The following is a 57,671-nucleotide window of genomic DNA, read 5'->3' on the forward strand; positions in this document are numbered from 1 at the left end:
GTTTAGGGGAGCTACTTCTTTTAATCAGCCTTTAAACAATTGGGATGTTAGTAATGTGACTAATATGGCTGGAATGTTTGAATATAATAATTCATTTAATAGATCTTTAGAGTCTTGGGATACTTCTAAGGTTACAACAATGAAAGGGATGTTCCGTGATGCTATTTCATTCAACCAAGACATTAGTTCTTGGGATGTGAGTAGTGTATTAGATATGAATAACATGTTTGCTGGAGCTTCATCTTTTAATCAGCCTTTAAACAATTGGGATGTTAGTAATGTGACTAATATGGCAATTATGTTCGACGGGGCTACTGCTTTTAATCAGGACTTAAACTCTTGGAATACTTCCAACGTTTTAGATATGGCCTACATGTTCAAATCTTCAAACTTTAACGGGAATATTACTACTTGGGATCTTAGTGGGGTAACAAAATTAGAAGCAATGTTTCAAGCGAACCCTGTTTTTAACCAAGATATCTCAGAATGGGACGTTAGTAATGTGACTAACATGGATTATCTTTTTGATGCAGCCTCATCTTTTAATCAAAATATTTCAGAATGGTGTGCAAGTAGTATTTCTAGTGAACCAACGCAATTTAACAATGAAGGAATACTAGAAACAAATAATTACCCAATATGGGGTAATTGTGGAGAAATTGCTTTAGCTACAAATGGAGTTACTATAGTGGCTTTAGAAAATGCTGTGGTTGGAAACACTTATAAATTAACTAATGACGGCGATTCTTACCTTGTCGTAGATGAAGCATCACTTAGAGCTATGGTAGCTAATGATGAAGATGTTACTAAAGTTGTAACTACAAGAGTTACCAATATGAAGCAGTTTTTTAATGATAAAGTAGCATTTAACGCAGATATTAGTTCGTGGGATGTGAGTAATGTTACTGATATGAATGGAATGTTTAACAATACTTCTTTCAATCAAGATATTGGAGAGTGGAATATGGCTAATGTATCAGATATTAGTTTTATGCTTTCTAACTCGCCGTTTAATCAAGATATTAGTAATTGGAATACCAGCAATGTTACTAATATGCAAGATTTGTTTGGAAATAATACTGCATTTAACCAACCTATTGGGCCTTGGGACACTAGTAGCGTGACTAACATGAGGGCTGTTTTTATAAATGCAACTGCATTTAATCAAGACATTAGTTCTTGGGATGTTAGTAGTGTTACCAATATGGTCTATATGTTTAGGGGAGCTACTTCTTTTAATCAGCCTTTAAACAATTGGGATGTTAGTAATGTGACTAATATGGCTGGAATGTTTGAATATAATAATTCATTTAATAGATCTTTAGAGTCTTGGGATGTTAGTAATGTTATTGATATGTCTAGGATGTTCTGGAATGCTAGAGCTTTCAATCAACCACTAAATGATTGGGATGTTAGTAAGGTTACTAACATGAATAGTATGTTTTACGATGCATATTCTTTCAATCAACCATTAAATAGTTGGAACACTATTAATGTGACTATAATGAGTCAAATGTTTTCTAATGCAATTTTATTTAATCAACCATTAGATAATTGGGATGTTAGAAAGGTTACCGATATGACATATATGTTTGATAATTCTGATCTTTCAACAGATAATTATGACAATGTGTTAAAAAACTGGTCACAGCAAGATGTTCAATCTGGAGTTTCTTTAAGTGCATTAGGTGTAAATTATTGTAATGGTGGAGATGCCAGACAAATTCTAATAGATACCTACGAATGGACAATAACAGACGCTGGTTCAGATTGTTCAACTGCTGGTGTAGATGACAAAAACTTAACAAATATTTCTATTTATCCAAACCCAGTTGATAATCAATTGATAATAGATGGTTTATCAGATACTATAAGAGTTTCAATTTATAATTTATTAGGAAAATTAGTTTTTAGTAAACAAACATCTAGAGAAGTAAATGTTAATCAACTTCAAAGAGGTGTTTATATCTTGAAATTAAATGATGGAGATAAAGAGGTAATTAAAAAATTTATAAAGAATTAGGTATTATAAATTGGAGTGAAAAATCAGATACGTTTATTCAAGCTGAAAGGTATCAAGCTTACAGAGAATATGCTAGGCTTCGAACCCGAATAACAATTTTATATTATGAATTAGTTTTGCTTTTAGTTTTTACTATTGCAACAGGCTAGAGAATAGATTCAACTGGCAGTTTTTTTCAATTAAAAATATATTCGAAAATATGATGTCGTATATTTTTTAAGTAATAAACAGATTTATTAATTTATTTTTAAATTCAATAAATAACCATGAAAAAATATATTCTTCTCCTCCTTTTAGGGCTTCTATCCACCTCTTTTTGTTACGGTCAAATACTAACAATAAAATCTGGAGCATCAATTTCTATTGCTCCTAGTAGTTCTATTGTATTAGATGGATTAGAGATAGCGCCATCTAACACCTATGTTCTAGAAGGTATTAATACTATATCTAGATCAGCTACTGCAGTAAATTTTGAAAATAACAGTTCCATTTCTCGTTCTTATAATTCCTCAAATTTGGTAACAAGTTTTACAGGTACTTTAATTTTTTCTTACTTAGAAGAAGAATTGAACGACATTGACGAGAATGAACTAGTTATGCAATTAAGAGGAGAAGATAATAACTGGCAGTACTATACAGGGACTGTAGATGAAATTAACAATACGGTTAGTTATACATTTAATGATGCTGTTTCGTTTAAGTCTATAACAGTAAGCACACAAGAGGCTTCTCTTAGCGTAGAAGATGCAAATACTGAAAATGACAACATTGTAGTGTACCCAAACCCAACAGCAGATAGAGTGTTTATAAAAGCAGACAATTTGCTACAAGCAGAATTATTTGATATAAACGGAAGAAAGGTTGGGTTTACCAAACAAAACGAATTAAACATGAGCCACTTAAGTATAGGTTCATATATTTTAAGAATAAAAACAGAAAAAAAAGCAGTAAAATCTATTAAAATTATTAAGCTATGAAACGAATTTTATTAATATTACTTTTTTCTTCTTTTGTAATCTCATTTACAAAAGCACAAGAATTACCCTCTAACATTCCTACAGATGGGCTTGTGGCATACTATCCATTTAATGGTAATGCCAATGATGCCAGTGGAAATGGAAACCATGGAACTGTAAATGGTGCTACTTTGACAACTGATAAGGATGGGAATGGAAATAAGGCTTATTTATTTACTGTTAATAGTTCCTCTGGCTGGGGTGCTTCACAGAATAGTATTACAATAGGGACGCCAGCAATACCTAATAATAATAGTTTTACGATGTCTGCATGGGTAAATTTAGCTGAAAAACCAAGCCCTTTTGACAATCGACCTCACACAATAATGGGTAGATGGGACGGAAATGGAACAGCAATTTTTAGACATCAAATAAATTATAACGGAAATATATCTACAAATTTATTAGAAGGTTCTTCTCCTAATATAACTCAAGGTGGTTCATTGTCCTATAATACTTGGGAACACGTTTTAATTTCTTTTGATGGACAAGTTTTAAAACAATACCAAAATGGGGTATTAGTAAATGAAGAAATATTAAATATTCAGTTAAATAATTCTAATACTAATTTAACTATTGGTGAGTTACACATGGCAAACGGACATTGGTACTTATTTAGTGGTAAAATTGATGAAATGGGGTATTGGAGTAGAGCGCTTACACAACAAGAAATTCAAAGTGTTTTCAATTCAACAAACAACTCAAGTGATGTTGAAATTCTACTAAACGGCACCATAAGTGCAGAAAATAATCAAATAAAAAATGTGGCAGACCCAACAGATGACCAAGATGTAGTTACAAAAAGTTATTTAGAAACTGAGGTAAACTCAATAACCCAACAAAATATACAGGAAGTACTCACCAATGGTAACAATGCAAATGGTACTCAATTAAAAGGATTGGCAGATCCTACGGATGCACAAGATGCGGTTACAATAGCTTATTTAGAATCGAAACTTGATGCGTTGATTGATCGAATAGAGCAAATCGAGGGCAATCAACCTAATAGAATCATTAAGTTAAAAGAAGTAAAACTAATTGAAAAATCAAGAAATTTAATAAAAACTTCGGCATCTAGATATATCATTAGAACTGAAGATAATATTTATATCTCTGACTCTATAAATGGAACATACGAAAACCTAAATTTTAACTTAAATGTAAGCAGGGGGGATATACACGGGCATTTATTAGGAGAAACCTTGAATAATTCCATACTAATTTCAACAAAAGATAATGGTCTTTTTAAATTAGAGAATGAAGAGTGGAGATCAATAGGATTAAATGGATTTGGCACAAGTGGAAATGATTTTTTAAAATTAGAAAATAATAGAATTCTTATTGCTAAAGAAGGATATTTAAGAAAGATTTATTATTCAGATGATAATGGTGATAGTTGGTCTGCATCCTCAGGCACAAATAATGAAGATTGGAGAGATTTTTCTGTGACATCAAATGGGTCAATTTTTATAGGTTCACCCGGAAATAATGTTGGTGGAGTATTAAGAAGTAGAAATAATGGATTAAGTTTTGATAAGATTAGAAGTGAAAGGTGTAGAACAACTTCTACTAGAGGCAACGATGTTTTCATAATTTCTTGGAATAACTCTGAAAATAAAAATATTTTAATGAAGTCAATTGACGATGGAGATTCATGGAGTGAAATTTTTACTTTTGATAACTTTACATCAACTGGATATGCTGAAATCGTATTTTATAATGACACAATAGTTTTATTAAATGATGAAAAAATTTATTGGAGTTCAATTAATAACATTGATTTTTCTGAAGCTATTCTTCCAAGTGATTTTGGATCTTTTAGAGAAGTTTCTTACATAGGTGATAAAGTGTTTGCTATATATGATAAAGGTATATTTGAGGTTGGATATAGTAATGATTAAAATATAAATTAATTATAGCGCATATCATTATCGTGAAAAACTCATAATTTAATAAATAAAAAAATGCGAAATTATAACGTCGTGTATTTTATTCACTAAACAAACTCTTTTCTTAAAATTGTAATATTAAAAATAGGATATCGGACATTTAATAAAGTTTACACCAAGAATAATGATTATGTAGATCATTTGAAACGTAGCAGCATTCTTACCTCTAACATGAACACCTCCCATTTTAAAACTGTAATAATTTGGTTTTAAAATATTATACGAACCTCGTTTATTTTTAAAAATTCACTATTAATATTCACTAATTTTATTTATTACAAATAATTTAGATGCTTCGCCAGCTTTTAGTTTGTATTCTATTTGGCGAGTACCTCCCGTTGGGTTATTATTAGTATCTCCCTCTTTGTAAATAGGGAACCTTCTTGCTAAACTTGTTTCTATAATTGTAAATTCATCGTGTCCCATATATCCGATCTTTGCTGTCTTATTTTCAGATATTTCAGGGAAGTAAATTTGACTTATAGACTTTCCATTATTTACTGAATACCCAATTACATTCCCATAACTACCACTACCTATAGAAACTGTATAAATTAAGATTTCAGGAAACCCATCTGAATTTAAATCTTCAATTTCAGCATTGGTAACTTGTCCTTCTAATTCAAGAATAATTTTTTCATTATTTATTTCCAATCCTTTAGGTTTAATCGTTAATTGATTAATAGACTTATTTCTAAAAGTTTCTATATAAAATGTAATGTTTTGTAGGGATAAGGTTTTTTGAAATCTACTTTTTTGGTTCTTCGATCTAAGGTTTTCTGTGCTTAAAAAAGTATTATTTTCAATTTTTTCTAAATTCTTTTCTATATTTTTTTTCTTACATGCGCATAAAGTTATAGTTGATGCTACAACTATAGCTATTAAAATTTTCTTTAAGTATTTCATTTTTAATTATTGCTGACGGTAAATTATATCATTAGTAGTAGACTTTGTAAAACTTCCCTGTTAATATATTACGCAGTTTAAGTGTAATTCGAATACTAAAATTTAAAGATTATCAAGCTATTACTCATAATAAAATGTAATACATATTTATTTTCTTATAATTTGTCCTAATTCTTTTAGTATTTCTTTTTCATTTTTATGAATTATTAATTCAGCTGAGGAGCTATCCTCTGCACCTAAGATATTTATGAAACAGTAATATTGATAGTTACCATTGGTAAATTTATATCTTTGATTTCCCCCACTACCTTCTGGGCTCCAAACTCCATTCTTTATTGTTATATCAGGTTTCTCGCTAATTTTAGAATTAATAGACCAAGAAGAATATCTATATTTCCCGTTATGCATTCTATCTATTCTTATTTTAGTTTTTTTCGTTTTAATGTAATGAATAGGTTCATTAAAATCTTTTAAACTTTCGTGAATTAAATTTTTGTCTTGTTCAATTATTTTAAACCTTCTATCTCTCTCTAAATTTGATTCATAGTTTATCGATAGTAATCGTCCGTCATAATCAAGCCATAAGATACCATTATTAAACATTATTTTTCTCCATCCAACAGTTGACCAGTCCGTATTAATATTTGACGAAATTATTTTTGTTTTCAAACTATCATCAAAAACCTCATTATATCTTTTTTCAAATTCCTCTTTATTACGAATGTTTGATACTGGATATTCTCTTCTCAATGGATATCTAATTTGAAGCCCTAACTCCTTAATATTATTTTTTTTAATCTTTTCAATAAATAATTTTACTACTTCATAATTTTCTTTTTTTAATTCTTGAGAAAATCCTGAATTGAAAAGTAGAATTATTATGACTAATACTAGTTTTTTTTTCATTTTAATGATTTATGATGAGGTGTAATTTTGTGAAAAAATATTTAATTGATCTAAAAATAATTTTTGAGATACTTTCTCAATAAATTTAAACACAAATATATACTATATCTTTAATAATATGAGTTTAAACTAATTGAAAAGGCGCTATTCAATTAAATTCTTTTGAATGGATTTAATAGTGTTTAAATAAGCAAAGCGAACCCTTTTGGAAATGGTAGTAAAATGCATAATTAAAAAGGATCAAATTATTAATCCTTCTGCTACTTCGTTCAAAACATTCTGTTCTTTAGTTGCTTAACAATTTATTAAAAACTGTATTTGTAATCTTTTTTTAGGCATAAAACTACTCCAGAGTTCATTAGTTTTATTGTTTGCCAAAGACATTTTTATTGATTTACTTTAGAAATTTTGTTTTTTGTTCTATTATCCGCAGTTGCTATTTTCTTTAAACTAGTGTACATGAAGTTTATTAAAAAAAATGACTTTTTTTCCTTAAATTTGCTACGACAAAATCCATTTTAATTACAACTATTTATATTTTAAATATTAGAGCATGAAACAAAAAATAACAATTCAGTTTATTTTATTTTACTTTTTAAGCTTATCTTTAATAGCTCAAACTACTATTACTTGGAATGGAAATATAAACAATGATTGGGCAACAGCAGACAATTGGTCAACTGGTTCTGTACCTTCTACTATTGATAATGTGGATATACCTTCTGGTTTAACCAATTACCCAACAGCCTCTGGTGCAGTAACTGTAAATACAGTTGCCATGGCTTCAGGAACTAGTTTACTAGCACAAAATATCTTTGAAGGAACTATTACCTATAACAGAAATCTAGCTACTAACAATTGGTATTTAATTTCTTCACCTGTTGTTGGAGAAGATGGTTTTAATCTCTTAAATACTGCTGGAGATATAACTGAAAATGCAAGTGGACAAGAAGCAATTGGGACGTACTTCGAGGGTACTTGGACATACGACCATGCTAATCCTTTCGTCTCTGGTATTGGTTATGCTGTTAAAAAAGATGCTTCTGGTAATTTACCTTTTACCGGTACTTTAAAAACTGAAGATGTTTTTGCGGAAAGTCAAGCTGGAGCAGGGACTTTTGTCTTATTGGGTAATCCGTATCCGTCTTACATAGCTGCAAACACAAATGCAGATAGTAATAATAATATCTTAACAAGAAACACTGATGAGTTAGCTGAAGCAACAATTTGGTTATGGAATGCATCTACTGAATCTTACGATACAAAAAATAATGCTTCAAATTCTTTTCACATAGCTCCTGTTCAAGGGTTTTTTGTTAAGAAAAAAAATAATAACAGTCCTTATTATATAACAGAATCTATGCAATCTCATGGAACTGGTGCAACTTTCCAAAAAAATGTTAGACCTGAAATTAAACTTTCACTAACAAGCGAAGCAATTAGTAAAAAGTCTGAGATTTATTATATTTCAGGGACTACAAAAAGCTTTGATAATGGTTATGACAGCTCTATATTTGGAGGTGTTTCTCATGAATTTATAGTGTATACAGAAGTAGCTGAAAATGGAACTGGAAGAAAATTAGGTATTCAATCTTTACCACCTTCAGATTATGAAAACATGGTAATTCCTGTTGGGGTTATTGCTGAAGCTAACAAAGAAATTATATTTTCAACTGAAACCTCAAATTTACCAACAGGTATTAATGTTTATTTAGAAGATAGAATTGAAAATACCTTTACAAAATTAAATGATGCTAACTCAGAATACAAAATAAAAACAACTGAGAAATTAGATGGTGTAGGGCGTTTTTATTTACACACAAAATCTAGTAGTGCTCTAAGTATTGATAGTGTAGATTTAAATTCAATTCGTATTTATAAAACGAATGCTAACAATTTAAGAATTTCAGGATTAGCTCAAGGTAGTTCAAGTTTTAAGTTATTTAATTTATTAGGAAGAGAAGTTTTAAGTACATCTTTTTCTACCAATGGGAATAAAGACATAACCCTACCCAATTTAGCGAGCGGAGTTTATATTGTTCAGTTAGAAGCTGAATCTGGGAAATTGAATAAAAAAATCACTTTAAATTAATTTACACCATAAAGAAAATTAATATGGAAAACAGCAACAATAAACAAGAAGATATCACTCGTAAAGAAGCGATAAAAAATAGGAAATTACGGTAAATATGCAGCGCTAACTGCATTGGGTACTTTTATGATACTAAACCCACAGAAAGCTCAGGCTAATAGCGCTCCAACAGAACCGGGTTCAGGATGGTAACCGCGAAACACGTTATCATTAAAAAATACCATTCCTATTTACAGGCTTTAAATATATATACATCATAAAAAAAATATATAACTAATAAATAAGCGTTTTAAAAGTCATTTTTCTAACTTGTCTAAATTTTCCTTCTCTAATGATTACAGAAATCCAACTTGTAGGTCCATGTCTATCATCTCTAATTTTTTGACTTCGTAAAGGAAAGTTAGGGTCTTCTATTATTAGAGAGGATTGCAGAGATGATGGGACACAAAGACAAACTAAGATTTACGACTTATCATTACATTGGTAGTTTGGATAAGAAGATTTTATTTGAAACGAATTCTTGTTTAGAAGAGTTTTAACCCTGAAATGTTTGCAAGAATGCTTGCAAAAATTAATTAAAACAAGGGTTTTAGATTCTTCATCCTCATCATTTTCACCTATTATTTTTCAGATTTATTTAATTGTCCAAAAAGAAAGTTTACACCAAATCTAAAATTTGCAGTATTTACTTCTTGCACTTTACCTCCAATACTAGAAAGGTTATCTAAAGCTGTATATAGTTGTAAGAAACCTAACTGTACTGCCATGTTTGCACCAAGTCTAAAATCTCCGCTATTACCACCAACACTTGCAACTAAACCATAAGTCGCTCTGTTAAGCTCTCTGTTGTAGCCTAAACCATAAGTTGGTTTAATAGCTATATAAGGGTTGTTATTACTAAAGTATGTTGCTCTAAATACATTTTTTTCAGACATTTTGTATTTAGCAGAAAAGAAAGTTCTAGAACCAATTTCTGTTTTAAAACTTTCTGTAGTTTCAGAAGCACCTAAAACATCATTTAAAGCATCTTCAATTTCTTCTTGAAAGTTTCCTGAATCTTCAAAGTCAAATCCACTATAAACTCCTTTGTTAACGTCTTGTAAATTATAGTTGGCTACTTTGTCTTTCCAGTTTATAGAACCTAAATCATTTATGGATAATTCAAAAGAAAATTCATCATTTAATTCATATCCTAACCCTATATCCATTGCAAAACCACTATTAGATCCAAAAAATGCTAAATCATCAGTATCTGAAATACCGGAGGTATTTATAGTTGCATTTGCAGTATTTGCCGTCCATAAAAAATTAGTAGGGTTAATATCTAAAGCAAATTGAGCGTTTTCTTCTAAAGAAGCGTGTGTAATACCGTTTAAAGATTTTAGTCTTAATCCTACAGAAAGCTTATCGTCAAGAAAAATCCTGGTAATACCTATTCCTATTTCAGAATAAGTGGTAAACCCTAGTTTTTCTTTAGATAAAGCAAAACTTTGTCCAAAACCGTTTGCAGCAACATTTGTAAAATCTTTTGAGAACTCCCAAACTAAATTACTTTTTGCATTCGCGAAAACAGTCATAGATCCTTTCTTGGTTTTAAAACCCAACATAAAAATGTTAGCAACTACATCTGTGGCAAAAGTATTAGCATCTTCAGCAGCAGCGTTAAGGCTATTAAAGTCCACTTTTAAATTATTACCACTTTCTACTAAAATATCGTTTAGCTTAATTCCAGAATTAAGATTAACTCCAAGATTTAATGGTGTACCAAAGTTTACTTTATATTTGGGTAAATATATAGGTGATACATTTTGTGTTTGTATAACATAGTCTCCTAAGTTATAAAATGATAAATAGTCTTGTGCTTTAAGATTACCAATTAAAACAAAAAATAATAGTATAGTTGTATAAAAGTGTTTTTTCATAACGTATTAATTATCAGGTGTTATATTTGCATTAACTTCTATGGCAACAGCAACATTAATTGCATCACTTCCTTTTATCATCACAGAATTTCTTCCTGTTGGTAATGCTAAAGTTACTCTAACATTTATTTTGTCAGTATCTACTATTTGATTGATTTCATTTTGATCAAGTTCAATTTCAAAATCAGATAATATCCCAACTCCATCAGATTCGCCAGAAGTATTTACATTTGCTGCTTGAAAAGCATTTATAGATTCTGTGTGAATTACTTGTCCATTACTGTTTTTAAATTCTAGCAAGATATCTCCAGTTAATGGAGTTTTGTTTTCTACGTTTACAAGAAGTTTAATGTATTCAAAATCGTTTAAATCTTCTCCATCACTAAATTCTATTTCCTTATCTAAACTAACTTTATCAAACTTTATAGAAACTTCTGCATTAAAATCATTATTAACAGCAGCAAAAAAGTTTTTATTAGGATTTCCATCATCTATAGGGTTTGCTTTTCCAGAAATATCAAATTCTATAGATGTTGGTTTAGATTCTAATAAGTTAGTAATATTAGAGTTAGTGTCATTTAATAAAGTGTTGGTTTCTTTTTCGTCATCTCCAAAATTTTCAACTCCGTCTATAATAATTGTATTTGGTAGCGACGTGCTTCCTGTATAGTTAAGGTTTATAGAAGAATTAGCATTTACTGCTTTTACAGACGATAAATTCATACTTATCGGAAAGCCATAATCGTTAGTAACATTAATAGCCATTTCTACATTGTCAAAAGCAACGTCTCCACCGCTAAAATTATCAAAAAAGTCACCTAAATCTATAGTGTTAGAAGATATATTAAATGATTCCTGTTTAAAATCTCCATAGGTTACATCGTATCCAATATTCTCTATTAAAGCTTCATATGATATTGCATCATTGGCATCAGTATTATTACCTACAGCAAAAGTGAAAGAAGCGTCTAAATTTATAAAAATGATATTTGTTGTTTTACCTGTACCAGTCCCATCATTTGTAAGGTCAGCATTATATCCACTTAAATCAAGGAGAATATTTTCATTAGATCTTCCTGAAATAGAGATGGTTTCCGTGTAGATACTTTGATCACTTTTTTTAGTAAATGAGGGTATGGTTACTATGATCTCCATATTGGCATCAACAGTAGATTTAAATGCGATAAGCATGGTTCCTGAGTTAAATTCTACACCTGTAAGTTCCTGAGTTAAATTTAAATCATGTGTTTTTTGATCGCTTATACTGTAAGTGCCGATAAGTGGGTTTGCAACACCAGGAGCTATTTCTTGCGTAATTGTGTAAGGAAAGTTTTCTCCAATAGTAGCTAAATCATCTGCTGTAATAGGGCTTTCAATAGAGCTTTCAATTGAGGTGTCGTCAATATCAACATTAAATGTATAGTTGTTTTCTCCAGAGAAAGTCTCTGTGTAATTAAAGCTAAACTCTTCTGTAGAAGTAGGTTCAAGATCGCTGCTTCCTAAATCCTCAAAGATTTCAGATAAATTGTAATTTATGAATCCAGCAGGTATTTTTATACTACCATTCCATGAGAAATCATCAATTTCTTTATCCAAATAGGATACGTCACAAGAGATAATAAGCCCAACAAAAAGTAGCGTTAGAGATAGCTTTGTTTGTTTGTTTTTCATTTTTAAATTTCATTTTGGTTTACGCAATAGGTTTTGTTACATTAACTTTATCAAAGATTAAAAATACAGTTTTTAACACATTATTAAGTAACTAACGAACACAATGTTTTTAACAAAGTAGAACAGGGATTAATGATTTGATCCTTTTTAATTATGCTACTAATTCAATGCCAAATGGTAAGAACAAATACATCATTAAAACCTACAATACAGAAAAACAAATCTTTTCCGTAGATCAGGTACATAGATTAATGTTTTTTAACGCTTTTGATACAAAGTATCAAAGAAACGCTTATAACCATTGGAAACTTTGTTTTTTATGTAACGGAAGTAATATGTCGGATGTTCTACAATTCAAATGGACAGACATAGAAGATGATTTCATCTCATTTGTGAGACAGAAAACGAAGAATAGGACAAAGAACGTAAGGAAACTCTCTATACCAATTATAAGACCCTTAAAAGAGTTAATAGAAGAGATAGGAAACAAAGAGAGTGAATACATTTTTGGTGGATTTAGAAGTGCGAGTAAAGAGTTGATGCGTAACCCAATGGCATTTAGAAATCTATAAGTTATGGCAGGTAGTTTTTCAATGAAGCTGGTTCACACAAATGGTGCAAGTACAGTTATAAAGAACGCAAGTGTACAAGGTTTATTAAAGACAATTAGTTCATTTGCAAAGAATATTAAAGCTTCAGAACCTCAACAACTAACGAAAGTTAAGAAGCGTTACAAACAAGTTAATAGTTCTTATTTCGATACAGTTGAACAATCTGATGTATCAAAACAGGAAGAAGCAAGAAAGCAGGAATTGTTTCAAAAGATACAAGATGAAATTGCTAAAGATTTAAAGTAAGAGATATGAAGAACGTATTAAAATCAATATACCTAATAAACGATACTAAAGTTGGTGCTTTAGATTGGGAAATAGGCCAAGAGATGTTTATTTATTATGCAGATGGTAAAGGAATAAGAGTTGCACCATAGGGTACTTTCAGAATGAAAGGTAACATCAAGAGTGTTAAGGTAGATAAAGATGGTTATATAACATCTATTAGAAGATAATAATAAACAATTAAGTATGGAGATATTAGTAGATGTATTTTTAATAGCATTGGTCTTATTAATGGTGGGTGCTATTTACAGGGGTATAAAAAGTAATTAAACAACACAGTTTTAGTTTTGTTCATTTTTTGATTAGTTCTTTTTTCTTTTATCCAGTAGATTGGGTGGTGTAGGTTCTTCAGTAATTCTATCCTGCACCATTCTTTCTCCACTTCAAAGCTTAAATTTTTATATATTTGAGAAACTTTTAAAAAAATATTATGAGAAAATTATTATTTACACTTTCAATTATACTTTTTACACAGTATACTTTTTCGCAATTCGAAAACTATCGTATAACCAACATAGGTCTTATTTCAAATATTGATATAAATGGAGTTGAGAATGCTATTACAGTTCCAGAGGGAAAGGTTTGGAAAATTATTTCGGGATTAAATTTAAAAATAACAGACCAAGATGGGGATGAGGTTGAAACATATCGTACTGATATGGTAGGTCACAATTATGATAATTTAAATAATTTAAATAATTTAATTATTCCAGAGGGTTTTAATCTTTACAGTATAACTAATAGTTCTCTAGCGGAGTTGGTTAATTGGATAGAATATGACCTTTCACAACAAGCTTTATCATATACAGTACCTAAAATAGATAAAAAGCCTACACTATTTCCAAACCCTACATCTTCTTTATTGTCACTAAATAGTGATAAAGAGTATGATATAGAAGTATATGATATGGTAGGAAATAAAGTAATGTCGCTTAAAGGAAATAAAATTGATATGTCAAATCTATCTTCTGCTATTTATATTGTCAAAGCATTCGATAAATTAGAGAATAAAGAAGTTAGTTATAAAGTAGTTAAGAATTAATACCATTCTAACTATTAGAAGATTAAATAGTATTTAAAAGGCACTTATAGAAATATAGGTGTTTTTTTATGCAATACACTTCAATAAAAGAAAAACATTTAACTAATAAATAATATTAAAAATGGTTTTAAAGTTTGTTCCATAAAGTACCGCATTTGTAACTACAACATTGGTAGTTTGGATAAGAAGATTTTATTTGAAACGAATTCCTGTTTAGAAGAGTTTTAATCCTGAAATGTTTGCAAGAATGTTTGCAAGAACTAATTTCAACAAGGGTTTTTAAATAAATGAGTAAAAAATAATACTATATTACCTTAAAAATACACTAAATTGACAAAAAACGGTATAGTGCAGGATACTTGAGCGTGGTTTTGGTTTTACATTGCAAATATTCTCTCATTAAATAAATTTAAAAATTATGAAGAAAATTTTACACAAATTATTATTTGCAGCACTGCTTATAAGTGGATTCGCATTTTATAGTCAAACAACACTACCAGGCACTATAGAAGTTGAGACTGGTGATCTTTCACAAAATAATGCTCATTTTGCAAACAATAAATTAGGTTCTGGAAATGGAGGCACTAATAACATAGTTGAGAAATGGAGAAAAACCCGAATAAATTCAGGTACAGCTGGTGAGGCTGATAGTGGTGCAGGTAAAAGTGGTACTATAATAATCCCAGTATCTGTTGCTGCAGATGGGAATTATAATTTTACTTTTACTTATTTCAAAAATTCAGCTAATAAATCAGACGATATAAAAATTAATTCTACAGATGCTACTGGAGGTAATTCTTCTCTATTAGCTTCATTTTCGATGATTAGGAATGATGGAGGCCCTGAAGGAACTAACACTGCAACTACTAGTAGTTATTCTACTCAAACAGTTACAGGAGTCCCTTTAACTACAGGTATTACTTATATTACATTTGAAAATTCTGATTCAGCATCTCTTAATTTGGATAACGTTATTGTGGCAGCTTCATCTGCACCCATACCTCCAACAATGACGTCTACTAAAGATGGGGAATGGAATGATCCAACTGTTTGGACAGTTTCTGGAACAGCTGCAACTACACCTAGTGCAACGCCTACTTCGGAATATGATGTTGTTTTAGGTCACGTTGTAACAATACCTTCGAATATGGGAGTTGCAACAGCGAAATCAATCGGGTCTACTTCTGGAGCTCAATTGATATTACGACAAAATAATACGCTAACAGTTGAAGGAGATATTTCTCTTGCTAGATCTAATGATGGGATGATTTTGTACGCTCAAAATGGAAACTTTTCTACGGTTACCATTGGAGGTGCATACACTTCGGATAAGAAGACTACCATTGTCAAAAGATTATCACAAGACAAATGGACGTTGGTTTCATCAGGTTTAAGTAATGCAAAACAGTTCAAAACACTCGATGATTCAAGGAACTATACAGTTAAGGAAGGCAATAAGTATGCTTTTGGTTCTTATGATGATTCTAGATCTGTTTTTGATCCTGGTGCAGCAGCAGGAACTACTGGTAAATATGTATATGTTACTGACGATCATGGAACAGGACCTGTATGGGGTAGTGGAATCGGATGGGCTACGAAGTCAAATAATGCAGGAGGTTCAAAACATGATGTAGTATTCATGGGAGACTTACATACTGATGATGTTTCCGTTGCAGTTTCTACTGACGGAAATGGCTATAATTTAGTAGGTAACCCTTACCCAACGTATTTGTATGGAAATCCTAATGCAGATGCAATTAACGTTTTAACTGCAAATTCATCTTTAATAGATGGTACAATTTGGTTTTGGGATTCAGACAATGAGACTTGGGTAACTAAAAATCTATCTAGTAATGCCTTTCATATACAACCACTTCAAGGCTTTTTTGTAAAAACTACCACTGCTGGTGATTTTAGTTTTACTGAAGCAATGCAGACGCACGAATCTAATAGTAATCCGTTTTATAAGACTACAAATAGTAGATTCGAAATAGATTTATCTATTGCAAGTGGAAAACTAAATCGAAAAACTTCAATTAGATATATTGATGGTAAAACAACATCTTTTGATAATGGTTATGATAGCAATATATTTGGTGGTTATGCATCAGAATTAGAGTTATATACTGGTTTAGTAGATGGTAATTCTTCTAAAAAATTAGCTATTCAATCATTACCAAATGAGAATTATGAAGATATGATTATTCCTGTAGGGGTAACTGCGGATGCAGATTCAGAAATTACTTTTTCTGCAGAAACTTTAAATGTACCAACGGGTTATAAAGTATTTTTAGAAGATAGATTAAAAAGTACGTTTACAAGATTAGATGAAGTAAATTCTGCATATACTGCTATAGTATCAGAAAAATCTACAGAAGGTCGTTTTTACTTACATGCTAAATCTAGTGCTTTATCTACAGATACAGAATTGTTAAATAGTGTAAGTATTTATAAATCGAATACTTCAACATTAAGAATTGTTGGCTTATCGCAAGGTAAAGCAAGTGTAAAATTATTCAATATTTTAGGGAAACAAGTAATGAGTACTAACTTCAATACAAGTGGAGTTAAAGAAATTACTTTACCAAATTTAGCTTCAGGTGTTTATATAGTTCAATTAGAAACAGAGGCAGGGAAATTAAATAAAAAAATAGTTTTAGAATAAACATTAAATAAGACAAGACATCATGAAAAAAAATATAAAAAACACTCAAAATAAAGAACAAGAAATTACACGTAAAGACGCGATAAAAAAGATAGGTAGTTATGGTAAATATGCAGCACTTACTGCATTAGGTACTTATATGATTTTAAACCCACAGAAAGCACAGGCACAAAGTCCTGAAGCTCCAGGAACAGGTTTTTAATTAGAAATAAAATTTATTTTTAAAAATCCCAATTTTATAAAATTGGGATTTTTTTATGTTTATAAACCATATAGTACAGGACACAAATTTAAGTTGTTAATTATAATTTGTAATTAATTTTTATCACCTTAAATACATAACAGTCCAGAATACTAAATTAGTAATGTTACAATATTTTTAAAAAAATATGAAAAAGAACATATTTAAATCAATATTATTTTGCAGCTTCTCGCTCTTTTCCTTCTTTATAAATGCGCAAACAGCGCCAGATGAAGATGGAACGCCTTACACTACATGTAATGTAGATGGTGCAAATGAAACAAGAACATCTAATGAGTTATCGCCACGTGTTAATGTTGGAACTATAGATGACAGAACATGTTATGCAAATTATAAAGAAACTACACTTAAAAGTACAACTTGGGGTATCTATAATATAACAGATGGTTCTAATAATCAAGACGCTGCAAATACATTACAACCTAGAATGGAGCGTTCATTACGTATAGCATATAATACTGATGTTGGATCTTACGTAAAATTTTCAGGAACGTTTAGAATTCTTGAAGTTGGTGATGCCTCAGGAACTAATAATGACGGAACATATATAGCACAATCAAAAGGACAACATACTGGTGGCGGTGGCTCTCCAGATCCTGCTATTTGTTTGTATTTAGCAAAACCTGTATTTGATGCCAATGGCAACCAAATAGCCTTTAATATTTATGCCGAACGTATTTTAGAACGTGGAGGATCTGGAGCCGGTAGAGAAATAGTTTTTTTAAAGAGCGTAACTAAGAATGAAGAAGTAAATTTTATTCTAGAGGTTGGTTTTAGGGAAGATCCAAACGACCCTACAAAAAAAATACATTATTCTGATGCAGTAATTGGAGGTACAGCTTTTCCTTTTAATATTCCTGATCCAGAAAGGGGAACACAGTCTAAAATTAGGTACGGTGCTTACCGAGTAAAAGGAGGTAGAGCACAAATTAGATGGGCAAATACTACACATATAAAAGTTGAGAATGTTGCTACCATAGTTGATGGTAATGAAGCTCCAGCAATAACTTTGTTAGGGGATGCTTCTATAAATATTGATTTAGGAGATACCTATACAGATTCAGGTTCAATTGCGATTGATAATTATGATGGAGATATTACTGATGATATTGTTATTGATAATCCAGTAGATGTAAATACAGCTGGTACCTATATAATAAAATATAATGTAACTGATTCTAACAATAATACTGCATTAGAAATGACTAGAACTGTTATTGTAGGTGATGTTTCACAAACTATTACTTCTTTACCAGGCACTATAGAAGTTGAGACTGGTGATCTTTCACAAAATAATGCTCATTTTGCAAACAATAAATTAGGTTCTGGAAATGGAGGCACTAATAACATAGTTGAGAAATGGAGAAAAACCCGAATAAATTCAGGTACAGCTGGTGAGGCTGATAGTGGTGCAGGTAAAAGTGGTACTATAATAATCCCAGTATCTGTTGCTGCAGATGGGAATTATAATTTTACTTTTACTTATTTCAAAAATTCAGCTAATAAATCAGACGATATAAAAATTAATTCTACAGATGCTACTGGAGGTAATTCTTCTCTATTAGCTTCATTTTCGATGATTAGGAATGATGGAGGCCCTGAAGGAACTAACACTGCAACTACTAGTAGTTATTCTACTCAAACAGTTACAGGAGTCCCTTTAACTACAGGTATTACTTATATTACATTTGAAAATTCTGATTCAGCATCTCTTAATTTGGATAACGTTATTGTGGCAGCTTCATCTGCACCCATACCTCCAACAATGACGTCTACTAAAGATGGGGAATGGAATGATCCAACTGTTTGGACAGTTTCTGGAACAGCTGCAACTACACCTAGTGCAACGCCTACTTCGGAATATGATGTTGTTTTAGGTCACGTTGTAACAATACCTTCGAATATGGGAGTTGCAACAGCGAAATCAATCGGGTCTACTTCTGGAGCTCAATTGATATTACGACAAAATAATACGCTAACAGTTGAAGGAGATATTTCTCTTGCTAGATCTAATGATGGGATGATTTTGTACGCTCAAAATGGAAACTTTTCTACGGTTACCATTGGAGGTGCATACACTTCGGATAAGAAGACTACCATTGTCAAAAGATTATCACAAGACAAATGGACGTTGGTTTCATCAGGTTTAAGTAATGCAAAACAGTTCAAAACACTCGATGATTCAAGGAACTATACAGTTAAGGAAGGCAATAAGTATGCTTTTGGTTCTTATGATGATTCTAGATCTGTTTTTGATCCTGGTGCAGCAGCAGGAACTACTGGTAAATATGTATATGTTACTGACGATCATGGAACAGGACCTGTATGGGGTAGTGGAATCGGATGGGCTACGAAGTCAAATAATGCAGGAGGTTCAAAACATGATGTAGTATTCATGGGAGACTTACATACTGATGATGTTTCCGTTGCAGTTTCTACTGACGGAAATGGCTATAATTTAGTAGGTAACCCTTACCCAACGTATTTGTATGGAAATCCTAATGCAGATGCAATTAACGTTTTAACTGCAAATTCATCTTTAATAGATGGTACAATTTGGTTTTGGGATTCAGACAATGAGACTTGGGTAACTAAAAATCTATCTAGTAATGCCTTTCATATACAACCACTTCAAGGCTTTTTTGTAAAAACTACCACTGCTGGTGATTTTAGTTTTACTGAAGCAATGCAGACGCACGAATCTAATAGTAATCCGTTTTATAAGACTACAAATAGTAGATTCGAAATAGATTTATCTATTGCAAGTGGAAAACTAAATCGAAAAACTTCAATTAGATATATTGATGGTAAAACAACATCTTTTGATAATGGTTATGATAGCAATATATTTGGTGGTTATGCATCAGAATTAGAGTTATATACTGGTTTAGTAGATGGTAATTCTTCTAAAAAATTAGCTATTCAATCATTACCAAATGAGAATTATGAAGATATGATTATTCCTGTAGGGGTAACTGCGGATGCAGATTCAGAAATTACTTTTTCTGCAGAAACTTTAAATGTACCAACGGGTTATAAAGTATTTTTAGAAGATAGATTAAAAAGTACGTTTACAAGATTAGATGAAGTAAATTCTGCATATACTGCTATAGTATCAGAAAAATCTACAGAAGGTCGTTTTTACTTACATGCTAAATCTAGTGCTTTATCTACAGATACAGAATTGTTAAATAGTGTAAGTATTTATAAATCGAATACTTCAACATTAAGAATTGTTGGCTTATCGCAAGGTAAAGCAAGTGTAAAATTATTCAATATTTTAGGGAAACAAGTAATGAGTACTAACTTCAATACAAGTGGAGTTAAAGAAATTACTTTACCAAATTTAGCTTCAGGTGTTTATATAGTTCAATTAGAAACAGAGGCAGGGAAATTAAATAAAAAAATAGTTTTAGAATAAACATTAAATAAGACAAGACATCATGAAAAAAAATATAAAACTAATAAATAGTCGTTTTAAAAATGATTTTAATTTTCCACTTTTAACTAGAAAAATAACACAAGGTTTTTGAAAAGGAGAAGAAAGATAGTTATTGTTTTAAAAAATAATTATCAGTAATTAGAAAAGATCTCTATTATAGAGATCTTTTTTATTATTTTTAAAAACTATATAAGATATTTTATACAATGAATACCCCTATAATTTCAAAAGAAATTGATGCTAAAAGTTATGTTTGGTCTGGTTTAAATAACCAATATGCTGTTTTAGAAAAAGAAATAGCACAGCTAATTACAGCAATTGCTAAAGGAGATTCATTATCTACTTTAGCGAGTGCTTTTGCTTCAAAAAACTTAGTTTCTAAAGCAGAGGCACTTCCATTACTTCAAGAATTAAAAGAGCAGTTTTTAGAAGATAATAAAGAGGTAGAACGCTTCAAAAATAAAGAGGTGTATCATACTACGATTCCTGCTAATTTTGAAACTACTTACACGTACAGTTCAAAAAATACAACTATTAGAGTGGCCTTTCAATCTGAATTAGAGGCCTCTTTTGTACATCCAAAATTTGCACATCTCATTACACAGTCCACTAATTTTGATATAGAATTTAAGGTTTTTATTAAAGATGGTCGTATTTATTTAGCCAAAAATAATACCATTTATGATTCTTGGACCAAAGAAGAACTTCATTATTTTCAAGGCAAGTTTTCTATGGAGTTTATTCAGGCTATCTATGGTAACACTGAAGATGATTGGATGGGAGTTTTTCATGCCTCAGCTGTTTCTAATCAAAAGAAAGCCATATTATTTTTAGGAGATTCAGGTAATGGTAAAAGTACTTCTTTAGCCTTATTACAAAAACATGGTTTTAATTGTATGGCAGACGATTTTGTGCCTGTATTGGCTAAAAACAAAAATGTTTATCACTTTCCTGCAGCCATTTCTGTAAAACAGAAAAGTCTACAAACATTAATACCGTTTTATAAAGAACTACAAAACGCTAAAGAGTATCATTTAAAAGGACTTAATAAAATAGTTAGGTACTTACCTCCAAATAATACCAACATACCTTCTCATTTGCCATGTAACGATTTGGTATTTATAAAATACACGAAAGACGCTCCTTTGTCTTTTACAAAGTTAGCTAAAGAAAATGCTTTTCAACAGCTTGTTCCAGATTCTTGGTTATCTCCTAAAAAAGAAAATGCACGAGAATTTTTAAATTGGTTTCAAAATATAAATTGTTACCAATTAACCTATTCTAAAACAGAGGCACTAATTACAACAGTATCTAAATTATTTAACAATGAATCATAAAGAGGTTTTTTATTTTGTTGCAAAGTGTTTGACAATTTCTTTTGAAGCACAAAATAAGTTAGATATCGAAAAAAAATTACAACAAGAGCGTATCGATTGGGACAAAGTGGTGCAATTAAGTACTGCGCATTATGTATTTCCTGCGCTATACTGTAATTTAGAAAGAGCTAACTTTTTTAGTTACCTTCTAAAAGATTTAGTAGCCTACATGCAAGAAATTACGACATTAAATAGGTAAAGAAATAAAGCGATTATAAAACAAGAAAAAAAGCTGAACACACTGCTTATAGAAAACGGATGTACGCCTATATTTTTAAAAGGAACAGGGAATTTGTTAGCTGGTTTGTACGAAGATGTGGCAGAGAGAATGGTAGGAGATATCGACTTTATTTTTTCAAAAGAAGAGTACCCAAAAGCAATTACGATTTTAAGAGATTTTGGATATTCTGAAGTGACTAAATATGAGTACTACTTTCCATATGATAAACACTACAGAAGACTTCAAAAAGAGAATAACATTGCTGCTATAGAAATTCACTCAGAAATATTAGGAATAGAAAAATACAGAAAAGAATTTAATTATAGTGTTGTGGAAAAAGATTCCCAAGTAATCAATGAAGTTAGAGTTTTGGGTTCTGTCGCATTAACTCTATCAAAGATTAAAAATACAGTTTTTAATACATTGTTAAGCAACTAACGAACAGAATGTTTTGAACAAAGTAGAACAGGGATTAATGATTTGATTCTTCTTAATTATGCTAACTACCTCTATTCCTGAGTGGATTCGCTGTGCTGATTCAAGCTCCTTTTTTACTTTTATATTTCGGTATAATAAAATAAAAATATAAAGAATCATTCAAAAGACACTTCATTTTTTGACCCAAAGCGCGTATTATTTTACCACCGTGGTTCCACTTACTCGATTGGTATTTTATAAAAGTTGAATTCGAAATACACTATAAATATAGTTATATAAAGCATCTTGATAAAAACATAAGCATACATTTTTTTTTGTTTTAAAAAATTATCTCTTTAAGGAAGAGAGTATTGATTCTAAAAAAAACTTTATTTTAGAGGTCTATAAAAAATAAGAATGGAGAACAACTAAAAGTTTTAGAAGGTAGTTTATAGAGATTACCAGTCGATCTTAGAGTAAATGGTAAACTAACTACAAAAGAAAACCTTATGAATTAACGACAAGTATTCGTCTACAAAATATTTTTAATCTAAATGAAAATTATCAAACACATTTTTTTTCTAATACTAATTGTAATCATAAATGGATGCCTAAAAGAAGAAGTTTTTACATCAAGTAAAGTCAAATTTAATGATGATTGGTATTTTAAAAAAGTGTTGAATGAAACTAGTTCAAATATCACATTTATAGATGAAAATAATTTTAATAACTGGGATTCCATATCATTACCTCATACACCAAAAATAGAGCCTAAAATTGTAAACAATCAATGGCAAGGAATTTCTTGGTACTTTAAAAAATTTTCACTTTCAAAAGACATGAAAGGCAAAAAAATGTTTTTAAAATTTGAAGCGGCAATGAATATTGCAGAGGTTTGGGTAAACGATAAAAAATTAATAAAACATCAAGGGGGCTATTTGCCTTTTGTAATAGATTTTACAGATGTTGCTCTTTTTAATGCAGAAAATACAGTTAAAGTAAGGTTAGATAATAAAGACAACTCTATAACTGGACCAAAACCTTTAAAAAATTTAGACTTTAATACCTATGGAGGTATCTATAGAAACGTATGGTTAATTGCTAAAGGTCAGTTGTATATTACAGATCCAATTTTAACCAATAAAGTTGCAAGTGGAGGTGTTTTTGTTACCTACCCAAAGGTTTCTAAAACACAAGCCACAATAAATATTAAAACACATATTAAAAATGAAAACAATAAAAAACAATCGTTTACAATAAAAAACACGATAATAAAAAGCGACATAGAAATTGTTTCTTCTGAAAGCGACACCTATACTTTATTTTCTAAAGAAGATAAACAGTTTACAGCAAATTTGAAGGTAAAAAATCCAGAATTATGGTGTCCGAATTCTCCTAATTTATATCATTTAAAAACAGAAGTGTTACAAGACGGAAAAGTTTTAGAAAGAGAAATAACAAGAATTGGGATTAAAACAATAAAATTTATTGGGCAAGATTTTTATTTGAATGATAAAAAAATATTTTTAAGAGGTGTAAATCGTCATCAAGAATATCCTTATGTAGGTTATGCAATTTCTGATAATGCAAATTACAGAGATGCAAAAAAGATAAAAGATGCTGGTTTCGATTATGTACGTTTATCACATTACCCTCAAAGCCCTGCTTTTATGAAAGCTTGCGATGAAATAGGTTTAATTACTATTGATGCTATTTTAGGATGGCAGTATTTTAGTAAGGATAAAAAATTTCAAAATTATGTTTTTCAAGCTTCAAAAGATTTAATTAGAAGAGACCGAAATCATCCCTCTGTATTAGCCTGGGAAGTTTCTTTAAATGAATCTTGGATGCCAGAACCCTTTATAGATTCTTTAACTACAATTGCGCATCAAGAGTATCCAGGTAATCAATGTTTTACTGCGGGTTGGCAGTATTACGGTTATGATATTTATTTGCAAGCAAGACAACACAGATTACAATATTATAATCCGAAAAATAAAAAACCTTACAATGTGTCTGAGTATGGTGATTGGGAATATTATGCTATGAATGCGGGTTTAAATCAAAATAGTTGGGGAGATTTATTGCAATCAGAAAGATCTAGCCGACAGTTAAGGTCTGCAGGCGAAAAAGGATTACTGCAACAAGCCACAAACATTCAAGAAGCTCATAATGACAACTTAAATACACCTGCATTTGCTGATGGATACTGGGTCATGTTTGATTATAACAGAGGGTACGCAAATGATTTAGAGGCCTCTGGAATTATGGATATATTTAGAATTCCTAAACTTTCTTATTATTTTTATCAAAGTCAAAGAGATGCAAACAACTCTAATGGTAAACCTATGGTTTACATCGCCAATCAATGGAAAAAAAACAGTCCTTTAGATGTTAAAATTTATAGTAATTGTGATGAAGTAGAGTTGTTTTTAAATGGTAAAAGCTTGGGGCGTAAAAAACCAAATCAAAACAAAATGTCTTCGAATTTAAATCATCCCCCATTTACATTTAAAATTCCAAAATATGATGCTGGTAAATTACAAGCAAAAGCATTTATTAAAAATAAAAACGTTGTAAATTATAGTGTTTTTAGTCCAGAAAATCCATCAAAAATTAAAATTGATTTAGATATAAATGGGTATGAGCTAGATAAAAACAATGATGATATTACACTTGTTTATGCTAGTGTTACAGATAAAAATGGAACACTACTTACAGATATCGACGATAAAATAGAGTTCAATTTAAAGGGGAATGCGGAGTTAATTGGAGAAAATCCTGCAAATTTAGAAGCCGGAATTGCAACTATTTTACTAAAAACAAATAAGCTAACGAAAGATTTAGAAATTAAGGCGAAATCTAAAAAATATAAGTTTAATTATCTACTAAAAGTAGATAACCCTTAAAAATGAAAAATATTAAAAAATCATTATTCATTCTATTACTAATACCAACAATAGTAAGAACTCAAGCCATAGAAATTGTTTCTTATGGAGAAAACGCTTTAGTAGTAAGTTTATTAACAGTTACTAATTTAATAGTAAATTATAAATATAAGAGTAAAGTAGGTTCTTTTAGAAACCATCTTTTTATTGGCTTAGAAATGTTAGTTGAAAACAATAATTATGTTTCTTATGTAACTGGAAAAACTTTTGAAAAACAAACTTTTGAAACAAATAAAACTGGGGGTTTTTCTATAGGTAGTAGTAACAAACCATTAGTATACTTAACAATGGTTAATTATTATCAAGATTGCTTTTAAAGATAAAAACCCTTTGAGTGTGTATGATAATAAAATTCAAGAAGTTAACTTTAGAATATATCCAAATTCAACATCATAAACAATAAATATAGAATCGAATAAAGAAGATGTTCACTCAATTAAAATTTACAGTTTAAGTGGAGCAAAAGTATTAAAGCATATAAATATAGATCATAATCCTGTAGATATCTCATAATTATTTTTAGGTATTTATGTATTAAAGACAAATAAAAAACACTCATATAAAGTAATCAAAGTATAGGAATTTAATTAATATATTTATGCAAATAATAACATTTTTAGGTTTTACTGCTTTAGTAGCAGTAATATCATATTTAGCCACAAGAAAAACAGTAGAAGATTCTTCAGACGGTTATTTTTTAGGAGGAAGAAGTTTAACTGCAGGAGTTATTGCGGGTTCTTTATTACTAACCAATTTGTCAACAGAACAAATTGTGGGCTTAAATGGTGCTGCATACACAAGTGGCCTATCTGTTATGGTTTGGGAAACTTTAGCTGCAATTGCTATGATAATTACAGCCGTTTATTTATTACCAAAATATTTAAAAAGTGGCCTTACAACTGTTCCTGGATTTTTAGAAAAACGGTTTGATGTTAGTACTAAAACATTCACTTCAATTTTATTTTTAACAGGGTACGTTGTTGTGCTTTTACCTGTTATTTTGTATTCAGGATCTTTGGCCATAAGTGGTATGTTTGATGTTCCTTTACTTTTAGGGGTAACACATAAACAATCAATTTGGATTTGTGTTTGGGGAATTGGAATTATTGGTTCCATTTATGCAGTATTTGGTGGGCTAAAAGCAGTTGCTATTTCAGATTCAATTAATGCAATTGGTTTGTTAGTAGGCGGTTTATTGATTCCTATTTTTGGTTTAATTATGATTGGTGATGGAAGTTTATTTAATGGATTAAATATACTAGTTACTGAAAATCCTGATAAGTTTAACTCAATTGGTGGTAAAACAGATCCTGTGCCATTCTACACTATTTTTACAGGTATGATGTTAGTTCAATTGTTTTATTGGGGTACAAATCAACAAATAATTCAAAGAGCACTAGGAGCTAAAGATTTAAAAGAAGGTCAAAAAGGATTATTATTAGCCTCATTTATTAAAATTCTAGGGCCTTTAATCGTGGTCCTACCTGGCTTAATTGCGTATCATATTTTTGAAGGAAATTTAGAAACAGTGGATAGTGCTTATCCAATGTTAGTAAAAAAAGTACTACCACCAGAATGGGTTGGTTTTTTTGCAGCAGTATTGTTTGGTGCCATTTTAAGTTCTTTTAATAGCGTTTTAAATAGTTCCGTTACGTTATTTGGAATCGATGTTTACAAACAACATATTAACAAAGAAGCAAATGAAAAAACCGTTGTAAAATATGGTAAAATTTTTGGAGTAATATTAGCAATTGCTGCAATGTTTATTGCACCATTAATCGCAAATGCAGGTAGTTTGTTTGATTATTTACAGGAAATTAACGGCATTTATAGCATTCCAATTCTAACAATTATTGTTGTCGGTTTTACAACTAAAAAAGTGCCGGCTATAGCGGCTAAAATAGGTTTGTTGTCAGGGGGTTTATTATACATAATAAGTCAGTTTTTACTTCAACCTTATTTTGTCAATTTAGCTATAGATAATGCTAAATTAGAGGGAATTACAGAAGTCTCAGAATTAGCACTTATTAAATCGCTAGCATATCCTCATTTTTTAGATGTCATGGCCATTTTATTCGTATTAAATATCTTTATTATGTTAATCATTGGTAAGTTAAGACCAAGAGAAATTCCTTACAAACAAGCATATACAAAACAAGTGGATATTTCTCCTTGGAAATATGTTCACATTGCTGGGGTATTCATATCATTAATTGTAATATTAATCTATATTTATTTTGCATAGTATAAAAAAAACTTTGGCAGAAGATCTAATCTCTGAATGAGTTTTACAAAAACAAACATCAGAAGTTTTTTACACCCAAATTTCAGATTGAAATCTCATCAGACCAAATCGAAAACTATTTGCAATTATATACTCCTAAAGATTTGTCATTAACTGCTATAGAGACCATGACTGGGGTATCAAATAGTTTTAACAATAAAATTGGATTAAAGACTTTAAAACCCGATCAAATTTATTCGGTAACATAGAGTGTAAAATTAAACAAGTAACAAAATAACATATTTAATGATTCGTAATCTAATACAGCAAGTAAAAGAAGAGTTTAAAAAAACATTTAAAAAAGAACCAATATGTGTTTTTTCACCCGGAAGGATCAATATTATTGGAGAGCATACCGATTATAATGATGGATTTGTATTTCCGGCTGCAGTAGATAAAGGTATTGTAGCTGCAATACAAAAAAGTGACAGAGGTAGTTGTACAGCAGTTGCCTTAGATTTAGATAGCACCATCGAATTTGAGTTAGATAAACTAAAACCATCTAAAAAGGGAAGTTGGGAAAATTATGTGTTTGGTGTAGTTGCAGAGATTCAGAATAGAAATAAAATTATTGGAGATTTTTACATCATTTTTAAAGGAAATATTCCTGGAGGTGCTGGCATGTCTTCTTCTGCAGCTTTAGAAAATTCAGTAGTTTTTGGCTTAAATGAACTTTTTGATTTAGGCTTAACTAAGCACGAAATGATTTTAATATCACAAAAAGCAGAACACAATTACGTTGGCGTCAATTGCGGCATCATGGATCAATATGCAAGTATGTTTGGTATAAAAGACAATGCATTGCATTTAGATTGTAGAACCATACAGTCTAAACCTTATAAAATTGATTTTAAAGACCATCAATTCATATTAATCAACACCAATGTGAAGCATACTCTATCAGAAAGTGCTTATAATGATAGACGTTCTGCTTGCGAAAATATTTCAGCATTACTTGGTATTAAAGCGTTAAGAGATGCCACAGAGGCAGATTTAGAAAAAATAATTGAAAAAGTTACCCCATCAAATTACAGAAAAGCATTGTATGTAATTCAAGAAAATGAGCGTACTTTAAAAGCTGCTAAAGCTATTGAAGATAATGATTTAGAAAGGTTAGGAAAATTGATATATCAATCTCATGCAGGATTATTGGACCAATATAAAGTAAGTTGTGATGAGTTAGATTTTTTAGTAGCACAAGCAAAGAAAAATAAGCATGTTTTAGGAGCAAGAATGATGGGTGGTGGTTTTGGTGGCTGTACGATTAATTTAATTGCAAGAACAGAAGTTAATGGATTTACAGAGACGGTTTCTAAGGCCTATAAAAAGAAATATGGTAAAGAATGTTCTATCTACTTTATAGAACTTTCTCAAGGAACTCATTTAGTAAAATAAATTATAAAAATGAACAATTTAAATTTACAAAATTACTCACACAAAAGATTCAACATCCTAACAGGTGAATGGGTTTTGGTTTCTCCTCATAGAGCAAAACGTCCTTGGCAAGGTCAAAATGAAGAAATTTCAACAAAAAAAAGACCCTCTTATGATAAATCATGTTATTTATGTGCAACTAATACAAGAATTAGTGGAGATGTAAATCCTGATTATAAAGACGTGTTTATTTTTACCAACGATTTTGCTGCATTGCAAAAAGATTCGCCTTCCTTCCAAGTAAATGATGGTTTGTTAAGAGCCCAGAGCGAAACAGGGATTTGTAAAGTTATTTGTTTTAGCCCAGATCATTCAAAAAGTTTGGCGGAAATGGAGGTTGATGACATTAAAAAAGTAGTGAACGCTTGGCAAAAAGAATACAAATATTTGGGTGATAATGAGATAATTAACTATGTGCAGATTTTTGAGAACAAAGGTGCGGTAATGGGTTGTAGTAACCCTCATCCTCATGGACAAATTTGGAGCCAATCTTCCTTGCCAAATGAGGTAGACAAAAAAGACCACCACCAAAACGACTATTTTAAAATAAATAAAAGAGGTCTGCTAGAAGATTACCTAGCACAAGAATTAGCTACCAAAGAGCGTATTATTTTTGAAAACGATGATTTTGTTGCATTAGTTCCATTTTGGGCAATTTGGCCTTTTGAGGTTATGATTGCTCCAAAAAAACAACAGAAAAACATTTTAGCACTATCAGATCAAGGTGCCAAAAATTATGCAGAGGCGATTTCTGTAATCACAAAAGCTTATGATAAATTATTCAATACTTCTTTTCCATATTCAAGTGGAATACATCAAGCACCAACAAATGGTAAAGATAATAATCATTGGCATTGGCACATGAGCTTTTATCCTCCTTTACTCAGAAGTGCAACTGTAAAGAAGTTTATGGTAGGTTACGAAATGTTTGGCTCTCCACAAAGAGATATTACAGCAGAAATTGCAGCAAAAAAATTAAGAGATTTGACTTTGTAATACAATACATTTAATTACACGTAGTTATGGTTTCACTTATTCTTATAAAATATTTAAGAAGCTAAAATTAGGCTAAGAGGTTTTTTTAGTTTATAAGTCAATCAAATCTTATATATTTACTTCCAATCAACCTCAAAAAATGACTATAATACCTTCAAAAAATAAGACTTTAGTACCTATTATCATTATTGCTGGCCTGTTTTTTATCTTTGGCTTTGTTACTTGGATTAATGGGGCATTAATTCCGTTTATGAAAACCATAAATGAACTTACAGATGCAGAATCTTATTTAGTAGCCTCAGCTTCATACATTTCTTTTGTGGTAATGGCTTTGCCAGCGTCTTCTATAATTAATAAAATAGGATACAAAAAAGGAATGTCTTTAGGGTTAATAATTATGGCAATAGGAGCATTGGTTTTTATACCAGCAGCAAACGCCAGAACCTATTGGATGTTTTTAGCGGCTATTTTTATACAAGGAGCAGGAATGACTTTGTTACAAACTGCGTCTAACCCATATATTACTATTTTAGGCCATTTAGAAAGTGCTGCAAAACGGATTGCAATAATGGGTATTGCTAATAAAGTTGCAGGAGCTTTAGGTTCTGTAATTTTTGGTGCTATTTTACTAGCTGGTATAGATGAAATAAAAGACAAATTACTTAAAGTAGGTGCCACTGAAAAAGCCAGTTTATTAGACACAATGGCTGATAGTGTAGTTGCACCTTATATTGCAATGTCTGTAGCTCTTTTTGTACTTGGTGTACTAATAAGGAAAGCCCCTTTACCAAATGTAGCAGCTACACCAATAGAAGAACATACGTCAGCACAAAAAACAAAAACGAGCATCTTTCAGTTTCCACATTTATGGTTGGGAGTATTGGCGTTGTTTGTGTATGTAGGTGTAGAAGTGGTGGCAGGTGATACCATTATTGCCTACGGAATTTCGTTAGACATCCCTGTAGAACAAGCCAAGTTTTTTACCTTATTTACCTTAATGGCTATGGTTGCAACCTATGCGTTAGGCGTTGTTTTAATTCCTAAATATATCAGTCAAGCTTTGGCCTTAAAAGCAAGTGCAGTTTTAGGGATAGTTTTCTCTTTTTGTATTGTGTTTACCACTGGTTTTACCTCTGTTTTATGTGTTGCAGCTTTAGGGATTGCAAACGCTTTAGTTTGGCCTGCAATTTGGCCTTTAGCTTTAACTGGACTAGGTAAATTTACCAAAACTGCATCGGCATTTTTAATCATGGCAATTTCTGGAGGGGCAATAATTCCGCCTTTATACGGGGCTTTAGTAGACCAACAAAAAGAAAGATTATTAATGGACGGCGTAAATGAAATTTCAGCCATGGCAGAGGCTGCCTCTTTTGGATATTGGATTCTAATTCCTTGTTATTTAATTATTTGCTATTACGCTTTTTGGGGCCATAAAGTAGGCTTAACAAGTGTCACATCTTAAAATAGTTATTCATATTTAAAAAGTTGCTGTGTTTAAAATTAATAAGTTAAAAGAAAATGATTTTACAATTGTAGAATTATCTAATGCATGTAAAAAGTCATTTGCTAAAATTTGTTTAAATGAAGGCACGAGAGTTGTATTTTTAGATTTAAATGCAAAAAGCATAATAGAAGAGCAGGCTGATTTTGAACATAAAGATCCGTATGCTTCCGCTATTTTATTTCCGTTTGCAGGTAGAATAGAAAACGGAACCTATAGTTTTAAGACTAAAGAATACCAACTGAATCGCAATCATAAAAACAATGCAATTCATGGTTTGGTTTATGACAAACTGTTTGTAATTGCTTCATTAGATGAGCAGCAAGATTGCTGTACTGTTACTTTAGAGTACCAAGAAATAGTTCCACAAACCGGTTTCCATTTACCTTTTTAATTGCAATAACGTACACTTTATATGCCAAGAAACTTATAACAACAGTTAAGGTAACTAAATACTGACACTAAAGAATTTCCGTTTAGTTTAGGCTGGCACCCTTACTTTAAATTAGAAGATATAGAAAATTCAACTATTCGTTTAAACTCTTTAAAAAAAGCTGTTGTAAATTCCGAAATTATTCCAACACAGTTAGAGGAAACAATTATTAGGAAGCCTATTTCACTTAAAGAAACCCTATTAGACGATTGTTTTCTTGTAAAAGAAAATAATGTTACATTAGAAATTTCAACGCATCTTTTACAAATTATTACAGACCAAGAGCCATATTACTTTCAGGTATTTACACCTAACAATTTACTATTAGTAGCTATAGAGCCATTAACTGGCTTACCGAATAACTTTAATTACTTAGAGGGTTTAAGAGTGTTAAAACCGAAAGAAAGTTACTCGCAAAATTGGACAATCTTTTTAGAAGATTAAAACACATTTTTGTGAATAAAAAAACACCTGAGAAGTCTCAAGTGTTTTTTTATTTAAAATAGGTTGCTGAATTACCAAATACGAACTCTATCTTCTGGTTTTAAATACATTTTGTCACCTTCATTTACATCAAAAGCAGCATAAAATGCATCTACATTTTTAAGAGGCATATAAGCTCTAAACATTCCAGGAGCATGAGTATCTGTCATTATTAAATTTTTAAGAGCCTCATCTCTCATTTTAGTTCTCCAGATGGTGCCCCAAGAAAGGAAAAATCGTTGTTCTGGAGTATAGCCATCTATTTCTTCTGGTCTTCCATTCTTTTCTAAGAAAATTTGCAACCCTTCATAAGCAGCTTGCACACCACCTAAATCTCCAATGTTTTCCCCTAAGGTAAACTCACCATTTAAGTGCATGCTATCTATAGCAACAATACTATTGTATTGATCTATTAGTTTTTTACCCGATTTTTTAAATTCTTCAGCATCTTCATCTGTCCACCAGTTTTTAAGATTTCCATCACCATCAAAACGAGCTCCAGAATCATCAAAACTATGAGATATTTCATGACCTATAACAGCACCAATTCCGCCATAATTTACAGCTTCATCTGCTCTGTAGTCATAAAAAGGAGGTTGTAAAATTGCTGCAGGAAATACAATTTCGTTGTTTACAGGGTTAAAGTAAGCATTTACAGTCTGTGGAGACATACCCCATTCAGTTCTGTCTACTTCTTTACCTAATTTACTCATATTTTGATTGTATTCCCATTTCGTAACATTAATTACGTTTTCAAAATAAGAGCCACCTTCTTCTAAGCCTTTTACTTGCAATTCAGAATAATCTTTCCATACATCTGGATATGCAATTTTAACCGTTAATTTGTGTAATTTTTCTAAAGCTTTTTCTTTAGTAACTTCACTCATCCAAGGCAATTGTGCAATTCTTTTTTCGAAACCAAGCATTACATTATCTATCATTTCTTCTGCTTTTTTCTTAGCTTCTGGAGGAAACATTTTTTCTACATACAATTTACCTAAAGCTTCACCAATAGCTCCATTTAAATTATTTAGAGCACGTTCATCTCTTGCACGTTGTTTTTTAGCTCCACGCATTTCTTTACTATAAAACTCCCAGTTTGCAGTTTCTAAATCTGTAGAAAGCGCACTTAAAGCACTGTTAATTGTGTTCCAACGTAATACTAATTTGATATCTTCTACTGAACTATTTTCAAAAATGTTACTCATTGCTTTAAAGTAGCCTAAATCTGTTACAATAACAGTTTCTATGTCTCCAACACCAATACCTTCTAAATGCGCAGGCCAATCTATGGCTGGTGCTAATTTTTGAAGTTCTTCTACAGACATTGGGTTGTAAAGTTTTCTAATATCTCTGCTTTCTTCTTTAGTCATCATTGGTGCTGCTAAACTTTTTTCAAAAGCCACAATTGTAGCCGCATTTTGTTTTGCAGTTGTTGCATCATCACCAAATTCTTGTAACATTTTAGCTACAAATATTTCATATTTTTCTAGTTTGTCTTTTACATTAGCATCAACATAATAATCTCTGGTTAGGCCTAAAGAACCTCCACTCATGTAACCTGCATACTGACTACTGTTTTTAAGGTCATTAAAAACGCCAAAACCGTAAAAACCTCCTCCTCCATAAGAAGCCATATTTGTTAAATAGGTTTCTACATCTGCTTTTGTTACAATTTCATCAATTTTAGATAAATAAGGCATTACTGGTGCTTTGCCTTGTTTGTTTCTTTCAACAGTATCCATTATGGTTTCATAATAATTTACTGCTTTTTCTTGATCGGAATCTATTTCATTTCCTTGTGCATCTTTAATCTTTGGAAAATCTCTTTCTTCAATATCGTCATTTAAAATTTCTAAAACATCTGCATCTGTTTTTTTACGAAGCTGATTAAATCCACCCCAAGAAGTTTGGTCGTCAGGAATTTCGGTTTTGTCTAGCCAAGATCCGTTTACGTGTCTAAAGAAATCATCTGTAGGTTTTACAGAAGTATCCATATTTTCTAAAACAATACCAGCTACTTTCTCTTCTGGTTTATCATTTTTACAAGAAACAAAAGCTATAGAAGCTACAGCAGTTGTGAACAATAGTTTTTGAACGCTTTTCATTATTTCTATTTTTGATTAATTGATTATTAGTTGCTTAATTCTAAAAATGTTACAGCAAATTAACATATAAATTTCAAAAAATGGTGTTTTGTAAGAATTTTAAATATGCTTCGACTAAATTTGTGCTAAATTATAAAACAATATGACAGAGAATTTAACGAAAGAAACGTTTTTAGAAAAGGTATTTAATTTTAAGGAAAATAAAGAATGGAAGTTTGAGGGTAAAAGACCTGCAGTAATAGATTTTTATGCAGATTGGTGTGGGCCATGTAAAATGTTGGCACCAATTTTAGAAGAACTTTCAGAAGAATATGGAGATAAAATTGATATCTATAAAGTAGACACAGAAGCAGAGCAAGAACTTTCTGCTGCATTTGCAATTAGAAGCATACCTTCTATGCTATTTTGTCCTGCAGAAGGAGAACCACAAATGGCAAATGGAGCTTTACCAAAAGCAGATTTAGAAAGAGTTATTAGCGAAGTTTTAAAAGTAGAGAAATAGAAGAATCTACTACAGAATTTATAGCCTGAAATTTATTTTAGGCTTTTTTATGCAAAAAACTTATATACCTAAGTTTTTTATGCATTAGAAAATTATGTATATATTTGTCATTATTATAGTTAAATAGTTCACTTATGGGAAATCAGAAATTATATAAAGGATCATTACAAACCATCATTTTAAAATTGCTAGCAAGTAATACTAAAATGTATGGTTATGAAATTACTCAGAAAGTTAAAGAATTAACCAAAGGTGAATTAAAAATTACAGAAGGTGCTTTGTACCCAGCTTTGCACAAATTAGAGGCTGACGGTTTACTAGATGTAGAGGTTGCAAAAGTGGGTAATAGACTCCGTAAATATTACAAATTGACAGAAAACGGAACTAGAGAAACTGCCAGTAAATTAGAAGAAATGCAAGAGTTTTTAAAAACAATGCAGCATTTGGTGAACCCTAAATTTGGTTTAGAATAATTTTTGTAGTTATGGAATTAACAGAATCTCAAATAGAAAACCTTTACAATTTTACAAGGCAACATTATGTAGAATATTATGATGTGCAAACAGATTTGGTAGATCACTTAGGGAATGATATTGAGCAAATTTGTGTAGAAAATCCAAATTTAACTTTCGAAGAGTAGAGATAAATCCTTTAAAAAATTTATATAAATTTATAAGGCAGCATTATGTGTGCCATTATGATGTGCAAACAGAATTGGTAGATCATATGGCCAATGATATTGAGCAAATATGGCTAGAATACCCGAAGATTACTTTCGAGGAGGCTAGAGATAAATCGTTTAAAAAGTTTGGGGTTTTTGGCTTTATGGATGTTATAGAAGCCAAACAAAAGCAAATGGATAAACGCTATTGGAAACTTCTTTTACGTTTTGCAAAAGAGTGGTTTACATTACCAAAAGTAATAACAACATTACTCATATTTCTTGCTGTTTTCTTTTTGATGCAAATTCCCTTTGTAGAAATTGCAATAGTAAGTGTTTTATTAATTTTAGTAGTTTTTGAAATGATTGCTGTGTATAAAATTAGAAAAGAACACAAAGCAAAAGAAAAGACAGAGGAAAAGATTTTTCTGCTAGAAGCTATGATTGGTACAACTAAAAATAGTTTTACTGGTTTTACATTTATCAACCTTTTTAACTTTATAAATCTTACAAAATTCGATTTTTCTGGCTTAAATGTGTATTGGTTAGTACTTATTGCTCTAACAGTTACTGTATTAGTAATATTTTTTTACGTTGTAACTATGTATTGCCTCAAAAAGCTGAAGAATTAATACTAGAAACCTACCCTGAATATAAAATGGCAAAAAATTTGTAACAAAAAAGAGCAATTAACTACTTATATATAACTGAATCGACCAAACCTATGATTTCACATTTCTTAAATTTAGAATGGAAACAATATTTTAGAACCGCAAATTGGCAAAAAAGTATTTTTCTAAACATCTTGTTAGTCCTTTTTGCATTGTATTTTATACTCAGCTTTTTAGCTATTGGTGTAGGAGGATATTGGATTTTAAAAGAGATGTTTCCAAATCAAGATCCATTAATAGTGGTGAATGCTTTTTTGCTGTATGCTTTTGTGGCAGATTTAATATTTAGATACCTAATGCAAAAGCTTCCAGTTATGAATATTAAACCCATGCTTACTTTACCCATTTCAAAAAGTAAAATTGTACACTATATCCTTTTAAAGTCGTCCTTTTCTTTTTTTAATTTAATGAGTTTGTTTTTTTACATTCCATTTTCTGTGGTTTTAATAATGCAAGGATACGATTTATGGGGTGTTTTAGGTTGGTTACTTACAATGATGTGTGGCATTCAATCTGTAAATTTTATTAATTTTTTAGTAAACAAAGACACTAGAGTTTTTATTGCGCTGATCACCTTATTGTGTTGTGGTTTTTTAATCAGTTATTTTAACTGGTTCAACCTTGCCGCTTTTATTGGTAAAGGATTCGATTTTTTATACCAAAACCCAATACTTGCCTTAGCTGCTGTTTTACTTGTATTTCTTCTTTACCGTGAAAATTACAATAGACTAAGAAATGAAGTTTATTTAGATGCGCTTATTTCTGAAAAAACAAAAGAGGTAAATGCTGCAGATCTTTCTTTTACGGATAAATTAGGAGATCTAGCACCATTTATTAAAAACGATTTACGTTTAATGTGGCGTAATAAAAGAACTAAATCTGGTGTTTGGATGCTCTTAATGGGACTTTTGTATGGCTTGTTTTTTTACCCTAACCCTATGTACAAAGACATGGACTTTATGTTTGTTTTAGTAGGTGTTTTCTCAACAGGGACTTTCTTAATTAATTTTGGACAATTTATCCCTGCTTGGGATAGTGGTTACTATAAAATGCTAATGAGTCAGAATTTTAAATATGAACGCTACTTAGAATCCAAATACACCATTATGAGTATAAGTGTTGCAGCATTATTTGTATTAGGTATACCGTATGTTTTTTTCGGTTGGAAAGTGCTCTTTGTCCATTTCGCAGCCATGATTTATAATCTTGGGGTAAACACACATTTTATTTTATTAGGAGGAACGTTCAACCGAAAAAAAATTAACTTAGATGAAAAAGCCGCATTTAATTTCCAAGGAACAGGAGCTGTACAATGGTTAATTGGTTTGCCTTTAATGCTCTTACCTATGGGTATATTCGCATTACTCAATTGGTTGGTAAGTTTCGAAATTGCAACCATTACATTAGCTGTTCTCGGTTTTATTGGTATTGCACTTCATAAAAAATTGATGACAGCCATCACAAAAAAATACATTACAAATAAGTATGTAATGATTCACGCATTTAATCAAGAAAACTAAACAACCCATGATACAAACTACACAACTTTCAAAAAAATACGGATCAGCAGCGGTTTTAAACATTAACGAATTAGAAATTCCAGCGGGTCAAAGTTTTGGTTTAGTGGGCAACAATGGGGCTGGTAAAACAACGTATTTTAATATTTTATTAGATTTAATTAGACCAACAACCGGAGCTATTGTAAATAATGATATACAAGTAAACACCAGTGAAGATTGGAAATCATTTACGGGCTCTTTTATAGATGAATCTTTTTTAATTGGCTATTTAACAGCAGAAGAATACTTTGAGTTTGTGGGCGATTTAAGAGGAATGAATAAAGCAGATGTTACTGCATTTATTGCTGAATTTAACGAGTTTTTTAACGGTGAAATTATTGGGAAAAAGAAATACTTGAGAGATCTTAGTAAAGGAAACCAGAAAAAAGTAGGCATTGTAGCTGCTATGATGGGAAGTCCTAAAGTGGTAATATTAGACGAGCCTTTTGCCAATTTAGACCCTACTACACAAATTCGACTTAAAAAAATAATAAGTCAACTTACCAAAAACAGAGAAGTTACCGTCTTAATTTCTAGTCATGATTTAACACATGTAACAGAAGTATGTGAGCGAATTGTGGTTTTAGACAAAGGAAACATAGTTAAAGACATTGTCACTTCTGAAGAAACATTACAAGAGCTAGAAAGCTATTTTGCAGTCTAATACTTTAATCTGTAATTTATTGTTATTTTTACACACGGAATTTATACTATTTTCACTTTAACTGAGTTGTAAATACAATGTATATTCTTGTTAAGAATAAAATAGCTTCGCTGATTTTGAAAATAATAATTAGAGTACTTTTTTTAGGAGTTTGTTATGCAATCGTTTCTTGTAGCACAAAAAAAGATACTATTATTAGTAGAAACTATCATGCTTTAACTTCTGACTATAATATTCTTTTTAATGGAAATACAGCATTTCAAGATGGAATTAAAGCAATAGATGAGACTTATAAAGAGGATTGGTTTTCACAAATTCCTATAGAGCCAATTACTTTTGATGAAGACAAAATAGTAGTACCATCTTTTAACAACAAGCCTGGTGCTGGCTTTTCCTCTTCTTCAGACAAAAAAGAGACAACTACTTTCGAAAGAGCAGAAGAAAAAGCAGTAAAAGCCATACAAAGACATGGCATGAATATAGAAGGAATAGAAAGAAATAGGCAAATAGATGATGCCTATTTATTGCTTGGAAAATCTCGCTATTACCAGCAACGTTTTGTACCGGCTGTAGAGGCTTTTAATTATGTGATTGCCAATTATCCTAGTGCTAACTTAATCGCTGAAACAAAAATTTGGAGAGCTAAAACAAATATTAGGTTAGATAATGAAGAAACGGCAATAGAGTCTATGAAGTTGTTGTTAGTGGTTAAAGATACTTTAGAGGCTGAATTAACAAATAAAATTAAAGAGCAAGGACATACAGCGCTAGCTATGGCTTACTTGAAAAGTGATAGCTTACAGAATGCAAAAAAGCACCTCTTATTATCAACTAGAACTTTAGAAAACAAAGCGCAAGCAGCTAGAAACTTATTTGTTTTAGGACAATTATACAGCTCAGAAAATAAAAAAGATTCAGCAAGCTGGGTATTTAAAAAATTGGTAAACTTTAAAAAAGCGCCCTACAAATATAAAATCCATGCACAAATTGCTTTGGCAAAAAATACCATAAACGATTCTACTTCTGTTCTAGTTTTAAATACACTTCAAGAACTAATTAAAGATAGGGCAAACAAGCCTTATTTAGATCAGTTATATTATCAATCTGGTGTTTTGCAGGAGAAAAAAGATAGCATTCAGCTTGCAAAAAAACTATATTATAAGTCCTTACGCGCAGAAAATGGAGGAGAAAAGCAGAAAACATTTACCTATGAGAATTTAGGAAACTTGGCCTTTAAGGAATCATTGTACCAAAACGCTAGTGCTTATTATGATAGTGTTTTACAGTTTTCTAAAGATAGTCTGAGTTTAAGAATTCGAAGAATAAAGCGTAAATATAAAAATTTAGCATCTTTAATTCAATTCGAAAACACTTTAGCTACTAATGATAGTATTTTAAAAATAGTAGTTCTTTCTAAAGAAGCGCAAACAGCTTTTTTTCAGAATTATATCGAAAAATTAAAAAAAGAAGATGAAGCTGCAGCTCAACGTCGTCTTAATCAAATGGCTTTTGGGGGCGCAGCAACAGACTTAGCTTCAGCAAAAAAAGGAGAATGGTACTTTTACAATAGTCAGTCTTTAGGTTTTGGTAAATCTGAATTTTTAAAAATCTGGGGTTCTAGAGTCTTAGAAGATAATTGGAGATGGTCTGAAAAGGCAAGTAACATCCAATCTATAAAAGATACTGTAGTTGCCGCAAAAATAAATGTTAAATATGACTTAGAAACCTATTTAAATACAATTCCGACTGAAAAAAAAGTGATAGATAGTTTGGCGGTTGCTAGAAATGAAGCCTTGTACGAGTTAGGATTAATTTACAAAGAACAGTTTAAAAATTACCCGTTAGCAGCACAAAGGTTACTTCGTGCTAAAGATGAAAATAAAGATGAATCATTTATTTTACCAATACATTGGCACTTATATCAGCTATACACAACTTTAGGGAAAACTAGCAAAGCACTTATTTATAAAAATAAAATTTTAACAGAGTACCCTGAAACTAAATTTGCGCAAATTATTTTAAACCCTAATATTGTTTTCGAAGATGATGTAAAGGTCAGTGATGTGGAAAGTAAATACAAAATGCTATATTACGCCTACAAAGACAATAACTTTTCAGAAGTAATTCATCAAATAGATGCTTTTTTACCTACAATTCCTAATGCTGTTTTATTACCAAAGTTCGAATTGTTAAAAGCACTAGCCGTTGGGAAAAGCACTGACAAGAAAACGTATGAAGATGCACTCACTTTCGTTATTGTTAATTACGCAAGTACACCAGAAGCAGAAAAGGCAAAAAACATATTAGCACAATTAAAAAAATAGTTAAAATGTTTAAAAAAGAAATCAACAAAAAACCCAATTCAGAAGTGATGGAAAGAAACCTAATAGCAAAAAACACAACGATTGTTGGAGAAGTTTTATCAGAAGGAGATTTTAGAATAGATGGAATTTTAGAAGGGAATTTAAAAACAAATGGGCGTGTAATTATAGGGGTTTCTGGTAATGTAAAGGGTGTTATTTCTGCCACAAATGCAGATATAGAAGGAGCGTTTTCTGGAGATTTAAAAGTAGAAAAAACCTTAACACTTAAAGAAACCGCAAACATTACTGGAGATGTAGTTGTAGGTAGGTTATCTGTAGAGCCAGGAGCAACATTTAATGCCTCATGCAGTATGAAGGTGCCTTCTAAAGAAATAAAATTATCTGATGGCAAAAAAGAATCCAAAAAAACAATCGCATAAAAAGGTACAGAAACCAATAAATAAGGCATTACAGCTTTCGGGTGCAGGTCTGCAAATGGGTGCTACTATATATTTTGGTTTTCTTTTGGGGCAATGGTTAGACGTTAAGTTTAAAACTACTTACCTAGAGAAAACTATAACCTTACTTTCAGTTTTCTTGGCTATGTATACTTTAATCAAACAAGCCCAAAAAATTAATGATTAAAAATTTTATAACATACACACTTACCTGTATTTTATTATATACTTTAGGCTTGTTTTTACATAATACTTATTTAGAAACCAATAAAATTTTATTGCCTTTTTCTTTGCAAAAAATCTACCTGTTTCATGCGGGTTTTTCGCTTATTGTTTGTATAAATTTACTAGCACTCTCAAATGTTAATAAGATTCTAGATCAACTTGGGTTTATTTATCTAGGCACAATACTTTTAAAAATATTACTATTTTCTATAATCTTTTATAAATCAATAATTACCAACGAAATCTTAGAATTTTCAGCAAGAATATCGCTTATAATTCCGATATTGATTTTTTTATTAACAGAGGCTTTTTTCTTAGTACAAATACTACAGAAAAAAGAATAATGAAAAATATCTTTAAAAAGGGTTTGTAGTTTTGAATTATTGCGTATTTTTGCGCCGAATTTAGAAAGCGTATTTTTACCATGAAGGTTGCACAAAAATCAATCAAATTTCTTACAATATCATTAATAGCTCTTTTTTCAGCTACTATTTTTGCCTCTGGTTCAGATAAAAAACATGATAACCAAAATGATGGAGGTCGTGTAAATACAAAGGAAGAAGTAGAAGCCTACATTTTACATCACATTAAAGATTCTCACGATTTTTCTTTATATTTTTATACTGGTGATGATGGTGAAAGACATCACTTAGGTTTTCCTTTACCAATTATTTTATGGACTAGCGAAGGCTTAGTAACTTTTATGTCTTCAGAATTTCATAATAATGATGATGGACATGTAATTGTAGAAAAGAAAGGATTAAAATTCGCAAAAGTTCATAGTAAGATATTAGAATTAGATAAAGGAGCTGCAACAGTTTCTTTTGATGAAACTCATCACGCGACTAATGCAAACAAGGTTTTAGATTTTTCAATTACAAAAAGTGTTGTAGGTATTCTATTAATAGGATTCTTATTGTTGTTTTGGTTTTCTAGATTGGCAAAACAATATAAAACAAAACAAGTACCAACTGGTTTTGCAAGAGTGTTAGAGCCTTTAGTAATTTACGTAAGAGACGAAATAGCAAGGCCAAACATTGGTGACAAACACTATAGAAGATTTACAGGATATTTATTAACTGTATTTTTCTTTATATGGATTTTAAACTTAGCGGGTTTAACTCCATTAGGATTTAATGTTACAGGTCAGTTAGCAGTTACTGCTTGTTTGGCAATCTTTACATTAATTATTTATTCAGTAAGTGGTACAAAAGGATATTGGATGCATATGATATGGATGCCAGGAGTTCCTGTTTTAATTCGCCCAGTATTAGCAATTATAGAATTAGCTGGTGCATTATTAATTAAACCATTTTCATTATTAGTTCGTTTGTTTGCGAACATTTCAGCAGGTCATATTGTGGTAATGAGCTTAATTGCAATTATGTTTACACTAAAAGAATCTTTAGGGGTTGTTGGTGCAACAGGGTTGTCTTTAGTATTATCATTTTTTATAACATTAATTGAGGTTTTAGTTGCTTTTTTACAAGCGTATATCTTTACAATGCTTTCAGCATTATTTATTGGTATGGCTGTAGAAGATCATGCTGAAGCTCATTAATACAAATTTGTTTAATTTAATATAAATACATTTATTATGTACAATTTAATTGGAGCAGGATTAATCGTAATCGGAGCAGGAATTGGTTTAGGTCAAATTGGTGGAAAAGCAATGGAAGGTATTGCTCGTCAACCAGAAGCAACTAGAAAAATCCAAACAGCAATGATTATTATCGCTGCATTATTAGAAGGTTTAGCATTTGGTGCGTTATTCTTAGGAAAATAATCCAAACAAAAACAAAAAGCACAATTCTGTAACGGTTGGTTACAGAATGTGTTTTTAATTAAACAAAAAGAAAAAAACATATAATTAGTTTATAGAATGGAAACTTTATTAAACGATTTTTCACCAGGATTATTTGTAGTCTCTACAATTTTATTATTAGCTTTAATAGGATTAATGGTGAAATTTGCTTGGAAACCTATTTTGAACTCTTTAGAAGAAAGAGAATCAGGAATAGAAAATGCACTAGCAGCAGCAGAAAATGCACGTAAAGAAATGCAAAACTTAACTGCAGATAATGAAAGGTTAGCAAAAGAAGCTAGAGCAGAAAGAGAAGCTATGATGAAAGAAGCTAGAGAAATTAGCGATAAAATTATTTCTGATGCAAAAGAAGATGCAAAAGAAGTAACTACTAAGCTAATCGAAACAGCACAAGCTTCAATTCAACAAGAAAAGCAAGCAGCTCTAGCAGAATTAAAGAAAAACGTAGCAGAATTATCTATTGGTATAGCAGAGTCTGTAATAAAGAAAGAATTGTCTTCTAAGAAAGATCAATTAGATCTAGTAGAAGGGATTTTAAAAGACGTAACTTTAAACTAATTTTATGAAAGACGCAAGAGCAGCATTACGTTACGCAAAAGCTATTTTAAATCTTGCTAAAGATTCTAATGATGAATCTGCTGTGCATGAAGATATGCAGCTAATTGTAGCTACTATCGAAGACAGTAAAGAACTTTCTGTAGTTTTAGAAAGTCCTGTTATAAAGGCTGCAGATAAAATGAATGTTTTAAAAGCTACATTTTCTAGCAAAATAAACAACATTACATTAGGCCTTTTTAATCTTTTACAAGAAAATAAAAGAATCGCTATGTTAGAGGCTATTGCTAAGCAATATTCAATAATATACGATTTTGATAAAAATACACAAGTAGCTAAAGTTACAACAGCTGTGCCTATTTCTCCAGAAATTGAAACGCAAGTATTAGCAAAAATTGTAGCTTTAACAGGTGATAAAGCAAACTTAGTAAATGAGGTTAACCCTTCAATATTAGGTGGTTTTATTTTAAGAGTTGGAGATGTGCAGTATGATGCAAGTATCTCTAATCATTTAAGTGAATTGAAAAAGGAATTTGACAACAGTCATTACATTCCAAAAATTTAATAATACATCAAATTAGAAAAGATGGCAAGTATTAAACCAGCTGAAGTCTCAGCAATTTTAAAAGAACAACTTACAAATTTTGAAGCTCAAGCTTCATTAAGTGAGGTAGGAACTGTATTACAAGTGGGTGATGGTATTGCTCGTGTTTATGGATTATCTAACGTACAATATGGTGAGTTAGTAGAATTCGAAAACGGCTTAGAAGGTATTGTATTAAACTTAGAAGAAGATAACGCAGGTGTTGTATTACTAGGTGCCTCAACTTCTGTAAGAGAAGGCTCTACTGTAAAGAGAACTGAAAGAATTGCTTCTTTAAGAGCAGGTGAAGGTATTGTTGGTAGAGTTGTAGATACTTTAGGTAGCCCAATTGATGGGAAAGGACCAATTGAAGGTACAACTTACGAAATGCCATTAGAAAGAAGAGCACCAGGTGTAATCTATAGAGAGCCAGTAACAGAACCGTTACAAACTGGTATTAAATCTATTGATGCAATGATTCCTGTTGGTAGAGGTCAGCGTGAGTTGATTATTGGAGATAGACAAACAGGTAAATCTACAGTTGCTCTAGATACTATTTTAAATCAAAAAGAATTTTACGATACTGGTAATCCAGTATATTGTATATATGTGGCTATTGGTCAAAAAGCTTCTACAGTTGCAGCAATTGCAAACATGTTAGAAGAAAGAGGAGCTTTAGCGTACACAACAATAGTTGCGGCAAATGCATCAGATCCTGCAGCAATGCAAGTTTATGCACCATTTGCTGGAGCTGCAATTGGAGAATATTTTAGAGATTCAGGAAGACCAGCTTTAATTGTTTTTGATGATTTATCAAAACAAGCAGTTGCATACCGTGAAATTTCTTTGTTATTAAGAAGACCTCCAGGACGTGAGGCATATCCAGGAGATGTGTTTTATTTACACTCAAGATTATTAGAAAGAGCTGCAAAGGTTATTAATGATGATAAAATTGCTAGTGAAATGAACGATTTACCAGATTCTTTAAAAGGAATTGTAAAAGGTGGAGGTTCTTTAACAGCATTACCAATTATTGAAACTCAAGCAGGAGATGTATCTGCATATATTCCAACAAACGTAATTTCGATTACAGATGGACAAATTTTCTTAGATGGAGATTTATTTAACTCAGGTGTAAGACCAGCAATTAACGTAGGTATTTCTGTATCACGTGTTGGAGGTAATGCACAGATTAAATCTATGAAAAAAGTATCTGGTACTTTAAAGTTAGACCAAGCTCAGTATAGAGAATTAGAAGCATTTGCAAAGTTTGGATCTGATTTAGATGCAGCTACAATGAACGTAATTTCTAAAGGTCAGAGAAACGTAGAGATCTTAAAGCAAGCACAAAACGATCCTTTTACTGTAGAAGATCAAATTGCAATTATCTATGCTGGTTCTAAGAACTTATTAAAAGATGTTCCTGTAGATCAAGTAAAGAAATTTGAAAAAGATTATATCGATTATTTAAATGCAAAACATAGAGATACTTTAGATGTTTTAAAGTCTGGTAAATTAACACCAAAAGTTACAGCAACTTTAGAAGAGGCAGCAGCTGAAATTTCTAAGCACTTTGTATAAGCACAAGTTAAGAGTTCAGAGTTAAAAGTTATGAGTAAGCTTAACGAAAGCCCAATAAGAATAAAAAGTTTTCAGTTTGCTTGTGAAATAGTTTTATATTGTGATACTCTTAAAGAAAATAAAGATTTTGAGCTAGCATCTCAATTAATAAGAAGTGGAACTAGTATTGGAGCCAATACTAGAGAAGCTCAAAGAGGAGTTAGCTTAAAAGATTTTAAAAATAAGTTTGGGATTGCTTTAAAAGAAGCTTGATGAAACCAAATATTGGTTAGAAATTTTAGAAGCAACTGGTAGAAAAGTACCTCTAGAATTGAATAAAAAGTGTGAAGAGTTAATAAGAATTTTGGTATCAATTATCAAAAACTCATAACTCATAACTTATAACTCATAACTTGAGAAATGGCAAATTTAAAAGAAATACGTAATAGAATAACCTCTATTAAATCAACAATGCAGATTACATCTGCCATGAAAATGGTATCTGCTGCAAAGTTGAAGAAAGCGCAAGATGCTATTATTGCAATGCGCCCTTATTCATCTAAATTAACAGAATTGTTGCAAAATTTAAGTGCAACTTTAGAAAGTGATGCTGGTGGAGCGTATTCAACACAAAGAGAAGTTTCTAAAGTATTGTTAGTAGTTGTAACCTCTAACAGAGGTTTATGTGGTGGTTTTAACTCATCTATTACCAAAACTGTAAATAGAACAATTGCAGAAAAGTATTCAGATAAAAATGTAGAGATTTTTACCATTGGTAAAAAAGGTGAAGACGTTTTATCTAAAACTTGTAATGTAGTTGATAGTAGAAATGATATTTATGACGAATTAACTTTTGATAATATTGCTGGGATTGCAGAAAAGTTAATGAACTTATATATAGAAGGTACGTATGATAAAATTGAATTGGTATACAATCAATTTAAAAATGCTGCAACTCAATTACCACAAGTAGAGCAATTTTTACCTATAAAACCAATTGAAGGTGGAGATGCAACTGCTGTAAACTCAGATTATATTTTTGAGCCTTCTAAAGAAGAAATTGTAGAAGCTTTAATACCAAAATCATTAAAGACGCAATTATACAAAGCTGTAAGAGATAGTTTTGCTTCTGAACACGGAGCTAGAATGACAGCTATGCACAAAGCAACAGATAATGCTAAAGATTTACGTGACGAATTATTGTTAACATACAATAAAGCACGTCAAGCAGCAATTACTAATGAAATTTTAGAAATTGTTGGTGGTGCTGAGGCACTAAATAATTAGACGAAGTCAAATTATTAAAAATATTTAAAGAGCGAACTCAAAAGAGTTCGCTCTTTTTGTTTTCCGATAATAAATAATAGGAAGAAACAAATTATTTAAAGTGCTAATAAACAAATTATTATATTTTTTTGTTTCTTGATTTATTTTTTTGGCACGTAATTTGAATATTCATAAGCATAACTATAAAACAGAAGGCTTATGAAAACGCTAAAACTACTATTCACGATTATTATTACAGGTACACTTTTAAGTGCTTGTACAACAATTTATGACGATGGTTTTGTAGACTATCAACCTACTGTAGACGAAGTTGTTTCTAGCTATGATTTATGGTATGTAGATTATCATAGAACCACAGGAACAGGAGATATTCCTTATGTTTCTAGAGCATTCACACTATCATTTTTAAATGGTATTCTATATGCTAACAATAATATTGTAGATATTGGAAGAACAGGAAATGGTTTAGGAATTGATGTGGGTACTTATGGAACTTTTAATGGTCTATTGGCTACCAATCATGATTTAGATGGAGTAAACGATTTTGAGTTGACTATTTTATCAGATAATGAAATAGAATTGTATAATTTTAGACAAAATGTAAGCTACCTTTTAGTAGGCTATAATGTAAATACCTTTGATTACGATAAGCTATTTTATGAAAATATAGAATACTTTTTACAAGAGTATTTAGCTTGGGAAAAAGTAACTGCAACAGGTGGTGCTCCAAATGCTTTTGATGATGAAAATTACCTTGAGTTTACACCAGAAAATTTAACAACTTTTAGAAGTTCTCAGGATGACTTTGGCAAACAAGTTGATAATATTAATTGGAACTATCTTGGGAGTTATGAAGTCTTTGATGTAACAGGTTTTGAAGACTTAAAAATTTTAACACTGAATTATTATTACGGAGATATAGAAGAGTTCGAATTAAACGTTATTAATGATGGTAGCGTAAGTTTATATCATTATAATTCAGAAACATCATACTACTTTTCAGGAAGAGGATTTATACAATTCAAGAAAAGTGAAGAATCTGTTAAAAGTGCGAAGGATATTGTAAGAAATAGCAATAGAAAACGTACCATTATAAAGAGGAAAGTAAAGAACAGAAGAATTTTAAAATAAAGTTTGGTTAGTTGATTTTTGATTGGTTGTTTTTATACAACCAATTGAAAGAGGAGTCACCCTGAAGAGGGTGACTTTTTCTTTGTTAATAATTGATGAAAATTATATCTCCTAAAAAAGAAAGCAAACCTCTAGTTTTCCTATTTTTAATGAACCAAATTTAAAAAATGAAAACAGCTTTTATTACAGGTGCAACATCAGGAATAGGAAAAGCTACAGCAGAGCTTTTTGCAAAAAATAATATCAAATTAATTCTTTGTGGACGAAGAACGGAAAGGTTAGAAAAACTTCAGGCTGAATTAAGTAGGCTAACAGATGTAACAACATTACAGTTTGATGTTTCCAAAAAAGAAGATGTACAAACTGCAATTGCATCTTTACCAGAAAACTTCAAAAACATAGATATCTTAATTAATAACGCAGGTAATGCTCATGGATTAGCTACCATTCAAGAAGGTAGTATAGATGATTGGGATGCTATGTTAGATATTAACGTAAAAGGTTTGTTGTATGTTACCAAAGCCATTTTACCTATTATGATCAATAACAACTCTGGTTTTATTGTAAATATTGGTTCTATAGCAGGTAAAGATGTGTATAAGAATGGAAATGTATATTGCGCATCAAAGTTTGCTGTAAACGCTTTAAATAAATCTATGCGTTTAGACTTAAACGATTATAATATTAGAGTTTCTGCAATTCATCCTGGTTTAGTAGAGACAGAATTTTCTGATGTTCGTTTTAAAGGAGATTTAGAAAGAGCTAAAACAGTTTATTCTGGATATAAAGCCTTACAAGCAGAAGATATTGCAGATATTATAAACTTTGTGGTTACAAGACCTTATCATGTAAATATTGAGGATTTAATTGTATACCCAACAGCGCAAGCAAGTGCTACAATGATTAACAAAAATTAGAATGAAATCAATATCAACAATCATAATTGGATGCATGTCTTGGGGCAAATGGGGTAAACAGTTCTCAACCCAAGAAGCTACAGAAATGATTCAGTTTTGCGTAGAAAATGGGAATACCACTTTTGATCATGCAGATTTGTATGGAGCTTACACTACAGAAGCTGAATTTGGAGCGGCTTTTGAGACGAGTAAGATCGATAGAGAAAAAATACAGTTAATTACAAAATGCGGAATTCAGAATCCTGTAGAAACAAGAGATAATAAAGTTAAACACTATAATTACAGCAAAGATTATATAATTTGGAGTGTAGAGCAATCTTTAAAAAATTTAAAAACAGATTATTTAGATGCTTTTTTACTGCATAGACCAAGTGCATTAATGCATCCTGAAGAAATTGCAGAAGCAATATCAAGTTTAAAAAACGATGGGAAAATCATCAATTTTGGAGTTTCTAATTTTACACCAAGTCAAGTAGATTTAATTGCAGATCATATTGCTGTTGATGTAAATCAGATTGAATTTTCTCTAACACAAAATTCAGCCATGACAAATGGTACTTTAGACCAAATGTTACAGAAAAAAATACAACCTATGAGTTGGAGTCCTCTAGGAAGCGTTTTTAGAGAAGAAACTCAACAAACAAAAAGAATAAAAGAGGTTTTAAAACGACTCTCAAAAAAATACAATTGCACAAATGATGTGCTTTTATTAGCTTGGTTATTTAAACATCCTGCAAAAGTTGCTCCAGTTATTGGCACCACAAATAAAGACCGAATTTTGAATGCAAATAAAGCCTTAGAAATTAATTTACAACTGGAAGATTGGTTTATAATGTTAGAAGCAAGTAATGGACAAGAAGTAGCCTAAAAATGATAAATAAACGCTTATTGATTAAAAATCTACTCTCACATAATGATGAGAATAGTTTTTATGATAAAAAGCAAAAATTATCTTTAGGCTCAAAAGAAGGAAAAGCCAAATTTTTAAAACATATTTGTGCTTTGTCTAACTCAAATCCAGAAAACAATTCTTATATCGTAATTGGCGTAGAAGATGAGGAGAATAAAATAGTTGGTGTCGATTTTTTTGATGATAGCAAAATCCAGAATTTGGTAAATGCGTACTTAAAAAATCCGCCAAAAATTGAATATGAAAACGTTCCTTTTCCTAGTTTACCTCGTCACAAGGTGATTGGTTTGGTTACAGTTTATCCAAATAAAAAGGTAACTTCACTTTTAAAAAATGCATGGAAATACCCTAAAGAAAGTATATTCTATAGAAGAGGTAGTAACTCTATTCCTTTTTCTGGCGATAATTTTGAACTAAAAAATACTAATAAATTTGTTGTAGCATCTGTAGAAAAAAATGCTGGAAATAATATAGAACTTACATTAGATGGAGTTTTTGATTTTATAAATAACCATAAGAAAAAATACAATCCTCAATACAAAGTTTTTTACGAACAATTTGTATTGTGTTGGGCAGGTGAACAAAAAACAATCAACTCAGAAAGCTTTTACTCTAGGGTAGACATAGAATTGATTAATGAGCAAGTTCGTCTGTTTTTTTCTGCTTTAGATGATGTTCAAATTTCTTACAATCAAAAATCATTTATAATTACAGAATACATTTTGTTGGGTTTAGATAAATATGAGAGCCATTACCCTTTAGAAAAAACAATTATTGACTTCAAAGATAATGGTAAACATCATATAGTAAAAGAGTTTTTGTTTCAGCCACCAAAATATGATGCAAATATCATCAATCATATTTATACAAATTGCAATAAAATAGTAGCTAAAATTAATAATGATACTCCACTTTCAGTTATAGAACACGAAGATGTTTTTAGGTTACCTTCTAATTATTTACTTTGTTATTTAAACGGATTTTTAGACGTACCAGATTTACTTAGAAAAGCCAAATATTACATTAAAAATTTAGAGGATAAAACTACCTATATAAAGTATAAAGAAGCAATGAGAGTGATTAGAAAAGTGAAATATAATTAAATATAAGAGCCCAACTTTTTAAGTTGGGCTCTTATACTATTTATGAATAATTAAAGCCTCTTAGAGGTCAAATTTAATTCCTTGTGCTAAAGGTAATTCATCAGAATAATTAATGGTATTTGTTTGTCTACGCATATACACTTTCCAAGCATCAGAGCCAGATTCACGTCCTCCACCAGTTTCTTTTTCACCACCAAAAGCACCACCAATTTCTGCGCCAGAAGTTCCGATATTTACATTTGCAATTCCACAATCTGAACCAGCATAAGACAAGAATTTTTCAGCTTCTTTTAGTTCATTGGTCATAATTGCAGAAGATAAACCTTGAGCAACTCCATTTTGTTTTGCAATTGCATTTTCTACTCCTCCTGTATATTTCATCAAATATAAAATTGGTGCAAAAGTTTCATGCTGTACAATTTCAAAATGATTTTTTGCTTCAATAATTGCTGGTTTTACATAGCAACCACTTTCATAACCTTCACCTTCTAAAACACCACCTTCAACCAACACATTTCCACCTTCAGCTTTTGCTTTTTCAATAGCAGCTAAATAGGTTTTCACAGAATCATGATCAATTAATGGTCCAATATGATTATTTTCATCTAAAGGATTACCTATTTTTATCTGTTGGTAAGCACTAACAATTGCATCACGTACTTTATCATACACAGCTTCGTGAATAATTAATCTTCTAGTAGATGTACATCTTTGTCCACAAGTACCAACAGCACCAAAAACGGCTCCAGGAACCACCACTTTTAAATCTGCAGTTCGTGTAATAATTATGGCATTATTTCCACCCAATTCTAATAAAGATTTTCCAAAACGTTCAGCAACTGTTGCACCCACAATTCTACCCATTCTTGTAGATCCTGTAGCGGAAATTAAAGGAATTCTAGAATCAGTAGTCATCATTTCTCCCACTTTATAATCACCATTAATAATACAAGAAATACCTTCTGGTAAATTATTTTCTTTTAGAATTGCTACAATTATATTTTGACAAGCAACAGCACATAAAGGTGCTTTTTCAGAGGCTTTCCAAATACAAACATCACCACAAATCCAGGCCAAAGCCGTATTCCAAGCCCAAACAGCAACAGGAAAATTAAATGCAGATATAATACCAACAACTCCTATTGGATGCCATTGCTCTCTCATAACATGACCTGGTCTTTCAGAAGGAATTGTTTGGCCATTTAATTGACGAGATAAACCGACTGCAAAATCACAGATATCAATCATTTCTTGAACCTCTCCATAACCTTCTTGCAAAGATTTTCCCATTTCATAAGAAATTAATTTACCTAATGGCTCTTTTAAATCTCTTAATTTATTTCCAAATTGACGCACAATTTCTCCTCTTTGAGGCGCAGGAATATCTCTCCAAGTTAAAAATGCCTCTGAAGCAGTTGTAATAACTTTTTCATAGTCTTCTTTAGTGGTTGTTTTAACGCTACCAATTAATTCACCATTTACAGGTGAATAAGACTGAATTAGTTCTCCATTAGAAAAGTTATTAGAACCAGTAGAGGTACCTTCGTTTATTTCTTTTAAACCAAGTTGTTGTAATACTTCAGTTATTCCAAAATTTGTCATTTTGTAGTTTAATTTTAGTTGTTTACATTCGAGTTACGAATTTACGAATAAAAACATACACATAAAAAATTAACAAAAACAATGTTATTTGTTTAAAATATAACGATTAAATGAAAAAAATCACGCTTTTATTTGCTTTTTTAACCTTATTTATAGGTTGTAATACAACCACTGAAAACACCACCAATGTGTTAGCAAATCAACAAGAAAAAATTAATGATTTTGCGATTATAATTCATGGAGGAGCTGGAACGATTTTAAAGAAAAACATGTCTGATGAAAAAGAAGCAGAATATAAAGCCAAATTAGAAGAAGCAATTAAGGTTGGGCATTCCATTTTAAAAAATGGAGGAACAAGCCAAGAAGCTGTGATGAAAACAATTCAAATAATGGAAGAATCGCCATTATTTAATGCTGGTAAAGGTGCTGTATTTACTAATGCAGGAACCAACGAATTAGACGCTTCTTTTATGGATGGTAAAACATTAAATGCGGGTGCAGTTGCAGGTGTTACTGATGTTAAAAGTCCTATAGAATTAGCGATTAAAGTTATGACAGACTCAGAGCATGTAATGCTTTCAGGAAAAGGAGCATCAACATTTGCAAAAGAAAACGGATTGGAAATTGTTGATCCAAGTTACTTTTATACAGAAAGAAGATTTAAATCTTTAGAGCGAATTAAAGAAAGAGAAAAAACAGAATTAGATCATGATGATAAGACAGCAGCTTTTTATGATGCTGATATAAAAAATGCAAAGTTTGGAACAGTTGGTTGTGTGGCTTTAGACAAAGATGGTAATATAGCTGCAGGTACTTCTACAGGTGGTATGACTAATAAAAGATGGGGTAGAATTGGTGACGCGCCAATAATTGGTTCAGGTACTTATGCAAATAACTTAACTTGTGGAGTTTCCTCTACAGGTTGGGGTGAGTATTTTATAAGAAGCCAGGTAGCTTACGATATTTCTGCTCAAATGGAATATCAACAAAAAACCTTAAAAGAAGCTACGCAAAATGTAATTCAAAATAAATTAACCAAACTTGGTGGTACAGGAGGTGTTATTGCTTTAGATAATAATGGAAATATGGCCTTTGAGTTTAACACAGCAGGAATGTATAGAGCGTCTATGGATGATCAAGGAGAATTGATTATTAAAATTTATAAAGAATAATTTTGATACCAAATCGATCATATTAATCTACAGGAACTACAATTTCATCAAAAATAGCGTTGCCTTCCGTATCTTTGCCTTTGTAAAATTTAAATACGTAGTCTTTTTCTTGTAAGACATGAATTGGTAGTCTTATTTCTTTTTTAATATTTTCTTGGCTACAGGCTGATGCTAAATCTTCAATACCGTCAATTGCTAAAACTCTTGTATTTCTTTCTTTTGAATAATAAAGTCCTTTAAAAGAAAAACAACTGTTGGGTAAGGTATATTTTAATACAATAGTATCTGATGTTCTGTACGTGAAACGAGCAGGAGTAATGGCTTCGTCTATAGGGAATGTTGTTCCCCTAAAAAGAGATGCTTCTTCACTACAAGCCATAACACAAAGCAAGGTAACAAAGAGGAATAATTTTTTCATAGAGAAGTACTTTTTAAGTTTCCAATTAAAATTATAGCAGTTTTTTCTATTAAGTGCTATTTTTGTTTTCATAAAATGAAAAACGATTTATTTAATATACAATCCGAAAAGCAATTTACAAAAAATGCTTTACATGTTTTTAAACACCAATTTAAAAATAATAAAGTGTACCGTTCTTTTTGCGATCTTCTGTATGTTCATCCATCAGATGTTATTAAAGTAGAAGACATTCCTTTTTTACCCATTCAGTTTTTTAAAACAAGAAATGTTTTATCATCAACAGAAGAAATTCAACAAGAATTCACAAGTTCTGGCACAACAGGAAGCATAACTAGCAAGCATTTAGTTACAGATGTTGCTCTTTACGAAGAAAGTTACTTAAGAGGTTTTCACCACTTTTATGGTGATATTAAGGATTATGTTGTATTGGCATTATTGCCCAATTATTTAGAAAGAAAAGGTTCTTCTTTGGTATATATGGTGAATGATTTAATTCAGAAATCAAAAAATGCTGAAAGTGGCTTTTACTTGAATAATTTAGACGATTTAGCCCAGAAACTAATTAAATTAGATAAAAGTGGTCAAAAGATTTTACTAATAGGTGTTTCTTTTGCGTTGTTAGATTTGGTAGAAAAATATCAGTTTAACTTAAAAAACACCACAATTATGGAAACTGGTGGTATGAAAGGTAGACGAAAAGAATTGATTAGAAGTGAACTGCATGCTATTTTGTCAAAAGGGTTTGCAGTAAAGGAAATTCATTCTGAATATGGAATGACAGAGCTTTTAAGTCAAGGTTATTCTAAAGGAAATGGAATTTTTGAAACACCACCTTGGATGAAGATTTTAACTAGAGATACAGAAGAAGCTCTAACTATTCTAGATAAAGGCAAAACAGGTGGTATTAACGTAATTGATTTGGCCAATTATAATTCGTGCTCATTTATTGCCACACAAGATTTAGGTAAAGTTTACAATAACAATACTTTCGAAATTATTGGAAGATTTGACAATTCTGATATTAGAGGATGTAATTTAATGGTGTTGTAAACTACAAACTCAATGACTAGAATATATTAGGCTACAATTAATAGGTAATAGTTTTTTTTACCTTTTTGTAAAAGCACATATTTTTTATCGATTAGATCTTCTTTTGTAATTACAAAATCTTCTTTAACTTTTTCTTTGTTAATAGAAATTGCATTTTCTTTTAAAGCTCTCCTAGCTTCTCCATTAGATTTTAAAAAGTTAGTTTCTGCAGCTAAAGCAGCAATCATATCTAAACCATTTTCTACTAAAGATGCAGCTACCGTTGCTTGTGGCACTCCATCAAAAATATCTAATAAGGTTTTTTCATCTAAAGATTTTAAGTCAGATGCTGTAGATTTTCCAAATAAAATATTAGAAGCTTTAATTGCTTTTTCATATTCTTCTCTACCATGCACAAGCACTGTAACTTCTTCTCCTAAACGTTTTTGTAAAATTCTTGTATGAGGTACTTCTGCGTGTTCAGCAACTAAAGAGTCTATGGTGTCTTTGTCTAAGAATGTAAAGATTTTAATATATTTTTCAGCATCTTCATCAGAAGTATTTAGCCAATATTGGTAAAATTTGTATGGTGATGTTCTATTGGCATCTAACCAAACATTTCCACCTTCTGATTTACCAAATTTAGAACCATCAGATTTAGTAATTAATGGGCAAGTTATGGCATAGCCTTTTCCATTTCCTATTCTACGAATTAGCTCTGTTCCTGTAGTTATATTTCCCCATTGATCTGACCCACCCATCTGAATCGTAGTACTATTCTCTCTAAATAAATGCAAGAAATCGTACCCTTGCACCATCTGATACGTAAATTCTGTAAAAGACATTCCGTCTTTAGATTCAGAGCTAATTCTGTTTTTTACAGAATCTTTAGCCATCATGTAATTTACGGTGATGTGCTTACCAATATCTCTAATAAATTCCAAGAAAGAGATGTCTTTCATCCAATCATAGTTGTTTACTAAAATAGCCGCACTCTTTTCATCTGATGTAAAGTCTAAGAAATGTCCTAATTGTGCTTTCACACATTCTTGGTTATGTCTTAGTGTAGTTTCATCTAATAAATTACGTTCTGCAGATTTTCCTGAAGGATCTCCAATCATACCTGTTGCGCCACCCACTAAAGCAATGGGTCTATGACCACATCTCTGGTAATGAGCTAATAACATAATAGGTACTAAATTTCCAATATGTAAAGAATCTGCTGTAGGATCAAAACCTACATAAGCACTTCTCATTTCTTCTAACAAATGTTCTTCAGTTCCTGGCATGCTATCATGTAACATTCCTCTCCATTGTAATTCTTCAATAAAATTCTTCATTGTAATCAATTTATCAGTTGGCAAATATAACTTTATCAACCAAAATATGCTAAATTCGTAGTATGATTTTAGTTACTGGAGGTACTGGTTTGGTTGGTTCGCATTTATTGTATCATTTAAGTGTAAATAATGATAAAATAAGGGCGATTTACAGAACTGAAGCATCTCTAAAAAAAGTAAAAAAAGTCTTTTCTTATTACACTT

General features: G+C 30.9%; 51 protein-coding genes and 3 pseudogenes (1 of these 54 running past the window's edge). 45 read left to right on the top strand and 9 right to left on the bottom strand.

The window, feature by feature from the left end; all coding sequences use genetic code 11:
- The 3 genes from Q0L44_RS11600 to Q0L44_RS11155 form a co-directional block, all read left to right on the top strand.
- Nucleotides 1–2,023, top strand: a 2,023-nt coding sequence (locus Q0L44_RS11600) for a BspA family leucine-rich repeat surface protein (RefSeq protein WP_366085444.1), incomplete at its 5' end; no start/stop codon positions are given.
- A 266-nt stretch (nt 2,024–2,289) separates the two neighbouring features.
- Nucleotides 2,290–3,000, top strand: a complete 711-nt coding sequence (locus Q0L44_RS11150) for a T9SS type A sorting domain-containing protein (protein WP_296638571.1) — start codon at nt 2,290–2,292, stop codon at nt 2,998–3,000.
- Nucleotides 2,997–4,940: a LamG-like jellyroll fold domain-containing protein gene (locus Q0L44_RS11155; protein ID WP_296638573.1), complete on the top strand. Its 1,944-nt coding sequence runs from the start codon at nt 2,997–2,999 to the stop codon at nt 4,938–4,940. Before Q0L44_RS11150 ends, Q0L44_RS11155 begins: the two co-directional genes overlap by 4 nt.
- A gap of 300 nt (nt 4,941–5,240) precedes the next feature.
- On the opposite strand, the gene Q0L44_RS11160 is transcribed toward Q0L44_RS11155, so the two are convergent.
- Entirely contained in the window at nt 5,241–5,894 is a 654-nt protein-coding gene (locus Q0L44_RS11160; protein WP_296638576.1) for a PliI family lysozyme inhibitor of I-type lysozyme, read from the bottom strand.
- A gap of 147 nt (nt 5,895–6,041) precedes the next feature.
- Nucleotides 6,042–6,800: a hypothetical protein gene (locus tag Q0L44_RS11165; protein ID WP_296638577.1), complete on the bottom strand. Its 759-nt coding sequence runs from the start codon at nt 6,798–6,800 to the stop codon at nt 6,042–6,044.
- A 553-nt stretch (nt 6,801–7,353) separates the two neighbouring features.
- Between Q0L44_RS11165 and Q0L44_RS11170 the strand changes: the two genes are divergently transcribed.
- Nucleotides 7,354–8,892 carry a T9SS type A sorting domain-containing protein gene (locus tag Q0L44_RS11170; protein ID WP_296638580.1) on the top strand — a complete coding sequence of 513 codons (1,539 nt, stop codon included), beginning with the start codon at nt 7,354–7,356 and terminating at the stop codon, nt 8,890–8,892.
- Between the two features lie 294 nt (nt 8,893–9,186).
- Here the strand turns inward: Q0L44_RS11170 and Q0L44_RS11175 are convergent.
- The 3 genes and pseudogenes from Q0L44_RS11175 to Q0L44_RS11185 form a co-directional block, all read right to left on the bottom strand.
- Nucleotides 9,187–9,315 (bottom strand): annotated as a pseudogene (locus tag Q0L44_RS11175) (ribulose phosphate epimerase); the annotation flags it as partial.
- Between the two features lie 197 nt (nt 9,316–9,512).
- Nucleotides 9,513–10,814, bottom strand: a complete 1,302-nt coding sequence (locus Q0L44_RS11180; RefSeq protein ID WP_296638581.1) for a DUF5723 family protein — start codon at nt 10,812–10,814, stop codon at nt 9,513–9,515.
- A gap of 6 nt (nt 10,815–10,820) precedes the next feature.
- Nucleotides 10,821–12,485, bottom strand: coding sequence for a hypothetical protein (locus Q0L44_RS11185; RefSeq protein ID WP_296638585.1), 1,665 nt, complete (start codon nt 12,483–12,485; stop codon nt 10,821–10,823).
- A 137-nt stretch (nt 12,486–12,622) separates the two neighbouring features.
- On the opposite strand from Q0L44_RS11185, the gene Q0L44_RS11190 reads away from it, so the two are divergent.
- The 17 genes and pseudogenes from Q0L44_RS11190 to Q0L44_RS11270 all read left to right on the top strand — a co-directional run bounded on the left by Q0L44_RS11190 (nt 12,623) and on the right by Q0L44_RS11270 (nt 32,845).
- Complete coding sequence (locus Q0L44_RS11190; protein ID WP_296638588.1) at nt 12,623–13,057, top strand: hypothetical protein; 435 nt, start codon at nt 12,623–12,625, stop codon at nt 13,055–13,057.
- Nucleotides 13,058–13,060: 3 nt separating this feature from the next.
- Complete coding sequence (locus Q0L44_RS11195) at nt 13,061–13,342, top strand: hypothetical protein (RefSeq protein ID WP_296638590.1); 282 nt, start codon at nt 13,061–13,063, stop codon at nt 13,340–13,342.
- A 5-nt stretch (nt 13,343–13,347) separates the two neighbouring features.
- Nucleotides 13,348–13,473, top strand: coding sequence for a hypothetical protein (locus Q0L44_RS11200; RefSeq protein WP_296638592.1), 126 nt, complete (start codon nt 13,348–13,350; stop codon nt 13,471–13,473).
- 338 nt (nt 13,474–13,811) lie between these two features.
- Nucleotides 13,812–14,423 carry a T9SS type A sorting domain-containing protein gene (locus Q0L44_RS11205; protein ID WP_296638595.1) on the top strand — a complete coding sequence of 204 codons (612 nt, stop codon included), beginning with the start codon at nt 13,812–13,814 and terminating at the stop codon, nt 14,421–14,423.
- Between the two features lie 418 nt (nt 14,424–14,841).
- Entirely contained in the window at nt 14,842–17,088 is a 2,247-nt protein-coding gene (locus Q0L44_RS11210; RefSeq protein WP_296638598.1) for a T9SS type A sorting domain-containing protein, read from the top strand.
- A gap of 22 nt (nt 17,089–17,110) precedes the next feature.
- Nucleotides 17,111–17,290, top strand: a complete 180-nt coding sequence (locus tag Q0L44_RS11215) for a hypothetical protein (RefSeq protein ID WP_296638601.1) — start codon at nt 17,111–17,113, stop codon at nt 17,288–17,290.
- Nucleotides 17,291–17,477: 187 nt separating this feature from the next.
- The gene (locus Q0L44_RS11220) at nt 17,478–20,771 is read left to right on the top strand and encodes an immunoglobulin-like domain-containing protein (protein WP_296638604.1); all 3,294 of its coding nucleotides are present in this window, start codon (nt 17,478–17,480) and stop codon (nt 20,769–20,771) included.
- 227 nt (nt 20,772–20,998) lie between these two features.
- Nucleotides 20,999–22,129, top strand: coding sequence for a hypothetical protein (locus Q0L44_RS11225; RefSeq protein WP_296638606.1), 1,131 nt, complete (start codon nt 20,999–21,001; stop codon nt 22,127–22,129).
- Nucleotides 22,119–22,367 carry a hypothetical protein gene (locus Q0L44_RS11230; RefSeq protein ID WP_296638607.1) on the top strand — a complete coding sequence of 83 codons (249 nt, stop codon included), beginning with the start codon at nt 22,119–22,121 and terminating at the stop codon, nt 22,365–22,367. Before Q0L44_RS11225 ends, Q0L44_RS11230 begins: the two co-directional genes overlap by 11 nt.
- 12 nt (nt 22,368–22,379) lie before the next feature.
- The gene (locus Q0L44_RS11235; RefSeq protein WP_296638736.1) at nt 22,380–22,826 is read left to right on the top strand and encodes a nucleotidyltransferase family protein; all 447 of its coding nucleotides are present in this window, start codon (nt 22,380–22,382) and stop codon (nt 22,824–22,826) included.
- 533 nt (nt 22,827–23,359) lie between these two features.
- On the top strand, nt 23,360–25,714 hold the full coding sequence (locus Q0L44_RS11240; protein WP_296638610.1) for a glycoside hydrolase family 2 TIM barrel-domain containing protein: 2,355 nt from the start codon (nt 23,360–23,362) through the stop codon (nt 25,712–25,714).
- 2 nt (nt 25,715–25,716) lie between these two features.
- Nucleotides 25,717–26,070 carry a hypothetical protein gene (locus Q0L44_RS11245; RefSeq protein WP_296638613.1) on the top strand — a complete coding sequence of 118 codons (354 nt, stop codon included), beginning with the start codon at nt 25,717–25,719 and terminating at the stop codon, nt 26,068–26,070.
- A 281-nt stretch (nt 26,071–26,351) separates the two neighbouring features.
- Nucleotides 26,352–27,998 (top strand): solute:sodium symporter family transporter, encoded by a 1,647-nt coding sequence (locus Q0L44_RS11250; protein ID WP_296638616.1) that lies wholly within the window; start codon nt 26,352–26,354, stop codon nt 27,996–27,998.
- A 285-nt stretch (nt 27,999–28,283) separates the two neighbouring features.
- The gene (gene galK / locus Q0L44_RS11255; protein WP_296638619.1) at nt 28,284–29,432 is read left to right on the top strand and encodes a galactokinase; all 1,149 of its coding nucleotides are present in this window, start codon (nt 28,284–28,286) and stop codon (nt 29,430–29,432) included.
- 9 nt (nt 29,433–29,441) lie between these two features.
- Nucleotides 29,442–30,467 (top strand): UDP-glucose--hexose-1-phosphate uridylyltransferase, encoded by a 1,026-nt coding sequence (locus tag Q0L44_RS11260; RefSeq protein ID WP_296638622.1) that lies wholly within the window; start codon nt 29,442–29,444, stop codon nt 30,465–30,467.
- A gap of 139 nt (nt 30,468–30,606) precedes the next feature.
- Entirely contained in the window at nt 30,607–31,929 is a 1,323-nt protein-coding gene (locus Q0L44_RS11265; RefSeq protein WP_296638632.1) for a sugar MFS transporter, read from the top strand.
- 28 nt (nt 31,930–31,957) lie between these two features.
- A pseudogene (locus Q0L44_RS11270) lies at nt 31,958–32,845 on the top strand (aldose 1-epimerase).
- A 71-nt stretch (nt 32,846–32,916) separates the two neighbouring features.
- Here the strand turns inward: Q0L44_RS11270 and Q0L44_RS11275 are convergent.
- The gene (locus Q0L44_RS11275; protein ID WP_296638634.1) at nt 32,917–34,992 is read right to left on the bottom strand and encodes a M13 family metallopeptidase; all 2,076 of its coding nucleotides are present in this window, start codon (nt 34,990–34,992) and stop codon (nt 32,917–32,919) included.
- A 142-nt stretch (nt 34,993–35,134) separates the two neighbouring features.
- Between Q0L44_RS11275 and trxA the strand changes: the two genes are divergently transcribed.
- From trxA to Q0L44_RS11380, 21 genes and pseudogenes are all read left to right on the top strand, one after another.
- On the top strand, nt 35,135–35,494 hold the full coding sequence (gene trxA / locus Q0L44_RS11280) for a thioredoxin (RefSeq protein ID WP_296638640.1): 360 nt from the start codon (nt 35,135–35,137) through the stop codon (nt 35,492–35,494).
- Nucleotides 35,495–35,628: 134 nt separating this feature from the next.
- Complete coding sequence (locus Q0L44_RS11285; protein WP_296638643.1) at nt 35,629–35,967, top strand: PadR family transcriptional regulator; 339 nt, start codon at nt 35,629–35,631, stop codon at nt 35,965–35,967.
- A gap of 11 nt (nt 35,968–35,978) precedes the next feature.
- Nucleotides 35,979–36,134 (top strand): hypothetical protein, encoded by a 156-nt coding sequence (locus Q0L44_RS11290; RefSeq protein WP_296638647.1) that lies wholly within the window; start codon nt 35,979–35,981, stop codon nt 36,132–36,134.
- A 62-nt stretch (nt 36,135–36,196) separates the two neighbouring features.
- Nucleotides 36,197–36,787 carry a hypothetical protein gene (locus Q0L44_RS11295; protein ID WP_296638649.1) on the top strand — a complete coding sequence of 197 codons (591 nt, stop codon included), beginning with the start codon at nt 36,197–36,199 and terminating at the stop codon, nt 36,785–36,787.
- A 92-nt stretch (nt 36,788–36,879) separates the two neighbouring features.
- Nucleotides 36,880–38,346, top strand: coding sequence for a DUF5687 family protein (locus Q0L44_RS11300; RefSeq protein ID WP_296638652.1), 1,467 nt, complete (start codon nt 36,880–36,882; stop codon nt 38,344–38,346).
- Nucleotides 38,347–38,353: 7 nt separating this feature from the next.
- Nucleotides 38,354–39,049 carry an ABC transporter ATP-binding protein gene (locus tag Q0L44_RS11305; protein WP_296638655.1) on the top strand — a complete coding sequence of 232 codons (696 nt, stop codon included), beginning with the start codon at nt 38,354–38,356 and terminating at the stop codon, nt 39,047–39,049.
- 116 nt (nt 39,050–39,165) lie between these two features.
- On the top strand, nt 39,166–41,373 hold the full coding sequence (locus tag Q0L44_RS11310; RefSeq protein WP_296638658.1) for a hypothetical protein: 2,208 nt from the start codon (nt 39,166–39,168) through the stop codon (nt 41,371–41,373).
- Nucleotides 41,374–41,378: 5 nt separating this feature from the next.
- Nucleotides 41,379–41,792 (top strand): polymer-forming cytoskeletal protein, encoded by a 414-nt coding sequence (locus Q0L44_RS11315; RefSeq protein ID WP_296638660.1) that lies wholly within the window; start codon nt 41,379–41,381, stop codon nt 41,790–41,792.
- Complete coding sequence (locus Q0L44_RS11320; RefSeq protein ID WP_296638664.1) at nt 41,758–41,997, top strand: AtpZ/AtpI family protein; 240 nt, start codon at nt 41,758–41,760, stop codon at nt 41,995–41,997. The genes Q0L44_RS11315 and Q0L44_RS11320 overlap by 35 nt, the downstream gene beginning before the upstream one ends.
- Nucleotides 41,990–42,379, top strand: coding sequence for a DUF6168 family protein (locus Q0L44_RS11325; protein ID WP_296638666.1), 390 nt, complete (start codon nt 41,990–41,992; stop codon nt 42,377–42,379). The genes Q0L44_RS11320 and Q0L44_RS11325 overlap by 8 nt, the downstream gene beginning before the upstream one ends.
- A gap of 80 nt (nt 42,380–42,459) precedes the next feature.
- Nucleotides 42,460–43,596 (top strand): F0F1 ATP synthase subunit A, encoded by a 1,137-nt coding sequence (atpB, locus tag Q0L44_RS11330; RefSeq protein ID WP_296638669.1) that lies wholly within the window; start codon nt 42,460–42,462, stop codon nt 43,594–43,596.
- 36 nt (nt 43,597–43,632) lie between these two features.
- A complete protein-coding gene (atpE, locus tag Q0L44_RS11335) occupies nt 43,633–43,821 on the top strand; it encodes an ATP synthase F0 subunit C (RefSeq protein ID WP_296638672.1) in 189 nt (62 codons plus the stop codon).
- Between the two features lie 96 nt (nt 43,822–43,917).
- Complete coding sequence (locus Q0L44_RS11340) at nt 43,918–44,418, top strand: F0F1 ATP synthase subunit B (RefSeq protein WP_296638675.1); 501 nt, start codon at nt 43,918–43,920, stop codon at nt 44,416–44,418.
- 4 nt (nt 44,419–44,422) lie between these two features.
- A complete protein-coding gene (gene atpH, locus Q0L44_RS11345; protein WP_296638677.1) occupies nt 44,423–44,980 on the top strand; it encodes an ATP synthase F1 subunit delta in 558 nt (185 codons plus the stop codon).
- A 21-nt stretch (nt 44,981–45,001) separates the two neighbouring features.
- On the top strand, nt 45,002–46,579 hold the full coding sequence (gene atpA / locus Q0L44_RS11350) for a F0F1 ATP synthase subunit alpha (RefSeq protein WP_296638678.1): 1,578 nt from the start codon (nt 45,002–45,004) through the stop codon (nt 46,577–46,579).
- Nucleotides 46,580–46,609: 30 nt separating this feature from the next.
- A pseudogene (locus Q0L44_RS11355) lies at nt 46,610–46,949 on the top strand (four helix bundle protein).
- 29 nt (nt 46,950–46,978) lie between these two features.
- Nucleotides 46,979–47,845, top strand: a complete 867-nt coding sequence (gene atpG / locus Q0L44_RS11360) for an ATP synthase F1 subunit gamma (RefSeq protein WP_296638680.1) — start codon at nt 46,979–46,981, stop codon at nt 47,843–47,845.
- A gap of 198 nt (nt 47,846–48,043) precedes the next feature.
- The gene (locus tag Q0L44_RS11365; RefSeq protein ID WP_296638681.1) at nt 48,044–48,976 is read left to right on the top strand and encodes a hypothetical protein; all 933 of its coding nucleotides are present in this window, start codon (nt 48,044–48,046) and stop codon (nt 48,974–48,976) included.
- Between the two features lie 167 nt (nt 48,977–49,143).
- Entirely contained in the window at nt 49,144–49,893 is a 750-nt protein-coding gene (locus tag Q0L44_RS11370) for an SDR family NAD(P)-dependent oxidoreductase (RefSeq protein ID WP_296638684.1), read from the top strand.
- 1 nt (nt 49,894) lies between these two features.
- Nucleotides 49,895–50,761, top strand: a complete 867-nt coding sequence (locus Q0L44_RS11375; RefSeq protein WP_296638687.1) for an aldo/keto reductase — start codon at nt 49,895–49,897, stop codon at nt 50,759–50,761.
- A 2-nt stretch (nt 50,762–50,763) separates the two neighbouring features.
- Nucleotides 50,764–51,906, top strand: coding sequence for an ATP-binding protein (locus Q0L44_RS11380; protein WP_296638690.1), 1,143 nt, complete (start codon nt 50,764–50,766; stop codon nt 51,904–51,906).
- Nucleotides 51,907–51,966: 60 nt separating this feature from the next.
- Here Q0L44_RS11380 and Q0L44_RS11385 read toward each other — a convergent pair whose 3' ends face one another.
- A complete protein-coding gene (locus tag Q0L44_RS11385) occupies nt 51,967–53,508 on the bottom strand; it encodes an aldehyde dehydrogenase family protein (protein ID WP_296638692.1) in 1,542 nt (513 codons plus the stop codon).
- A 110-nt stretch (nt 53,509–53,618) separates the two neighbouring features.
- Here Q0L44_RS11385 and Q0L44_RS11390 point away from each other — a divergent pair, with 110 nt between their 5' ends.
- Nucleotides 53,619–54,680, top strand: coding sequence for an isoaspartyl peptidase/L-asparaginase (locus tag Q0L44_RS11390; RefSeq protein WP_296638695.1), 1,062 nt, complete (start codon nt 53,619–53,621; stop codon nt 54,678–54,680).
- Nucleotides 54,681–54,702: 22 nt separating this feature from the next.
- Here the strand turns inward: Q0L44_RS11390 and Q0L44_RS11395 are convergent, their stop codons facing one another.
- Nucleotides 54,703–55,098: a hypothetical protein gene (locus Q0L44_RS11395; RefSeq protein ID WP_296638698.1), complete on the bottom strand. Its 396-nt coding sequence runs from the start codon at nt 55,096–55,098 to the stop codon at nt 54,703–54,705.
- Between the two features lie 75 nt (nt 55,099–55,173).
- Here Q0L44_RS11395 and Q0L44_RS11400 point away from each other — a divergent pair, with 75 nt between their 5' ends.
- Nucleotides 55,174–56,148 (top strand): acyl transferase, encoded by a 975-nt coding sequence (locus tag Q0L44_RS11400; RefSeq protein WP_296638699.1) that lies wholly within the window; start codon nt 55,174–55,176, stop codon nt 56,146–56,148.
- 26 nt (nt 56,149–56,174) lie between these two features.
- Here Q0L44_RS11400 and tyrS read toward each other — a convergent pair whose 3' ends face one another.
- On the bottom strand, nt 56,175–57,467 hold the full coding sequence (gene tyrS / locus Q0L44_RS11405) for a tyrosine--tRNA ligase (RefSeq protein ID WP_296638702.1): 1,293 nt from the start codon (nt 57,465–57,467) through the stop codon (nt 56,175–56,177).
- 62 nt (nt 57,468–57,529) lie between these two features.
- Between tyrS and Q0L44_RS11410 the strand changes: the two genes are divergently transcribed.
- Nucleotides 57,530–57,671: the 5' portion of an SDR family oxidoreductase gene (locus tag Q0L44_RS11410; protein WP_296638704.1), read on the top strand. 863 nt of this gene lie beyond the right edge of the window; 142 of the gene's 1,005 nt are visible here — the first part of the coding sequence; it begins with the start codon at nt 57,530–57,532; the stop codon falls past the right edge of the window.

This window comes from Polaribacter sp. (genome assembly GCF_024639685.1).
Lineage (GTDB): Bacteria > Bacteroidota > Bacteroidia > Flavobacteriales > Flavobacteriaceae > Polaribacter.

Bases quoted from the DNA above. Each gene is read 5' to 3' on its own strand.
- Q0L44_RS11150 (WP_296638571.1), top strand. From the start codon at position 2,290: ATGAAAAAATATATTCTTCTCCTCCTTTTAGGGCTTCTATCCACCTCT.
- Q0L44_RS11155 (WP_296638573.1), top strand. From the start codon at position 2,997: ATGAAACGAATTTTATTAATATTACTTTTTTCTTCTTTTGTAATCTCA.
- Q0L44_RS11160 (WP_296638576.1), bottom strand. From the start codon at position 5,894: ATGAAATACTTAAAGAAAATTTTAATAGCTATAGTTGTAGCATCAACT.
- Q0L44_RS11165 (WP_296638577.1), bottom strand. From the start codon at position 6,800: ATGAAAAAAAAACTAGTATTAGTCATAATAATTCTACTTTTCAATTCA.
- Q0L44_RS11170 (WP_296638580.1), top strand. From the start codon at position 7,354: ATGAAACAAAAAATAACAATTCAGTTTATTTTATTTTACTTTTTAAGC.
- Q0L44_RS11180 (WP_296638581.1), bottom strand. From the start codon at position 10,814: ATGAAAAAACACTTTTATACAACTATACTATTATTTTTTGTTTTAATT.
- Q0L44_RS11185 (WP_296638585.1), bottom strand. From the start codon at position 12,485: ATGAAAAACAAACAAACAAAGCTATCTCTAACGCTACTTTTTGTTGGG.
- Q0L44_RS11195 (WP_296638590.1), top strand. From the start codon at position 13,061: ATGGCAGGTAGTTTTTCAATGAAGCTGGTTCACACAAATGGTGCAAGT.
- Q0L44_RS11200 (WP_296638592.1), top strand. From the start codon at position 13,348: ATGAAGAACGTATTAAAATCAATATACCTAATAAACGATACTAAAGTT.
- Q0L44_RS11205 (WP_296638595.1), top strand. From the start codon at position 13,812: ATGAGAAAATTATTATTTACACTTTCAATTATACTTTTTACACAGTAT.
- Q0L44_RS11210 (WP_296638598.1), top strand. From the start codon at position 14,842: ATGAAGAAAATTTTACACAAATTATTATTTGCAGCACTGCTTATAAGT.
- Q0L44_RS11215 (WP_296638601.1), top strand. From the start codon at position 17,111: ATGAAAAAAAATATAAAAAACACTCAAAATAAAGAACAAGAAATTACA.
- Q0L44_RS11220 (WP_296638604.1), top strand. From the start codon at position 17,478: ATGAAAAAGAACATATTTAAATCAATATTATTTTGCAGCTTCTCGCTC.
- Q0L44_RS11225 (WP_296638606.1), top strand. From the start codon at position 20,999: ATGAATACCCCTATAATTTCAAAAGAAATTGATGCTAAAAGTTATGTT.
- Q0L44_RS11230 (WP_296638607.1), top strand. From the start codon at position 22,119: ATGAATCATAAAGAGGTTTTTTATTTTGTTGCAAAGTGTTTGACAATT.
- Q0L44_RS11240 (WP_296638610.1), top strand. From the start codon at position 23,360: ATGAAAATTATCAAACACATTTTTTTTCTAATACTAATTGTAATCATA.
- Q0L44_RS11245 (WP_296638613.1), top strand. From the start codon at position 25,717: ATGAAAAATATTAAAAAATCATTATTCATTCTATTACTAATACCAACA.
- Q0L44_RS11250 (WP_296638616.1), top strand. From the start codon at position 26,352: ATGCAAATAATAACATTTTTAGGTTTTACTGCTTTAGTAGCAGTAATA.
- galK (WP_296638619.1), top strand. From the start codon at position 28,284: ATGATTCGTAATCTAATACAGCAAGTAAAAGAAGAGTTTAAAAAAACA.
- Q0L44_RS11260 (WP_296638622.1), top strand. From the start codon at position 29,442: ATGAACAATTTAAATTTACAAAATTACTCACACAAAAGATTCAACATC.
- Q0L44_RS11265 (WP_296638632.1), top strand. From the start codon at position 30,607: ATGACTATAATACCTTCAAAAAATAAGACTTTAGTACCTATTATCATT.
- Q0L44_RS11275 (WP_296638634.1), bottom strand. From the start codon at position 34,992: ATGAAAAGCGTTCAAAAACTATTGTTCACAACTGCTGTAGCTTCTATA.
- trxA (WP_296638640.1), top strand. From the start codon at position 35,135: ATGACAGAGAATTTAACGAAAGAAACGTTTTTAGAAAAGGTATTTAAT.
- Q0L44_RS11285 (WP_296638643.1), top strand. From the start codon at position 35,629: ATGGGAAATCAGAAATTATATAAAGGATCATTACAAACCATCATTTTA.
- Q0L44_RS11290 (WP_296638647.1), top strand. From the start codon at position 35,979: ATGGAATTAACAGAATCTCAAATAGAAAACCTTTACAATTTTACAAGG.
- Q0L44_RS11300 (WP_296638652.1), top strand. From the start codon at position 36,880: ATGATTTCACATTTCTTAAATTTAGAATGGAAACAATATTTTAGAACC.
- Q0L44_RS11305 (WP_296638655.1), top strand. From the start codon at position 38,354: ATGATACAAACTACACAACTTTCAAAAAAATACGGATCAGCAGCGGTT.
- Q0L44_RS11315 (WP_296638660.1), top strand. From the start codon at position 41,379: ATGTTTAAAAAAGAAATCAACAAAAAACCCAATTCAGAAGTGATGGAA.
- Q0L44_RS11320 (WP_296638664.1), top strand. From the start codon at position 41,758: ATGGCAAAAAAGAATCCAAAAAAACAATCGCATAAAAAGGTACAGAAA.
- Q0L44_RS11325 (WP_296638666.1), top strand. From the start codon at position 41,990: ATGATTAAAAATTTTATAACATACACACTTACCTGTATTTTATTATAT.
- atpB (WP_296638669.1), top strand. From the start codon at position 42,460: ATGAAGGTTGCACAAAAATCAATCAAATTTCTTACAATATCATTAATA.
- atpE (WP_296638672.1), top strand. From the start codon at position 43,633: ATGTACAATTTAATTGGAGCAGGATTAATCGTAATCGGAGCAGGAATT.
- Q0L44_RS11340 (WP_296638675.1), top strand. From the start codon at position 43,918: ATGGAAACTTTATTAAACGATTTTTCACCAGGATTATTTGTAGTCTCT.
- atpH (WP_296638677.1), top strand. From the start codon at position 44,423: ATGAAAGACGCAAGAGCAGCATTACGTTACGCAAAAGCTATTTTAAAT.
- atpA (WP_296638678.1), top strand. From the start codon at position 45,002: ATGGCAAGTATTAAACCAGCTGAAGTCTCAGCAATTTTAAAAGAACAA.
- atpG (WP_296638680.1), top strand. From the start codon at position 46,979: ATGGCAAATTTAAAAGAAATACGTAATAGAATAACCTCTATTAAATCA.
- Q0L44_RS11365 (WP_296638681.1), top strand. From the start codon at position 48,044: ATGAAAACGCTAAAACTACTATTCACGATTATTATTACAGGTACACTT.
- Q0L44_RS11370 (WP_296638684.1), top strand. From the start codon at position 49,144: ATGAAAACAGCTTTTATTACAGGTGCAACATCAGGAATAGGAAAAGCT.
- Q0L44_RS11375 (WP_296638687.1), top strand. From the start codon at position 49,895: ATGAAATCAATATCAACAATCATAATTGGATGCATGTCTTGGGGCAAA.
- Q0L44_RS11380 (WP_296638690.1), top strand. From the start codon at position 50,764: ATGATAAATAAACGCTTATTGATTAAAAATCTACTCTCACATAATGAT.
- Q0L44_RS11385 (WP_296638692.1), bottom strand. From the start codon at position 53,508: ATGACAAATTTTGGAATAACTGAAGTATTACAACAACTTGGTTTAAAA.
- Q0L44_RS11390 (WP_296638695.1), top strand. From the start codon at position 53,619: ATGAAAAAAATCACGCTTTTATTTGCTTTTTTAACCTTATTTATAGGT.
- Q0L44_RS11395 (WP_296638698.1), bottom strand. From the start codon at position 55,098: ATGAAAAAATTATTCCTCTTTGTTACCTTGCTTTGTGTTATGGCTTGT.
- Q0L44_RS11400 (WP_296638699.1), top strand. From the start codon at position 55,174: ATGAAAAACGATTTATTTAATATACAATCCGAAAAGCAATTTACAAAA.
- tyrS (WP_296638702.1), bottom strand. From the start codon at position 57,467: ATGAAGAATTTTATTGAAGAATTACAATGGAGAGGAATGTTACATGAT.